51 protein-coding genes and 1 pseudogene (2 of these 52 only partly in view) are annotated in these 56909 nt (G+C 61.1%); 29 read left to right on the forward strand and 23 right to left on the reverse strand.

The features are described from left to right. The 3 genes from ACWKV9_RS15285 to ACWKV9_RS15295 form a co-directional block, all read left to right on the forward strand. Positions 1-137, forward strand: the final stretch of a protein-coding gene (locus ACWKV9_RS15285) for an AraC family transcriptional regulator (RefSeq protein WP_483836961.1). The gene continues 892 nt to the left of window position 1, outside the view; the window shows 137 of its 1029 coding nt (coding positions 893-1029); its start codon lies off the left edge, out of view; its stop codon occupies positions 135-137. A gap of 155 nt (positions 138-292) precedes the next feature. Continuing rightward, entirely contained in the window at positions 293-1597 is a 1305-nt protein-coding gene (locus tag ACWKV9_RS15290) for an alginate export family protein (RefSeq protein ID WP_483836962.1), read from the forward strand. A 174-nt stretch (positions 1598-1771) separates the two neighbouring features. Then, positions 1772-2671 (forward strand): phytanoyl-CoA dioxygenase family protein, encoded by a 900-nt coding sequence (locus tag ACWKV9_RS15295; RefSeq protein WP_483836963.1) that lies wholly within the window; start codon positions 1772-1774, stop codon positions 2669-2671. A gap of 24 nt (positions 2672-2695) precedes the next feature. Here the strand turns inward: ACWKV9_RS15295 and ACWKV9_RS15300 are convergent, their stop codons facing one another. After that, on the reverse strand, positions 2696-3892 hold the full coding sequence (locus ACWKV9_RS15300; protein WP_483836964.1) for an MFS transporter: 1197 nt from the start codon (positions 3890-3892) through the stop codon (positions 2696-2698). Positions 3893-4099: 207 nt separating this feature from the next. On the opposite strand from ACWKV9_RS15300, the gene ACWKV9_RS15305 reads away from it, so the two are divergent. Further along, positions 4100-4558: a winged helix-turn-helix transcriptional regulator gene (locus ACWKV9_RS15305; RefSeq protein WP_483836965.1), complete on the forward strand. Its 459-nt coding sequence runs from the start codon at positions 4100-4102 to the stop codon at positions 4556-4558. A 92-nt stretch (positions 4559-4650) separates the two neighbouring features. Here the strand turns inward: ACWKV9_RS15305 and ACWKV9_RS15310 are convergent, their stop codons facing one another. Continuing rightward, positions 4651-4920: a winged helix-turn-helix transcriptional regulator gene (locus ACWKV9_RS15310; RefSeq protein ID WP_483837113.1), complete on the reverse strand. Its 270-nt coding sequence runs from the start codon at positions 4918-4920 to the stop codon at positions 4651-4653. Beyond that, positions 4906-5324, reverse strand: a pseudogene (locus ACWKV9_RS15315) (ATP-dependent DNA ligase); the annotation flags it as partial. The pseudogene ACWKV9_RS15315 and the gene ACWKV9_RS15310, both read right to left, overlap by 15 nt. A gap of 385 nt (positions 5325-5709) precedes the next feature. Here ACWKV9_RS15315 and ACWKV9_RS15320 point away from each other — a divergent pair. Genes ACWKV9_RS15320 through ACWKV9_RS15335 form a run of 4 tightly spaced genes read left to right on the forward strand, consistent with a single transcriptional unit; the run spans position 5710 to position 14683 of the window. Further along, positions 5710-6969 carry an MdtA/MuxA family multidrug efflux RND transporter periplasmic adaptor subunit gene (locus tag ACWKV9_RS15320; protein WP_483836966.1) on the forward strand — a complete coding sequence of 420 codons (1260 nt, stop codon included), beginning with the start codon at positions 5710-5712 and terminating at the stop codon, positions 6967-6969. Continuing rightward, positions 6966-10133 carry an efflux RND transporter permease subunit gene (locus tag ACWKV9_RS15325; protein ID WP_483836967.1) on the forward strand — a complete coding sequence of 1056 codons (3168 nt, stop codon included), beginning with the start codon at positions 6966-6968 and terminating at the stop codon, positions 10131-10133. The genes ACWKV9_RS15320 and ACWKV9_RS15325 overlap by 4 nt, the downstream gene beginning before the upstream one ends. Beyond that, the gene (locus ACWKV9_RS15330; RefSeq protein ID WP_483836968.1) at positions 10130-13255 is read left to right on the forward strand and encodes an efflux RND transporter permease subunit; all 3126 of its coding nucleotides are present in this window, start codon (positions 10130-10132) and stop codon (positions 13253-13255) included. Before ACWKV9_RS15325 ends, ACWKV9_RS15330 begins: the two co-directional genes overlap by 4 nt. After that, the gene (locus ACWKV9_RS15335) at positions 13256-14683 is read left to right on the forward strand and encodes an efflux transporter outer membrane subunit (RefSeq protein WP_483836969.1); all 1428 of its coding nucleotides are present in this window, start codon (positions 13256-13258) and stop codon (positions 14681-14683) included. 385 nt (positions 14684-15068) lie between these two features. Here the strand turns inward: ACWKV9_RS15335 and ACWKV9_RS15340 are convergent, their stop codons facing one another. Continuing rightward, the gene (locus tag ACWKV9_RS15340) at positions 15069-16160 is read right to left on the reverse strand and encodes an NADH:flavin oxidoreductase/NADH oxidase (protein ID WP_483836970.1); all 1092 of its coding nucleotides are present in this window, start codon (positions 16158-16160) and stop codon (positions 15069-15071) included. Positions 16161-16209: 49 nt separating this feature from the next. On the opposite strand from ACWKV9_RS15340, the gene ACWKV9_RS15345 reads away from it, so the two are divergent. The 3 genes from ACWKV9_RS15345 (at position 16210) to ACWKV9_RS15355 (ending at position 19144) form a co-directional block, all read left to right on the forward strand. Then, on the forward strand, positions 16210-16545 hold the full coding sequence (locus ACWKV9_RS15345; protein ID WP_483836971.1) for an ArsR/SmtB family transcription factor: 336 nt from the start codon (positions 16210-16212) through the stop codon (positions 16543-16545). Positions 16546-16643: 98 nt separating this feature from the next. Continuing rightward, the gene (locus tag ACWKV9_RS15350; RefSeq protein WP_483836972.1) at positions 16644-17864 is read left to right on the forward strand and encodes a pyridoxal phosphate-dependent aminotransferase; all 1221 of its coding nucleotides are present in this window, start codon (positions 16644-16646) and stop codon (positions 17862-17864) included. Positions 17865-17869: 5 nt separating this feature from the next. Further along, positions 17870-19144 (forward strand): Zn-dependent hydrolase, encoded by a 1275-nt coding sequence (locus tag ACWKV9_RS15355; RefSeq protein WP_483836973.1) that lies wholly within the window; start codon positions 17870-17872, stop codon positions 19142-19144. A 165-nt stretch (positions 19145-19309) separates the two neighbouring features. On the opposite strand, the gene ACWKV9_RS15360 is transcribed toward ACWKV9_RS15355, so the two are convergent. The 5 genes from ACWKV9_RS15360 to ACWKV9_RS15380 form a co-directional block, all read right to left on the reverse strand. Further along, on the reverse strand, positions 19310-20023 hold the full coding sequence (locus tag ACWKV9_RS15360) for a GntR family transcriptional regulator (protein WP_483836974.1): 714 nt from the start codon (positions 20021-20023) through the stop codon (positions 19310-19312). A gap of 134 nt (positions 20024-20157) precedes the next feature. Next, complete coding sequence (locus ACWKV9_RS15365) at positions 20158-20949, reverse strand: transporter substrate-binding domain-containing protein (protein ID WP_483836975.1); 792 nt, start codon at positions 20947-20949, stop codon at positions 20158-20160. A gap of 42 nt (positions 20950-20991) precedes the next feature. Then, positions 20992-21648 carry an amino acid ABC transporter permease gene (locus ACWKV9_RS15370; protein ID WP_483836976.1) on the reverse strand — a complete coding sequence of 219 codons (657 nt, stop codon included), beginning with the start codon at positions 21646-21648 and terminating at the stop codon, positions 20992-20994. Then, the gene (locus ACWKV9_RS15375; protein WP_483836977.1) at positions 21645-22451 is read right to left on the reverse strand and encodes an amino acid ABC transporter ATP-binding protein; all 807 of its coding nucleotides are present in this window, start codon (positions 22449-22451) and stop codon (positions 21645-21647) included. The genes ACWKV9_RS15370 and ACWKV9_RS15375 overlap by 4 nt, the downstream gene beginning before the upstream one ends. After that, positions 22448-23092, reverse strand: a complete 645-nt coding sequence (locus ACWKV9_RS15380) for a DUF1989 domain-containing protein (RefSeq protein WP_483836978.1) — start codon at positions 23090-23092, stop codon at positions 22448-22450. Before ACWKV9_RS15380 ends, ACWKV9_RS15375 begins: the two co-directional genes overlap by 4 nt. A 124-nt stretch (positions 23093-23216) precedes the next feature. On the opposite strand from ACWKV9_RS15380, the gene ACWKV9_RS15385 reads away from it, so the two are divergent. Beyond that, positions 23217-24152, forward strand: coding sequence for a hydroxyacid dehydrogenase (locus ACWKV9_RS15385; RefSeq protein WP_483836979.1), 936 nt, complete (start codon positions 23217-23219; stop codon positions 24150-24152). A 254-nt stretch (positions 24153-24406) separates the two neighbouring features. Here ACWKV9_RS15385 and ACWKV9_RS15390 read toward each other — a convergent pair whose 3' ends face one another. Then, complete coding sequence (locus tag ACWKV9_RS15390) at positions 24407-25306, reverse strand: AEC family transporter (protein ID WP_483836980.1); 900 nt, start codon at positions 25304-25306, stop codon at positions 24407-24409. A 167-nt stretch (positions 25307-25473) separates the two neighbouring features. Between ACWKV9_RS15390 and ACWKV9_RS15395 the strand changes: the two genes are divergently transcribed. From ACWKV9_RS15395 to ACWKV9_RS15430, 8 genes are all read left to right on the forward strand, one after another. After that, on the forward strand, positions 25474-26394 hold the full coding sequence (locus tag ACWKV9_RS15395; RefSeq protein WP_483836981.1) for a LysR family transcriptional regulator: 921 nt from the start codon (positions 25474-25476) through the stop codon (positions 26392-26394). A 125-nt stretch (positions 26395-26519) separates the two neighbouring features. Continuing rightward, positions 26520-27443, forward strand: coding sequence for an N-carbamoyl-D-amino-acid hydrolase (locus ACWKV9_RS15400; RefSeq protein WP_483836982.1), 924 nt, complete (start codon positions 26520-26522; stop codon positions 27441-27443). Between the two features lie 17 nt (positions 27444-27460). Next, complete coding sequence (locus ACWKV9_RS15405; RefSeq protein ID WP_483836983.1) at positions 27461-28315, forward strand: D-amino-acid transaminase; 855 nt, start codon at positions 27461-27463, stop codon at positions 28313-28315. A 114-nt stretch (positions 28316-28429) separates the two neighbouring features. Continuing rightward, on the forward strand, positions 28430-30028 hold the full coding sequence (locus tag ACWKV9_RS15410) for an ABC transporter substrate-binding protein (protein ID WP_483836984.1): 1599 nt from the start codon (positions 28430-28432) through the stop codon (positions 30026-30028). Between the two features lie 35 nt (positions 30029-30063). Next, positions 30064-31005: an ABC transporter permease gene (locus tag ACWKV9_RS15415; RefSeq protein ID WP_483836985.1), complete on the forward strand. Its 942-nt coding sequence runs from the start codon at positions 30064-30066 to the stop codon at positions 31003-31005. 10 nt (positions 31006-31015) lie between these two features. After that, entirely contained in the window at positions 31016-31891 is an 876-nt protein-coding gene (locus ACWKV9_RS15420; RefSeq protein WP_483836986.1) for an ABC transporter permease, read from the forward strand. After that, positions 31888-33531 (forward strand): ABC transporter ATP-binding protein, encoded by a 1644-nt coding sequence (locus ACWKV9_RS15425; RefSeq protein WP_483836987.1) that lies wholly within the window; start codon positions 31888-31890, stop codon positions 33529-33531. The genes ACWKV9_RS15420 and ACWKV9_RS15425 overlap by 4 nt, the downstream gene beginning before the upstream one ends. Positions 33532-33533: 2 nt before the next feature. Beyond that, positions 33534-34982, forward strand: a complete 1449-nt coding sequence (locus ACWKV9_RS15430; RefSeq protein WP_483836988.1) for an N-acyl-D-amino-acid deacylase family protein — start codon at positions 33534-33536, stop codon at positions 34980-34982. On the opposite strand, the gene ACWKV9_RS15435 is transcribed toward ACWKV9_RS15430, so the two are convergent. Next, on the reverse strand, positions 34979-35335 hold the full coding sequence (locus ACWKV9_RS15435; RefSeq protein WP_483836989.1) for a RidA family protein: 357 nt from the start codon (positions 35333-35335) through the stop codon (positions 34979-34981). The two genes, ACWKV9_RS15430 and ACWKV9_RS15435, sit on opposite strands and share 4 nt — an antisense overlap. A gap of 133 nt (positions 35336-35468) precedes the next feature. Between ACWKV9_RS15435 and ACWKV9_RS15440 the strand changes: the two genes are divergently transcribed. Further along, positions 35469-36719, forward strand: a complete 1251-nt coding sequence (locus ACWKV9_RS15440; protein ID WP_483836990.1) for a D-amino acid dehydrogenase — start codon at positions 35469-35471, stop codon at positions 36717-36719. Between the two features lie 540 nt (positions 36720-37259). Here ACWKV9_RS15440 and ACWKV9_RS15445 read toward each other — a convergent pair. Further along, on the reverse strand, positions 37260-38036 hold the full coding sequence (locus ACWKV9_RS15445) for a LamB/YcsF family protein (RefSeq protein ID WP_483836991.1): 777 nt from the start codon (positions 38034-38036) through the stop codon (positions 37260-37262). 172 nt (positions 38037-38208) lie between these two features. Between ACWKV9_RS15445 and pxpB the strand changes: the two genes are divergently transcribed. Beyond that, entirely contained in the window at positions 38209-38940 is a 732-nt protein-coding gene (pxpB, locus tag ACWKV9_RS15450; RefSeq protein WP_483836992.1) for a 5-oxoprolinase subunit PxpB, read from the forward strand. Further along, positions 38937-39902, forward strand: coding sequence for a 5-oxoprolinase subunit C family protein (locus ACWKV9_RS15455; RefSeq protein WP_483836993.1), 966 nt, complete (start codon positions 38937-38939; stop codon positions 39900-39902). Before pxpB ends, ACWKV9_RS15455 begins: the two co-directional genes overlap by 4 nt. A 239-nt stretch (positions 39903-40141) precedes the next feature. Here ACWKV9_RS15455 and ACWKV9_RS15460 read toward each other — a convergent pair whose 3' ends face one another. The 3 genes from ACWKV9_RS15460 to ACWKV9_RS15470 form a co-directional block, all read right to left on the reverse strand. Continuing rightward, entirely contained in the window at positions 40142-40936 is a 795-nt protein-coding gene (locus ACWKV9_RS15460; protein WP_483836994.1) for a transporter substrate-binding domain-containing protein, read from the reverse strand. A gap of 87 nt (positions 40937-41023) precedes the next feature. Further along, positions 41024-41989 (reverse strand): agmatinase, encoded by a 966-nt coding sequence (gene speB, locus ACWKV9_RS15465; protein ID WP_483836995.1) that lies wholly within the window; start codon positions 41987-41989, stop codon positions 41024-41026. 74 nt (positions 41990-42063) lie between these two features. Further along, complete coding sequence (locus ACWKV9_RS15470; protein ID WP_483836996.1) at positions 42064-42987, reverse strand: dihydrodipicolinate synthase family protein; 924 nt, start codon at positions 42985-42987, stop codon at positions 42064-42066. A 169-nt stretch (positions 42988-43156) separates the two neighbouring features. Between ACWKV9_RS15470 and ACWKV9_RS15475 the strand changes: the two genes are divergently transcribed. The 3 genes from ACWKV9_RS15475 (at position 43157) to ACWKV9_RS15485 (ending at position 46247) form a co-directional block, all read left to right on the forward strand. Beyond that, a complete protein-coding gene (locus ACWKV9_RS15475) occupies positions 43157-44113 on the forward strand; it encodes a GntR family transcriptional regulator (protein ID WP_483836997.1) in 957 nt (318 codons plus the stop codon). 39 nt (positions 44114-44152) lie between these two features. After that, the gene (locus ACWKV9_RS15480) at positions 44153-44938 is read left to right on the forward strand and encodes an SDR family oxidoreductase (protein WP_483836998.1); all 786 of its coding nucleotides are present in this window, start codon (positions 44153-44155) and stop codon (positions 44936-44938) included. 103 nt (positions 44939-45041) lie between these two features. Continuing rightward, the gene (locus ACWKV9_RS15485) at positions 45042-46247 is read left to right on the forward strand and encodes a pyridoxal phosphate-dependent aminotransferase (RefSeq protein WP_483836999.1); all 1206 of its coding nucleotides are present in this window, start codon (positions 45042-45044) and stop codon (positions 46245-46247) included. Positions 46248-46516: 269 nt separating this feature from the next. Here ACWKV9_RS15485 and ACWKV9_RS15490 read toward each other — a convergent pair whose 3' ends face one another. From ACWKV9_RS15490 to ACWKV9_RS15520, 7 genes are all read right to left on the reverse strand, one after another. Next, positions 46517-47692, reverse strand: a complete 1176-nt coding sequence (locus tag ACWKV9_RS15490; protein WP_483837000.1) for a M24 family metallopeptidase — start codon at positions 47690-47692, stop codon at positions 46517-46519. After that, positions 47692-48789: a mandelate racemase/muconate lactonizing enzyme family protein gene (locus ACWKV9_RS15495; protein ID WP_483837001.1), complete on the reverse strand. Its 1098-nt coding sequence runs from the start codon at positions 48787-48789 to the stop codon at positions 47692-47694. The genes ACWKV9_RS15490 and ACWKV9_RS15495 overlap by 1 nt, the downstream gene beginning before the upstream one ends. Then, the gene (locus ACWKV9_RS15500) at positions 48786-49955 is read right to left on the reverse strand and encodes a M20 family metallopeptidase (protein ID WP_483837002.1); all 1170 of its coding nucleotides are present in this window, start codon (positions 49953-49955) and stop codon (positions 48786-48788) included. The genes ACWKV9_RS15495 and ACWKV9_RS15500 overlap by 4 nt, the downstream gene beginning before the upstream one ends. Positions 49956-49964: 9 nt before the next feature. Then, positions 49965-50723: an amino acid ABC transporter ATP-binding protein gene (locus tag ACWKV9_RS15505; protein WP_483837003.1), complete on the reverse strand. Its 759-nt coding sequence runs from the start codon at positions 50721-50723 to the stop codon at positions 49965-49967. 27 nt (positions 50724-50750) lie between these two features. Then, a complete protein-coding gene (locus ACWKV9_RS15510) occupies positions 50751-51476 on the reverse strand; it encodes an amino acid ABC transporter permease (RefSeq protein WP_483837004.1) in 726 nt (241 codons plus the stop codon). Positions 51477-51545: 69 nt separating this feature from the next. Then, positions 51546-52364, reverse strand: a complete 819-nt coding sequence (locus ACWKV9_RS15515; RefSeq protein ID WP_483837005.1) for an ABC transporter substrate-binding protein — start codon at positions 52362-52364, stop codon at positions 51546-51548. A gap of 217 nt (positions 52365-52581) precedes the next feature. Beyond that, positions 52582-53811 carry a glutamine amidotransferase-related protein gene (locus ACWKV9_RS15520; RefSeq protein ID WP_483837006.1) on the reverse strand — a complete coding sequence of 410 codons (1230 nt, stop codon included), beginning with the start codon at positions 53809-53811 and terminating at the stop codon, positions 52582-52584. A gap of 113 nt (positions 53812-53924) precedes the next feature. On the opposite strand from ACWKV9_RS15520, the gene ACWKV9_RS15525 reads away from it, so the two are divergent. From ACWKV9_RS15525 to ACWKV9_RS15535, 3 genes are all read left to right on the forward strand, one after another. Next, positions 53925-54782 (forward strand): LysR substrate-binding domain-containing protein, encoded by an 858-nt coding sequence (locus ACWKV9_RS15525; protein ID WP_483837007.1) that lies wholly within the window; start codon positions 53925-53927, stop codon positions 54780-54782. 133 nt (positions 54783-54915) lie between these two features. Further along, on the forward strand, positions 54916-55773 hold the full coding sequence (locus ACWKV9_RS15530) for an SDR family oxidoreductase (RefSeq protein ID WP_483837008.1): 858 nt from the start codon (positions 54916-54918) through the stop codon (positions 55771-55773). A gap of 645 nt (positions 55774-56418) precedes the next feature. Continuing rightward, positions 56419-56778 (forward strand): hypothetical protein, encoded by a 360-nt coding sequence (locus ACWKV9_RS15535; protein ID WP_483837009.1) that lies wholly within the window; start codon positions 56419-56421, stop codon positions 56776-56778. A 13-nt stretch (positions 56779-56791) separates the two neighbouring features. On the opposite strand, the gene ACWKV9_RS15540 is transcribed toward ACWKV9_RS15535, so the two are convergent. Further along, positions 56792-56909 carry the final stretch of an SDR family oxidoreductase gene (locus ACWKV9_RS15540; RefSeq protein ID WP_483837010.1) on the reverse strand. Its footprint extends 770 nt past the window's final position, so only the last 118 of its 888 coding nucleotides appear in the window; its start codon lies beyond the right edge, outside the window; its stop codon occupies positions 56792-56794.

The raw sequence follows: 56909 nt of genomic DNA on the forward strand, positions 1-56909 counted from the left end.
AATTGCTGGTGCGCCAGGTGCCGGTTTCACGCATCGCTCAGGACCTGGGCTTCAGCGAGGCGGCAGCGTTTCGCAGAGCCTTTCAACGCTGGAGTGGCTGCACGCCGTCGCAGTATCGATCCCAGGCCAGACTCTGACCCTTGCCCAGACATCGGGCCTGTACAAGTGTCGTCTACGATCCCCCTTTTTGACCTGTTTGCGCCTTCAGTGACGCCGCTATAGCCCGGACAATCCATGGCATGCGGTCAGCAATGACCTGGGGTTCTGTTCATTGCACATGGGGAAGACGGTGATGAAAGTGTCGGTTCGCTTTTTGGCGGCGGGTGTCGGGGCAATGTACGCAGGCGCAAGTTTCGCGCTGGATTCATTTCAGATCGGGGACGTGGTCGTTGAGCCCTCCGTCACCGTAGGCGGGGCCTATCTCTATCACAAGAACCAGGCATTTGGCGGGCGCACCAGCAGCATCGGGCTTGAGGTCGACCGCACATCGAGCCGCTTTGAAGGGTTCGTCCTGCCGGGGATAAAAGTGACAGGCCCGCAGACTGAATACGGCACGCTGTTCGGTGGCGCATCGGCGGTAGGGGCGATGACCCGTGGTGGCAGCGACGCCGGGGGCTTTACCCATGACAACCCGGAATCCATCGCGATGGAAACGGCTTTCCTGGGTTGGAAGAGCGGGGATCTGTTCTCCTCTCTGGGCAAGGACGCCGTCACAATCAGCGGCGGTCGCCAGAACTTCATGATCGATAATGGCTTTCTGATGGGCGACGGCCACGCCGACCAGGGCAGGGATGGCGCGGCCTGGATCGGACCGCGCACGGCTTATACCAACACCCTCATTGCCCAGTTGAACACCGGCAAGGTTCACGCCGACCTGTTCGACCTGACCGCCAACGCTGATCTGGAATACGCCGATTACAAGGAACGCCTGCGGATGCGCGGCGCTAACCTGGAGTGGCGCGACACTCTAGGCACCCTGGGCGCGACCTATTACCACACGATGGACGCCGACAATGCCTCGCGCGATGGCGTCGATGTGTACGACCTGCGCGCCAAGGGCACACCGTTTACCGCGCTGCCGCAAGTAAGTCTGGCGGGAGAGTATGTCTGGGAGAAGGGCGGCGATACCGACAAGTCCGCTCACGGTTGGTATGCCCAGGCCAACTATGCGTTCAGCGACGTGCCGTGGACGCCGACTTTGACCTACCGCCGCACTCAGTACTCTGATGACTATGATCCGATGACCTACGGCTACGGCGGCGAATACGGCACCTGGTACCAGGGCGAGATCGTCGGCGAATACATGCTGTTCAACAGCAATGTGAACATCGACATGTTGAAGCTGGCCGTGCAGCCGCGCCAGGACGTGAGCGTAGGTCTGATGGGTTTTCGGTTCCAGCTGGATAAAAAGCCCGAGGGCGTTACCAGCCGCGACTTCGCCAAAGAGGTCGACCTGTACGTCAACTGGACCGTAACGCCGGCCATTACCCTAAGTGCGGTCTATGGGCTGGCAGTGCCGGGGGACGGAGGCAAGCAGATGTTCGGCGACAACGACCGGTCCAACCTGTTCGAGACCTTGGTGACCTGGACATTCTGATCCAGGCTGCGGATGGCTACGCAGGGTTTGCCTTTCTGCGTGGCCGTTATTCACCTGTTAATGTCTGGCGCCAACCTGTGACCGGCCAGAAAGCCGCTCTATATTCGCCCCACGAGCTCATTTTGTGTGCGCCACCAGGCGTCGTGTCGTTAACCGATTCCCAAGGAACCCATCATGTCCAAGGCTTCCCTCGTTACTCTGCCAGGCGATGCATCTGTTGAGCAGGTCGTCGAAATCATCGAGCGTGATGGCGGGGTCATCATTGCCGACTTTCTGACGGGTAGCACATTCCAGGAACTCAAGCAGCAGATCGACGTTGCCCTGGATACTTCCACGTTTGGCCACGAAGACTTTTTTGTCGGCACCGCCACCCGTCGCGCGAGCCGCCTGTTCGCCCGCTGCAGCCGCATGGTCGATGTGGTCATGCATCCTCTTTATCTGGGCGCCGCGCGCAAGATCCTGCAAAAGCCGGTGTCAGTGTGGTTCGGTCACGAGCGCACGACGGTCACCCCGCAAATCCAGATTGGCATGACCCAGGCTATCCAGATTTACCCGGGCCAGGGTAAGCAGCCGTTGCACCGCGATGACACCAGTTTCCTCTGGCGCCACCCCAACTACGGGCGTGAGGCGCGTTTGCAGATCATGCTGGCGATCACCGAGTTCAACGAAACCACCGGGGCGACCAAGGTCATTCCCGGCAGCCACAAATGGGACGATGAACGCCGTCCGGAGCCTGAAGAAACGGTTGACGCGATCATGGCGGTCGGCTCGGCCATGCTGTTCATTGGCTCCACTTATCATGGCGGTGGCACCAACAGCAGCGACCAGCCACGCACCGGGCTGACCATGGGTATCGACCTTGGCTGCGTGCGTCAGGAAGAAAACCAATACCTCTCGGTGCCGTTCGACGTGCTCAAAGGCCTGCCCGAAGAAGTACAACGCTTGCTCGGCTGGGACGCGGGCGAGAACTTCATGGGCTGGGTGGAGCAGGGCGGCAAAATGGTCAGCCCTCATACTCACTTGCAGTCGGACGACGTGTTGCGCTCTCTCGGTCTGGTTGGTGGCATGCATTAATGCACTGTGTCATAGCGATCTTCCCTACACGCCGTCTGAGCGAGCAGACGTCAACAACCAAATCACCAACGCCACAGCACTGATTGCCGCACCCAGCAGGCTGACGGCAACCCATCCCCAGCGCGCGTAGGCTTGGGTCGCTGCCACTGCACCCAGCGCGCTGCCGGTCGAGTAAAAGCACATGTAGGCACCGACCATGCGGCTTTGCGCGTCAGGGCGAGCGGCGAAAATCAGGCTCTGGCTGGTGACGTGGACGGCTTGCACGGCGAAGTCGAGCAGTATCACCCCGCACACCAACGCCACCAGAGAGGTTTGCGCAAAGCTGATCGGGATCCAGGAAAGCAACAGCGCGCACAACGCAAGACCGGTGACCCGCTGGCCAAGCCCTCGATCGGCCCATTCACCTGCACGTCTGGCGGCCAGGGCACCGGCAACTCCGGCCAGGCCGAACATGCCGACAGCGGTGTGAGACAGGGACAGAGGCGGGGCGCTCAATGGCAGCACCATTGCTGTCCATAACACCGAAAACGCAGCAAAGATCAGCAGGGCCAGCAGTCCACGAATTTGCAAGACAGGTTCGGCAATCAGCAGTCTGAAAAGCGAGCGGATGAGTGCGAAGTACGAGTCTTGAGGCGTTGACGACGCAACGTGAGGAAGCCTTTTGCGCAGCACGCCGGCGAGGATAACCATCAGCCCTGAGGACACGAAATAAACGGCGCGCCAACCTGCCAGATCCGCGATCAGGCCGCAGGTGAATCGGGCCAGAAGAATCCCCAGCACAATGCCACTGGTGACCGTGCCGACAGCCTGTCCGCGCTTTGAGGGCGATGACAGGGAAGCGGCGTAGGTTACGATCACCTGAACCACCACGGCCATCAAACCCACAACCATCATCGCGCCTAGTAGCGAGAGCCACGCTTGTGACGCGCCGACGGCCGCGAGCGCAATGGCGGACAGCACGATCTGACTGAGGATCAGCCGTTTGCGGTTGACCAGATCGCCCAGCGGGACAATGAGAAACAGTCCCAGCGCGTAACCCACCTGCGTAGCCGTGACCACGAGGCCAATCACCGCGGACGTCACGTCCATACTTTCGGCCATGGACTCCAGCAACGGCTGCGCGAAATACACGTTAGCCACAGCCAGTGCACAGGTGACCGAGAGCAAAAGCATGAGCGATGAGCTAAAGCCAGACTGGCGGTCATCACTCGGTGGGTTCATATCCCAAGGCGTCTGGCTTGTGCGAGACCTTGAAACACAATGGCTCGGCGATTCGGTCTCAGCTGTCATAAAGCCTTCCATGTGAGTAAGCTGGTTTCAATTAGCAACTGGAAAGGATTTTTGCGCAATCCTGTTTCAAATTGCAACCAGTCTGTGTCCGGCTCAGCCAAGCGATGAGGCGGATCTACTTTTAAAAAAGGTTAACAAATGGCCGAACACGATTTGTCACACGCCAATGAATGCCCTGTCGCCAGAACGCTGGAAGCCATTGGTGATCGCTGGTCGCTGATGATTATTCGTGACGCGTTTGACAATATTCGCCGGTTCAGCGAATTCCAGAAGAGCCTGGGCGTCGCCAAGAATATTCTGGCGTCGCGCCTTAAAACGCTGGTTGAAGTCGGGGTGTTCGACATCGGACCCGCCTCGGATGGCAGTGCGTACAAGGAATATGTGCTCACCGAGAAAGGGCGAGAGATCTTTCCGATCGTCGTCAGCATGAGGCAGTGGGGAGAGCGCTATCTGTTCACGCCGCAGGAGACGCGCTCGGTGCTGCTGGACAACGCAAGCGGGCAACCGTTGATGCCGATTGCCGTGCGTTCTTCAAGCGGTCTGGCCGTTGGGCCGTCTGATTGTCGCCGGGTGAGGGTTCAGGCGCAGGCGTCTTGAATTGACTCACGCCCGCAACCTTCAGCGTCTTGCTAAGCCAAAGCGTCGCGCTTGGCGAAGATGTTTGCCATTTGCTCCGGGTTCTCGGTGCCCTACGTACACAGCGGCACGATCGCCTCAGCCAGGCTGCGGGCCAGCGGGGTAAGCATGTAGTCCACGCGCGGGGGGACTTCTTTGTAGTCGGTGCGCGTCAGCACATGCTCGGCTTCCAGATCCTTCAATTGCGGGATCAGCACCTTGTCGCTGACGCCCAGCATCAAGCGTTTCAGCTCACCGTAGCATTTGGGCCCGTCTCGCAAAAAAAACACGACCAGCGGTTTCCACTTGCCAGAGATGATGCGCAGCGTGGCGCCGTTGAGCAGGGCATCAGGTTCCTCGCCAAAATCTTCCGAGAACCTGAGGATTTCATCCTCACTGGCGTCAAGCACCTTGGCCAATGCAGCGCGGCGCTGTTCGAGCGGTACTTCGCGCAGATCCAGGCCGTTGAGGTAGGGCAGGTCGAACAGGTAGTAAATGCTAGCGCCGCTCTGGCCGGACTCGAACGCGTTCTGCAGCGCCTGAAAGTCAGGAACGCCTTCCTCGTTGGCGACCAATATTTCCCCGTACGCCAGGCGGATTCAAGCCCCAAAGCGGCAATGGCCTCGGCTTGACGGGGCAGCTTGTGCGTCCAGTCGTGACCGTTACGCGTGAACAGCTGAACCTTGCCGTCTTCCACTCTGGCGATGATGCGGTAGCCGTCGAATTTGATTTTGTAACGCCAATCGCCTTGCCGCGCCACCGCATGCTCAGCTTCGCGGGCAAGCCTCGCAAACAGGATTTGTGTGCGCCGCAATACCGCTTCTGCGCGAAGCGCGTAGGAGTCTGGCTTGCCGACGATGGGCTGCGAAGCAGTCCTGAAACCAGACGCCGCCATGCAAACGAATGTAAATAATCTGCAAAGGTCGCCCCGATCGCTTGTCCGTACCCGTCGCGCAGGGCTAAATGGCGCAACAATTTGAAACACCCCTCTCGCAGGACCCTTTGGCCCGCCTGGATTTGCCCGGCTTAGCCCTCTGCTAACCGTGCGTTGACCTGCGATTGCCCGCGTTGCCCCGTTGACCGTCACACCCTTGTTCCTGGCCCGTAGCCCTTTGTCCACACAGAAGTATCCAATGATCCAGATTTCGGCAGCCCGCTCACGCAAGCGCCTTGTTTTACTCGCGCTCCTGATAGCCGCAGCCATTGGCGCTGTCTTTGTCTACCTCAAGTACAGTTCGCCTGCCGCACCTGCGACTGGCGCGGGCAGCACCGCAGCAGCAAGCCCTGGCGGGCGGCACGGCGGACCGGGGATGACCGACCCTAATCTGGCGGTCAGCGTTGCCGTCGGCACGGCGGGCACCGCGGATGTCCCGGTCATTCAGCAGGCGCTGGGCACGGTCATTCCCAATTATTCGGTCACCGTCACCAGCCGCGTGGACGGCGAACTCATGGCCGTGTACTTCACCGAAGGCCAGTACGTGAAGAAAGGCCAGTTACTGGCGCAGATCGATCCGCGCGCCTATCAAGCCACCCTTGACCAGTACCAGGGCGACATGGCGCAAAACCAGGCACTGCTCAAGAGCGCGCAGTTGACCGTCGAGCGCTACAAGCGTTTGTTCGCCAAGGACTCCATCGCCAAGCAGGACCTGGACACCCAGACCGCCACCGTCGGCCAATACGCCGGTGCCGTGAAGGCCGATCAGGGGCAGATCGATGCCGCCAAACTCAACCTGATCTACGCCAAAATCGTCTCGCCCATCGACGGCTACGTCGGCCTGCGCCTGGTGGACCCCGGCAACATCGTGGCGTCCAGCAGCACCACCGGCATCGTCACCGTGACCCAGACCAACCCCATCGCCGTGACTTTCAGTTTGCCCCAGGCCCAGTTGGCCACGCTGCTGCCCAAGGTGCGCAAGGGTGAAGCGTTGAGCGTGCAGGCCCTAGATCAACTGGGCACCACGCCGCTGGCCACGGGCACGCTGAAATTCATCAGCAACGAAATCGACACCACCACCGGCAGCATCAAGCTCAAGGCGCAGTTCGATAACCCGGACGAGAAGCTTTACCCCAATCAGTTCGTCAACGTAAAGCTGACCACCGATACCCTGCGCAACGCCGTGGTTGTGCCTTCTGCCGCCGTGCAACTGAGCAGCGACGGCGAGTTTCTGTACGTGGTCAAGGACGGCAAGGTCAGCCGCCGTAGCGTCAAGGTCGGCCCGGCACTGGGCGAGCAGACGGTGATCACCCAAGGCGTAGACAAAGGCGATCAGGTCGTCACCCGTGGCATCGACCACCTGCGTGAGGGCAGCAAGGTCGAAATCGAAAAACCCGCCAGCACCGATGTCGCTACAGGTAAAACCGCGACGCCCGCTGCCGGCAACGTCACGCCATGAACCCATCAAGGCTGTTTATCCAACGCCCGGTCGCCACCATGCTGCTGATGCTGGCGGTGTTGCTTGCGGGCATTTTCGCGTACCGCCTCCTGTCCACTTCGGCGCTGCCGGAAGTCGATTACCCGACCATTCAGGTGAGTACGTTGTATCCCGGCGCCAGTTCCAGCGTGCTGGCTTCGGCGGTGACGTCGCCGCTGGAGCGACAGTTGGGGCAGATGTCGGGCTTGTCGCAGATGTACTCCACCAGTTCGGCCGGTGCGTCGGTGATTACGCTTAAGTTCTCGCTGGACTTGTCACTGGACGTCGCCGAGCAGGAAGTGCAGGCCGCCATCAATGCCGCCGACAGCTTGCTGCCGACCGACTTGCCAAACCCGCCCACTTACAAAAAGGTCAACCCTGCCGACACGGCGGTGCTGACCCTCGCGGCTACGTCCGACAGCCTGCCGCTGACCCGTGTGCAGGATCTGGTCAACACCCGCGTAGCGCTCAAGCTCTCGCAGATTTCCGGCGTCGGGATGGTCAGTCTGGCGGGCGGGCAACAACCGGCGGTGAAGATCGAGGTCAATCCCACCAGCCTGGCGGCCCACGGCCTGACCCTGGAAGACGTCTACGACAAGGTCAACGCCGCCAACGTCAACGGCTCCAAAGGCGGGTTCGACGGCCCGTCGCATTCGATCACCATCGACGCCAACGACCAGTTGCGTGACGCCGTGGAATACGGCGAGCTGGTGCTGGCCTATGAAAACGGCGCCGCGTTGCGTCTCAAGGACGTCGCGACCACCGCCGAAGCGCCCCAGGATCAATACCTGTCTGCCACCGCCAACGGCCAGCCAGCGATTGTCATTGCCGTGCAGCGCCAGCCTGGCGCCAACGTCATCGAAGTGGTCGACAGCATCAAGCAGAAACTGGTGACCCTGCAAACGGCGTTGCCGGATTCGGTCAAGCTCACGGTGGTCAGCGACCGTACGCAAACCATCCGCGCCTCGATCAAGGACGTGCAGATCGAACTGCTGCTGTCCATCGGTCTGGTGGTGCTGGTGACGTTCGCCTTTCTCGGCAATTTCACCGCGACCCTGATTCCCAGCCTCGCGGTGCCGTTGTCGCTGGTGGGGACGTTCGGGGTGATGTATCTGGCGGGTTTCAGCATCAACAACCTGACATTGATGGCGCTGACAGTTGCCACCGGCTTCGTCATCGACGATGCCATCGTGGTGGTGGAGAACATCTCCCGGCATCTGGAGGAGGGTGAGGACCCGATGACGGCGGCCTTCAAGGGCTCGCAGGAAATCGGTTTTACCATCATCTCCCTGACGTTCTCGTTGATTGCCGTGCTCATCCCCCTGCTGTTCATGGGCGATGTGGTGGGGCGGTTGTTCCGCGAGTTCGCCATTACCCTGGCGGTGGCGATTTTGGTGTCGATGGTGGTCTCTCTGACCCTGACGCCGATGCTCTGCGCCCACTTGCTGCGTCATGTGCCCGAAGACAAAAAGGGGCGCTTTGCCGCATGGGGCGATCGTCAGTACCAGAAAGTACTGAACGGTTATGACCGTGGCCTTGTGTGGGTGCTGGATCACCAACGCCTGACCCTGCTGATCGCCGTTGGCACCGTGGCACTGACCGCCTTGCTGTATCTGGTGGTGCCCAAGGGTTTCTTCCCGACCCAGGACACCGGCCTGATCCAGGGTTTCACCCGGGCTTCTCAGGATGTCTCGTTCAGTGAAATGGCCCGCCGTCAGCAATCGATGGTTGAAGTGGTGCGTCAAGACCCGGCGGTGCAGTCGGTGTCATCCACCATTGGCGTCGATGGCAATAACAACTCGCTGAACAATGGCCGCCTGCAGATCGAACTCAAGCCGTTCGAAGACCGGGATGACACCGCGACCCAGGTCATCACCCGACTGGAAAAATCCGCCGCTGCCGTGGCCGGTATCCAATTGAATCTGGTGTCGTCCCAGGACCTCACCGTCGACGACCAACTGACCCCGAGCCAATACCAATTCACCCTGGACGATTCGGAAAGCGCCAACCTGTCAGCGCTGATCCCACGGCTGATGGAGAAGTTGCAGCACCGCCCGGAAATGCGCGATGTCATCGACAATCTTCAAGACCAGGGCCTTGTGGCCTATGTCGAGCTGGATCGGGCCGCGGCCATGCGCTACGGCATCAGCGCTTCGGACGTCGATACGGCGCTGTACAACGCCTTTGGTCAGCGCCTGATTTCCACCATCTTCACTCAGTCCAACCAGTACCGCGTGGTGCTGCAAGTGCCGGGTAAATTCCAGCAATCGCTGGCAGCTTTCGACAACATTTATCTAGCAGCTGCCACTGGCACCACTACGGCGTCCACCGCCAGTAGTAACTCGTCCAGCACGACTACGACGACTGCTACCACCACCCCGGCGCAGATGGTGCGACTGACTGATATCGCCAAAGTCGGCCAGCGCACCGGTTCGCTGTCCCTCAGCCGACTGGACCAGTTCCCGGCCGTGACCCTGTCATTCAACCTGGCCGACGGTTATTCCCTGGAACAGGCTCAGCAAGCCATCACGCAAGTGATGACCGAGCTGGATGCGCCCACCAGCATCACCCTGCGTTACCAAGGCGCGGCTGAAGCTTTTCAGGCTGCGACCGGCAACACGCTGTGGCTGATTCTGGCGGCACTGGTCACGATGTACATCGTGCTGGGCATGCTTTACGAGAGCTTCATTCACCCGGTGACGATTCTGTCGACGCTGCCATCGGCGGCCATTGGCGCGTTGCTGGCGCTGCTGCTGACAGGGACCGAATTCAGTCTGATTGCCCTGATCGGGGTGGTGTTGCTGATCGGCATCGTGAAGAAGAACGCAATCATGATGATCGACTTCGCCCTCGAAGGGCGCCAGCACCAGCGGCTCAATGCACGGGATGCCATTCACCGCGCGGCGCTGTTGCGTTTGCGGCCGATTCTGATGACCACTCTGGCGGCATTGTTCGGCGCCTTGCCGCTGATGCTCGCCACCGGCGCCGGGGCAGAGCTTCGTCGTCCACTGGGCTTGGTGATCGTGGGCGGGCTGTTGCTCAGTCAAGTGCTGACGCTCTTCACCACGCCGGTGATCTACCTGATGTTTGATCGCCTGTCCGAGCGTGCCAAGGTACGGCTGAACCGGGGCAGGGCGCAGGCATGAACCTTTCGCGGCTGTTTATCCGTCGCCCGGTGGCGACGTTGCTGCTGAGCCTGAGCATTACGTTGGCGGGTATCCTCGGCTACGCGCTGCTGCCGGTTGCGCCGCTGCCTCAGGTGGATTTCCCGACCATCATGGTCAGCGCTTCGTTGCCCGGCGCCAGTCCCGAAACCATGGCGGCCACTGTCGCCACGCCGCTGGAGCGCAGCCTCGGACAGATCGCTGGCATCACCGAAATGACGTCCACCAGCAGTCAGGGATCGACCACGCTGATTCTGCAATTTGAACTGGATCGCGACATCAACGGCGCCGCCCGTGACGTGCAGGCAGCGATTAACGCATCGCGCAGCTTGCTGCCCAGCTCCATGCCTTCGCTGCCGACTTACCGCAAAGCCAACCCTTCCGAAGCGCCGGTGCTGATGCTGGCGTTGACCTCTTCCACCCGCAGCCCCGGCGAGCTCTACGACCTGGCCTACAGCAAGTTGCAGCAAAAAATCGCCCAAGTGAACGGCGTGGGCGAAGTCTCGGTGCGTGGCGGCGCTTTACCCGCAGTGCGGATCGACGTTCAGCCCAACCTGCTCAACCACGCCGGTATTTCACTGGAAACAGTGCGCACCGCCATCAACAACGCTACCAAAGCCAAGCCCAAGGGCATCTTGCAGGGTGATACCCAGAGCTGGGTGATCGACGGCAACGACCAGATCGACAAGGCCGCCGACTACCGTGAACTGGTCATCACCTACCAGGACGGCGCTGCCGTTCGCCTGCGCGATGTAGCCAACGTCTACGACTCAGTAGAAGACATGTTCGTCGGCGGCTACTACAACGGTCAGCCCTCGGTAACGCTGGGCGTGACTCGGCAGGCTGGCGCCAACATGCTCAAGACCATCGACAGCATCAAGGCGCTGATCCCCGAGCTTCAGCGCGAGATCCCCGGGGACGTGCAACTGATCAGTGTCATCGACCGTGGCCCTACGGTGCGCTCGTCGTTGCACGACACTGAAGAAACCCTGCTGATCGCCACCTTGCTGGTGATCGCCGTGGTCTTTGTTTTCCTGCGCAATGCGCGCGCCACGTTGATTCCGGCGGTGGTGCTGCCGGTGTCGCTGATCGGCACCTGCTCGATCATGTATCTGCTGGGCTACAGCCTCGACAACCTGTCGTTGATGGCGCTGATTATCTGCACCGGTTTCGTGGTGGACGACGCCATTGTGGTGCTGGAAAACATCGCCCGTTATCAGGAGCAAGGCATGCGTCCGCTGCGGGCGGCGCTGATGGGCACTCGGGAAGTGGGCTTCACCGTGCTGTCCATGACCCTGTCGCTGATCGCCGTGTTCATCCCGATTTTGCTGATGGGCGATATCGTCGGGCGGCTGTTTCGCGAGTTCGCGGTGACGTTGAGCATCGCGCTGTGTTTGTCGATGCTGGTGTCGCTGAGTCTTACGCCGGTGCTGTGCGTCATGCTGCTGCGTCAGCCCGCCCACGACGCCAAAGTGCCGCGCCTCTATCGATGGATCGAAACCGGCCTGGCGCGGATGCAGGTGGCCTATCTGACGGCGCTGACGTGGGTGATGCGCCACCGGTTGCTGACGCTGTTCAGCCTGCTGCTGACCGTAGGCTTCAACGTGTATCTGTATGCCACGGTCGCGAAAGGGTTCTTCCCGGCTCAGGACACCGGCGTGTTGATGGGCGCGGTGCGTGCCGATCAGAGCATCTCGTTTCAGGCCCTCAAACCGCACCTGATGCAGATCGCCCACGACCTGGCCGCCGACCCGGACGTGGAGGCGGTGATGTCCTCAACCGGCAGTGGCCGCGCGGGCTCGCGCAACACCGGGGACTTCTTCATCCGGCTCAAGGATTACAAACAGCGCACCAGCAGCGCGGCGGCGGTGGCGAACCGGCTGACCAAGGCCAACAATACCGTGGCGGGGATTCAGGTGTTTCTCATGCCCGCTGAAGACATCCGCGTCGGGGGCCGCAGCGCCAACGCGACTTACCAGTTCAGCCTGCAGGCCGATGATCTGGACCTGTTGCGGCTGTGGGCGCCGAAGGTAGAAACGGCGCTGCGGGCATTGCCGCAATTGACCGGTATCGACTCTGATTCCCAAACCGGAGGGCAGGAACTCAAACTGCACATCGACCGCGCCGCTGCCAGTCGGCTTGGGGTGAGCGTCAGCGATATCGATAACCTGCTGAACAACGCCTACAGCCAACGCCAGGTCGCGACGCTGTACAAAACCCTGAACCAATACCATGTGATCATGGGGCTGGACCCGGTCTACACCAGCGACGCCACCATGCTTGATCGCATGTACGTGATCAACAGCGATAACCAGCAGGTGCCCCTGACCGCGTTCGCTACTTTCAGCCCCGATAACGCGCCTTTGGCCGTGGCGCACCAGGGCCAGTCGGCGACCAGCACCATTGCTTTCAATTTGCAGGAAGGTGTGTCGCTGGATCAGGCGACGGTGGCCATCAATGCGGCGGTCGACAAAGTCGGGATGCCCCGGGACATCCAGTACGGTTTTGCCGGCACCGCCCAGGCCTACGCGTCGCTGGCCGCGAGCATGCCGTGGTTGATCGCCGCCGCGTTGCTGGCGGTGTATATCGTGCTGGGGGTGCTCTACGAGAGTTATATCCACCCTCTGACGATTCTCTCGACTTTGCCCTCGGCCGGGGTTGGAGCACTGTTGTTGCTCAAGGTGATGAACATGCAACTGACGGTCATCGCGCTGATCGGCATTTTGCTGTTGATCGGCATCGTCAAGAAGAACGCCATCATGATGATCGACTTCGCCCTGATGGCTGAGCGCGACCGCAAGCTGTCGCCGGAACAGGCGATCATCGAGGCCTGCCGCATGCGTTTCCGGCCGATCATGATGACCACGCTGGCGGCATTTTTCGGTGCCTTGCCCCTGGCGCTGGGCAGCGGCGGCGATGCCGACCTGCGCAAGCCGCTGGGCGTTGCCATCGCTGGCGGCCTGGTACTCAGCCAATTGCTGACGCTGTTCACCACTCCCGTGGTGTACCTCTATCTCGACCGCCTGAGCCGAATCTCCCGGGATTTCTGGCACACGCGTATTCGCCGCACCCACGTGCCCGGCCGACTGAACAGGTTTGAATAAATGAATGCTTTTTTGCCGTCTCGCCTGTGTCTCGCTGTGCTGTTGGCCAGCAGCCTTTTGGCTGGCTGCATGGTCGGCCCCGACTACAAGAAACCTGCTGCGCCGATCTCCACCACGTTCAAGGAAGCCGAAGGCTGGAAGGCGGCTAACCCTCAGGACGAGCTGCCAAAAGGCCCCTGGTGGGAGCTTTATCAGGATCGGCAATTGAATGCGCTGGTCAGTCAGGTGCAGCTCAATAACCAGAACGTCGCGCTGTACGCCGCGCAGTATCAACAGGCGTTGGCGCTGGTGCGGCAGTCTCGCGCCGAAGAGTTCCCCCTCTTGACTGGCACAGGCGCGAGCACTCGCAGCGAAACCGGCACCGGGTCTTCTTCCGGCAGTACCGGGGGCGGTGGGGTAAGCAAGCAGCACTCGGCGTCCCTGGATCTGAGCTGGGAAGCGGACATCTGGGGCAAGCTGCGGCGCACCAATGAGCAGGACCGCGCGAGCGCTCAGGCCAGCGCCGCCGACTTGGCGAATGCCACCTTGAGTGCGCAATCGTCCCTGGCACAGAATTATTTCCAGCTGCGCCTGCTCGATCAGCGTATCGCCCTGTACCGCGAGACCATCGCCGGATACGAGCGCTATCTGCAGATCATCCAGAACAAGTACGACGAGCAAATCTCCTCGCGGGCCGATCTGGCCACCGGCAAGACTCAGCTGCAAAGTGCTCAGGCCTCGATGCTCGATCTGCAGTGGCAGCGCGCGCAGTACGAACACGCCATCGCGCTGCTGATGGGTAAACCGCCGGCTGATTTTGCGCTGGCGGCGGACCCGGCCTGGCAGTATCACGTGCCGAACGTGCCGCTGGGTGTGCCCAGTCGTCTGCTGGAACGCCGCCCGGACATCGCCGCTGCCGAACGGCAAATGGCGTCCGCCAACGCCGCTGTAGGTGTCGCGACGGCGGCGTATTATCCGGATTTGACCCTCAGCGCCAGCGGCGGCTATCAGGGCTCGACCATCAGTAACTTGTTCTCGCTGCCTAACCGCTTCTGGTCCATCGGCCCGAGCCTGACCGGCACAATCCTCGATTTTGGCGCGACCAAAGCCGCCGTTGAGCAGTCGCGGCATGCCTACGACGCCACGGTCGCGACCTATCGTCAGACGGTATTGACTGGTTTGGGCGAGGTCGAGGATTACCTGGTGGAGTTGCGTACGCTGGAGCCAGAGTTGGTAGCACGAAAGAATTCTGCGCTGTCGGCGGAGGACTCAGCGTCGGTGAGTCGCGATCAGTATGAAGCCGGGGTCATTGATTACCTTGACGTCGCCACCACCCAGGCCACCAGCCTGAACGAACGCCAGACCCTGCTCAGCCTGGTCGCCACGCAGTTGATCACCAGCGTCCAGCTGCAGGCTGCGCTGGGAGGATCGTGGGTGGCGCAGGAGTGAGCCGCCCCTTTGGACGGGGTTTAAATCTGGCTCGAATTTCGGCTGAGTCGCCGATCAACAGTGGGAGCGGACCTGTCCGCGAAGGCTATCGGCAAGGCGCTAGAAATCTGCCGCCTGCACCGGCTTATTCGCGGACAGGTCCGCTCCCGCGGGATTTGCGTCAGACCTTAAGTTCGCCTGCGCTGGCAATCCGGGTTGAAGCGAGGCTTGCCCGCGAAGCTGAGACCGGGGTGTTTCAGGTGCATCGCATCGGACGGGCGCGACTTCGGAGCCTTCCGCTTCTGCCGAAGGCGTAGGAGCTCACGGAGGTTACGACGTCAGCGATGGGCTGGGGACCAGCCCCAAACCCATCAGCTCGGTATCTGCGACGGACCGGATGACTGACTCAGCGATAGCGTTCCAGCCAGTGAGCGTAAGGCGCAGGCAGGGTCCAGGAAGCGTTGTCGACACCCAGTTCCTTGGCAGCAAAATAAGCCCAATGTGGATCGGCCAGATGCGCGCGACCTACGGACACCAGGTCCAGTTGCCCGGCCTCAACAGCATCGTTTGCCAATTGCGGAGTGCCAAAACCCCAGGCGGAGGTGACCGGCAGACCGGTTTCCCGACGCACGCGTTCCGCAACAGGGCCCATGAAAGCAGGGCCCCACGGAATGTTGGTCTCCGGGATGGTGAAGCCAACACTCACGCTCAACAGATCCAGCCCACCGTCTTTGAAACGACGCGCCAGTTCGATGGATTCGGTCAGCGTTTGCTCATCGCGTCCGTCGTACTCGATGACACCAAAGCGCGCAGTCAACGGCAGGTTCTCTGGCCAGACTTCGCGGACAGCGGCAAGCGTTTCCAGCAGGAAACGACTGCGGTTGTCGAAGCTGCCACCGTAGGCGTCGGTACGCTGGTTGGAGAGCTCGGAGAAGAAACTCTGGCCCAGGTAACCGTGGGCGAAGTGCAGCTCGATCCATTCAAAGCCTGCTTCGCGGGCGCGGCGTGCGGCGTCAACAAAATCCTGACGTACGCGGGCGATGTCTTGCAGGGTCATTTCTTCCGGCACTTTCGGCAGATTGGCGCCGAACGCGATCGGGGAGGGGGCTATGGTCTTCCAGCCTCTTGGATCGGTGTCAGCGATATGGTCGTCGCCTTCCCATGGGCGATTGGCGCTGGCTTTGCGCCCTGCATGGGCGATCTGAATACCCGGAACAGAACCTGCTGCCTTGATCGCCTTCACGACGGGCACGAAGGCCTGAGCGTGCTCGTCGCTCCAGATGCCGGCGCAACCCGGAGTGATACGACCTTCAGGGGAAACGGCCGTCGCCTCGACGACTACAAGTCCGGCGCCGCCACGGGCCATGCTTGCCAGGTGAACCTGGTGCCAGTCATTGATTACGCCATTGTCGGCCATGTATTGGCACATCGGCGGAATGGCGATCCGGTTGCGCAGGGTGACGTCCTTCAGTGTGAACGGCTCGAACAGTGCTGACATCGGGGTACTCCAGATAAGTTTGCTTTGCTTGTTCGATAGTATTCGAAATATGGCGTCATTTGAAACCCCCGGCTATCATGCCGCCATGCCCGCCTTCAAACACCCACCGCCATCCGACTTCGCTCTTGAGCGCGTCTTTCACGCCTTGAGCGACCCCGTGCGTCTTGAAATCGTTCGTTGTCTGGCCGGCGTTGCCGAGGCGACGTGCGGTGAGTTGGACGGTGGTCGCCCCAAATCCAGCATGTCCCATCACTTCCGGGTGCTGCGCGATGCAGGGCTGGTTCAGACGCGCAATGTCGGCACTACACACATGAATTCGCTGCGTCTGGAAGAACTCAATCTGCGTTTTCCGGGCTTGTTGCAGAGCATTTTGGCTCAGGCGTGAATGCGGGCTGAAAACCCGCGATAAGGCAAAGATGTTTCTGTGTATGACAGTGTTATGCCTCTGGTATACCATTGGTCTTTTCACCCGATGAGACCACCATGAGCATTGCTGTCACTGACCATCAGCTGTCTTCGGTTGTTTCCCGGATTCGTCCTTCCGCCACGGCGGCCATCGCAGACGCTGCACGGCGAATGGCTGCTGAAGGTCGCGCCGTCATCAGTCTCAGCACCGGCGAGCTGGATTTCGATACTCCGGAACACATCCAGCAAGCCGCCATCGACGCCATGCGTCAGGGCCACACTCGTTACACCAGTGTCTCGGGTACCGCTGCGCTGAAGCAGGCGATCATCGGCAAGTTCGAACGTGACAATGGCCTCGGCTACACGCCCGATCAGGTGATTGCTTCTACCGGCGCCAAGCAAATCATTTTTAATGCCCTACTGGCGACCCTTGAGCCCAGCGACGAAGTGGTCTTCGTCGCGCCTTACTGGGTGTCGTACCCGGAAATGGTCCTGCTGACTGGCGCCACCCCCGTGGCCGTGATGCCTGAGCCGGGTGATGACTTCAAGCTCACCGCGCAATCGCTGGCGGCGGCGCTGACGGTCAATACCCGCTGGTTGCTGCTCAATTCCCCAGGCAACCCGTCCGGCGCGTTGTACAGCGCTGAAGAGTTGCAGGCGCTGGGCGACGTGCTGAAGGGCTATCCGCGCGTGCTGATCATGTCCGACGACATCTACGAGCCCATCGTATTTGAAGGGCGCTTCGCGTCGTTCGCTCAAGCCGTGCCTGAACTGTATGACCGCACGCTGACCATCAATGGCGTCTCGAAAAGCCACGCCATGACCGGTTGGCGCCTGGGTTATGCCGGTGGCCCGCAATGGTTGATCAAGGGCATCGAGTTGTTGCAGTCGCAAAGCACCACAAACCCTTCCTCGATCAGTCAGGCTGGCGCCGTTGCAGCATTGAACGGCCCGCAAGACTTCATCGGCCACTGGCGTGAGCGCCTGCGGGTGCGACGCGATCATGCGGTAGCGGTGTTCGCCAGCGCTCGACCGCTGCTCAATGTGGCCTGTCCGCCAGCGGCGTTTTATCTGTATGTCGAATGCGGCGCCTTGATCGGCAAGCGCACACCGGCCGGGGCGGTCATCGCCAGCGACGTCGATTTGTGCCGCTATCTGCTTGAGTCCGGCGGCGTGGCGGTGGTGCCGGGCACTGCGTTTGGTCTGGCACCGTATTTTCGGGTGTCCTATAGCGTCAGTGACGAAGATCTGGCCAATGCCTGCCAGCTCATCGTCGATGCGTGTCGGGCGCTGGTGTGACGCTGATGTCTTCGTTCGAAGACTTGCCGGAGCCAGACTGGACGCTGGCCGATACGCTGTTTATCACCTTGCACGCACTGACTTTCGACGGCATCGGCATCACCCGAGACAGCTATGGCCCAGGCGAGCAGCGTGCCCATGATCTGCTGCGCGAGCATGCCGAACTGTCCGGTTTGCAGGTGTCAATGGACGCTGCGTTGAATCTCTACATCACCCTGCGTGGACGCACGCCCGATACTGCCGTGGTCATGACCGGTTCGCACCTTGATTCCGTCCCCCGTGGCGGCAATTACGACGGCGCTGCGGGTGTGGTGGCCGGGCTTGCGGTGCTGAGCGGCTGGCGCAGGGGCGGCTATCAGCCGGAACATGACGTCACGGTCATGGCTATTCGCGCCGAAGAGAGCGCCTGGTTTCCGGTGTCTTACGTCGGCAGCAAGGCCGCGTTCGGCCTGTTGCCTGCCCAGGCGGTGCTGGCCAGACGCGCTGATACCGGCCAGACCTTGAGCGAACATCTGACGCGACTGGGTGGTGACCCCCACGCTCTAGCCACGCAAGTGGCAGCGCTGAACCCTGCGGACATCGACTGCTTTGTCGAAGTCCACATCGAGCAGGGCCCGGTGCTCATCGACGCCGGAGTACCCCTCGGCGTCGTCAGCGGTATCTGCGGCAGCCTGCGTTATCGGCGCGCCAGAGCCTTGGGTTTTTATGCGCATTCCGGCGCCACGCCGCGCAGCCATCGGCGCGATGCGGTGGTTGCCGTCAGCCAGTTGGTGGTGACGCTGCAACAGCTGTGGCAAGATCTGGAGCACGAAGGCCACCAGCTGACGGTGACGGTAGGCCAGTTCGCGACCGATCCGGTCCAGGCCGATTTCAGCAAGGTGAGCGGGCAGGTGGATTTCTGTATCGATCTGCGCTCGCAACAACCAATGACGCTGGCTCTGATGGATGAGCGATTGCAGCGCGCTATCGATGAGATTGCGACCCAGCACGGTGTGACATTCGACCTTGGCGAGCGCACGCAAAGTACGCCTGGGGTGATGTCAGCACAACTGATCGCTGACTTGAACAATGCTGCGCAATCCATTGGGCTGCAAACCCGCTGCATGCCGAGCGGCGCGGGCCACGATGCGGCAGTGTTCGCGGGGCAGGGCATTGATACGGCGATGCTGTTCATCCGCAATGCCAATGGCAGCCACAACCCGGACGAGGCCATGAGCAGCGAGGATTTTCAGGCGGCGACGCAGGTTTTGGGAAAAGTGCTCGCTCAGCGCGCGGGGTGAGAGGCTAGCAGCGACGCGGCAATTTGCGCCGCACCCAAGACCTCTGTAGTAGCGCGCTTGCCCGTGAAGCTTTCATATCTGCCGACAGAAATTCATCGGATGTACTTCGGTCTTCGATGGCAAGCGCGCTCCTACAAAACGGCAAGCCCGGCAGGGCAGCTCACATCAGAGCTGGCTGAAGCGGCTAATGATGCCTTGTCGAACACTGTCGATGTGTGCGGCGGCAGCGTGTTGCGCGGCTTGCGCATCGCCGTTGCGCAGCGCCTCGATGATCGCCAGATGCTCCTGATAGCCGATTTTGAGTGCCTGCACGATCGCCAGATGTTCCTGGTGAGCGCTTTCAAAACGCTCCGGCGCGACACTCAGGTTGAACATCCGGGTCTTCAAACGCAGGGTTTCGATGTACTGGGTCAGCAACAGATTGCCGCTGTAGTGCGAGATCATCTGGTGCAGCTTGCTGTCGACGATCCAGTCTTCCTCGGCGTTGGGCACTTCGGCTTCCAGCAGGCGCCGCACGCTGGCTTCCAGCTCGTCGAGCTCGGCGATGGGCACGCGACCGGCTGCCAGGCGCGCAGCTTCGGCTTCCAGCGTTCGGCGCACGTGCAGGGTCTCGATCAGTTCACGGATGGAAAACTGCCGGACCACCAGCGTGCGGCCGGCGGTGCGACTGATCAGTCCTTCGTTTTCCAGGCGGGTCAGGGCGTCGCGAACGGGAGTGCGGGAAATGTTCAGCAGCTCCGCCAGCCTGCGCTCCTGCAGCACGGTGTTGGCCGGCAGCTCTCGACTGATGAGCATCTGCAGCATCGCGTCGTACGCTTTGGCGCTCAGATTCTGTTCCCGTTCACCGAGGAAGTCGGCTGTGGATTTGATCGGTTCCATAAGTCACTTCACGCTGGGGCTATCGGACAAAAGTGGATTGGCAGCCGGTAAACGGGAGCGGCTGCCAAGGACGCTGCGGATTTTACGCTGTGTCGCTCATCGCGCGATAGCACGCGGCGTAACTTGTCCGCAGATTACTGCGCCAGGGTGCGGACCGGATCTTTGGGGGCCGGGTCATAGCCGATCAAGTCGCTGGTCAACTTGGCATAGGTACCGTCGGCTTTCATGTCCGCCAGTGCCTTGTTCACTGCCGCTACCAGATTGGGCTTGCCTTTCTTGAACGCAAAACCCTTCTGGATGTGGCTGACGTAGTCGTCGGTCATAGTGATCGGCAGGCCCACGTGCTTGATCAGATACGCGCCGGTGATCGAGTCGGTGATCACTGCATCGAGATTGTGGTTGGCGAGATCCTGCACGGTGTCCGACTCGGACTTGTAGCTCTTGACCACCGCGCCGTGTTCCTCGGCCAGTACCGCATACGTGGACGACACTTGAGTGCCAACGCGCTTGCCCTTGAGGTCAGCGGCAGATTTGATTGGCGAATCCACGGGCGTAAGGATGCGCGCGCCGGATTCAATCCAGCCATCGGAGAACACGATCTGTTTCTGGCGAGCCGGGGTGATATCCATCGCCGCAGTGCTGACATCGAACTGGTTGGCTTCCAGGGCCACCAGCAACGAGTCCCACTGCACCAGCATCGGCGTGTATTCCAGGTTCAGGCGCTTGGCGATTTCCTTCATCACCCGAATCTCCAGACCGTCGAGCTGACCGTTGGGGCTGCGCATGGTGAAGGGCGGGAAGGTGCCCAGGGTGGCGACTTTCAACTGTCCGGGCTTCAACAATTCCAGGTCATCGGCCACCGCTTGGGCGCCGAAGCTGAGGACGCAGAGGGCAGTGAAGAGCTTGAAGAAATATCTGACGTTCATAGGGTGCGTACTCCGTTGCGAATTCATGTTTGGACTCAACGCTCAGCTCAAACGAACCTGCCGGCGTTCCATCCAGGACGACAGTTGCGTCAGCATCGTGGTCAGGATCAGGTAGATCACTGCCGTTGCGATGAAGAACTGGAACGGGCGGAAGGTCGTGGAAATAATCGTCTGCGCATAAAGCGTCAGATCGACCACGGTGATTGTGGACAGCAGCGAGGTGTTTTTCAGCGCGGCGATAGCTTCGTTGGTCAGCGGCGGCAGAATGATGCGAAACACCTGAGGCAGGACAATGCGCACCATGGTTTCCGGGTGACTCATGCCCAGTGCTTGTGATGATTCAAACTGCCCGGTTGGAATGGCCAGCAGCCCGGAGCGGATGATCTCTGCCACGTAGGCGCCACTGTTCAGACCCAGTGCAATCACGCCGGCCATGAACGGCGAGGGGTTAATGCCCAGTTGCGGCAGGCCGAAGTAGATGATGAACACCTGAATCAGCGCCGGTGTGCCGCGAATGAACCATACGTAAAAGCTGGCAATGGCGCGAAACACCACAAAATCCGAGCGCTTGCCCAACACTGCCAGCAGGCCGAAGACCCAGCTCAGGACGATGGTTGCAACCGTGATCAGCAGGACCACCCAGGCAGCTTCCATGAAACCGGCACCGTAGAGAGAAATGTCGCTGTACAACTGGTTCATTGCGCGTTCTCCACGGCTTTGGGCGTGATGTCTTCATGCAGGATGCGTTTGAGGAACTGGCGCAGGCGTTCGTTCTTTGGGTTGCGCAGCACTTCTTCAGGCGGTCCGTCCTCGGCGATGCAGCCCTGATCGAAATACAAAACGCGGCTTGCGACGTCGCGGGCGAAAGCGATTTCGTGGGTCACCAGCAACATGGTCATGCCTTCGGCCGCCAGTGAGGCAATCAACGCGAGCACTTCGCCGACCAGTTCAGGGTCCAGCGCCGAGGTCGCTTCGTCGAACAGCATCACCTTGGGTTTCATCGCCAGCGCGCGGGCGATGGCCACCCGTTGCTGCTGTCCGCCGGACAATTTGCCAGGGTACTGGTCGCGTTTTTCGAACAGCCCGACCTTGGTCAGCAGCGCTTCACCTTCCTTGATGGCCTGTGCCTTGGGGATTTTCAGCACGCGCATCGGCGCTTCAATCACGTTCTCCAGCACGGTCTTGTGCGGCCACAGGTTATAGCTCTGGAACACCATGCCGATCTGCGCGCGCAAGGCTCGTAGTTGATCGGGAGTTGGCTGGGCGCGGGCGCCGTCGCGGAAATCGAAAGAGAAGTCCTGAAACTCCATGAATCCCTGCTGCGGCATCTCCATCACGTTCAGGCAGCGCAAAAACGTACTTTTGCCCGAACCGCTGGCGCCGATGATCGACACCACCTCACCGGGATACACGTCCAGGGCCACGTTCTTGAGCACATGCAGATCGCCGTAACTTTTGCTCAGCTCTTTGATGCGCAACATCGGCTTGACTGCTTGGGTCATGAGGTCATTTCCTGAGCCGGGAGAGGGTGGATGCACCAGGCGATATCGCTAGGCTGGCGACCGGCGCCATTGATCGGGGTGATGTCCTGCGGACAGGCCGACAACACCACCATTACGTCCATGTCGGCGCGCAGGGTCACGCTGTCCCCGGCTTTGGAGCGCGGCGGGACACGTTGCACGCTGCCGTCTTCGGCCACCGGAATATTCATGAACAGGTTCAGCGAAGCGGGCGTGTAGCTGCACTGCAATCCCTGCTCGGCCAGCGCTTCGTGGAAGTTGTCAGTGCAGCTGCGGTGGTACTCGGTGCAGCCCAACTCTTGATAGATTGCGCCGTTACATGGGCACAGCAGGGTGTCGTGACGACCGGGGGAGGTGTCTTCAATCAGCGTAAGCATGGGCCGGCGCAGGTTGCTGACCAGGGTCATGCCGGTTTCGAAAAATATATTGCTGTTGATCGAGCGAGTGTGTTCCAGCGCGCTGCATTCCTGACTGTCGGTCAGGTTCACCGCCCAGGCATCCACCACCTGGCTGCCGTGCAGGTTAATAATGCGGATGGCCTCGCCCTTGCAGAGCTTGACGGCGGTCCCTCGCGTGGCCTTCAGGATTTGCTGCACTTCATCATGGGGCGCTAAAAGGGGCATGACGTCCTCGCTTGCTTCGAACAGATCGCAGAAGGCTTTCGGTTCTGGTAGATTTTCGGTATACCAATGGAATGCAATGTAAATGCCATTGTGTATTCCAACGTCGAAAACCAGCGAGAGCGCCATGAACCAGTGTCTGATGCCGCAACCCATTCACGCCTCTGGCATCGAGATCCTGCGCGCCGCGGGACTTAACCCGTTGATCGGCGAAGAGGCGTGCCGGTTAGCAGACCCGCATCGGGTGGTGGCAGGTATTTTCCGCAGCAGTCGCTTCGGGCGACCCGAGATGGAGCGCTTCAAAAACCTGCGCGTCATTGGGGTGCATGGTGCGGGCTTCGACAATATCGACCTGCTGGCGGCACGGGATTTCAACATTCCCGTGTTCAACACCCCGGGCCGTAACGCCCGTTCTGTGGCCGAACATGCGATCACGTTGATGTTCGCGCTGAGCAAACAGCTAGTGCAAAGCGATCAGGCGGCTCGGGCTGGAGACATGGCGTTCCGTTTCGGGGCACAGCTGCGCGAGCTGCACGGGCAGACACTCGGCCTCGTCGGTTTCGGCGCCATCGGCAAGGCCACTGGAGCGCTGGCGGTTGCGTTGGGCATGCAGGTGCAGGTATTTGCTCGCAGCGCCACGCAGGAACAATTGGCCGCATTGGGCATGCAGCGCGCAGACAGTCTTCAGGCGCTACTCAACAGCAGCGACATTGTCTCGCTGCATTTGCCTTCGGTGCCGCAGACGTACCACCTCATCGGCGCGCAACAGTTGCGCGAAATGAAGTCGACGGCGTTGTTGATCAATACCGGCCGCGCGCCGCTGGTGGACGAAGCGGCACTGATCGATGCGTTGCAGACCGGTGTGATTGCGGGGGCGGGACTGGACGTTTACGCCTTCGACAGCATGGCCGCCGACTACCCGCTGCTGCACCTGCCCAACGTCCTGCTGACCCCGCACACCGGTGCTTCCACCGAACAATCGCTGATCCGCGTGGCGACCGCCGTGACCCAGGGTGTGGTGCATGTGCTGGCCGGTGGGGAGCCGCAGGATCGCCTGGCCTAGAGATGAGCCCCGGTTTGCCGCCCCACCCTGTAGGCGCCCACTCGTCGGCGAAGGGATTTGGGCCCGAACCCGGCCAGCCGCCTCGCGAACATCAGCTGGGTCAACGAACGTTGTGGGAGGGAGCTTGCTCGCGAATGGTAGGTACATTCACCGCCTGCGTGCAGCCTGTCGCGAGCAAGCTCCCTCCCACAGTTTCCGGCAGCTCAATCGCGCAGTTTGTGCGGGAAGGGAATGCCCGACAGGGGCGTATGAAATCAGATACCGCTGTTGATCCACATCCACACCGGCAGGGTTACCGCCGACAGGATGGTCGTCAGGCAAATGGCCGAGCTGGTTTTCTGGCTGTCCTCCAGAGAGCGAGCGAAGCCCAATACGTTTACCCCGCTGGGGTTGGCCGCCATCAACACCAGTACGCCACGGGGCATGCCGTCGATGCCCAGTAGCACGCAGGCGGTCAGCACCAGCAACGGCAAGGCAATGAGTTTGGCGAAGGTGATGCCCACGGCGTACAGACTCGGCCGCAAGCGATAGCCGGAAAGATTGGCGCCCAGGACGATCAGCGCGCAGGGCAACGCCGCCTGCGCCAGCCAATTGGCCAATTGCAGGCTCCAGCCGGGCAGCGCCAGGTCCGAGAGATTGACCACCACGCCCAGCAGCAGGCCAATGATCATCGGGTTGGCCAGGCTCGATATGAGCGTGGCGGGTTTGAACGGCTCGCTCCCGGCCACGCTGTTGTAAAGGCTCTGGAAACTGAACAGCAACAGACTGTGGACCGCCAACACCGTAAACAGCAAAACCAGACCGCCACTACCGAACAAGCCGGCGACCATGGGAATGCCAATTAAAGCGTTATTACCGAACGCGGCAGTCAGGCCGAAAGGGGTAGGGCGCTTGATAAAACGATGGGCAACCAGATTGACGCAGGTAAACACCAACAAGGCGGGCACGAAGTACGCCACCAGCACTTTCACATTCAAGCCGTCATGCAGCGGCGCGTTGACCATGCCGGTGAACAGCACCATCGGCATGAACAGCTTGAACGCCAGGTTGCCCAGCGCCTTGTTGGTGGCGGGTTCGAGAGCGCCACGACGGGCCAGTACGTAGCCGATGATGATCAATAGAAAGATCGGCAGGATCGTTTGCGGGACAGACACGGCGCAGGCCTCAGAAAAAAGTGCGCGCATTATTACCGCGTTGGTTGGGGCCTGTCAGCGTGAAATTTGGATTTTATTTGCGGTTGGCATACTAATTGCTATCGCCCTATAACCCAGTGTTAAGCGTTGGCCGCTGTGTTGGCGCGTTACTGCAGAGAGGAAGTTGAATGCAGTCGCTCAATCTGCGGCAGATCGAAGTGTTTCGTGCGGTGATGATTACCGGCTCCATCAACGGCGCCGCGCAACTGTTGCTGGTTTCGCAGCCAGCCGTTAGCCGTATGCTCTCCCACACCGAGGCGCGTATCGGCTTTCAGTTGTTCGAACGGGTGAAAGGCCGTTTGTACCCGTCGCCCGAAGCGCGGCGGCTGTTTGCCGACGTCGAGTCGGTGTACCGCGATATCCAGCGGGTCAACACCACGCTGCATGACCTGGTCCAGCAGCGCCACGGCGTCCTGCGCATCGCCAGCAGCCCCAGCCTTGGGCATCAACTGGTCCCCGATGCCATTGCCGCATTCAGGCGCTGCAACCCCGACATTCGCGTCAGTCTGGAATGCCTGCGCCACGTCTTGCTGCGTGATCGCCTCCTGGATCAACAGGCAGATCTGGGGATCTCGTTGTTTCCCATCGACCACCCTAACCTGCGAGCTGTGCCGCTGAGCGACATTCGGGTGCTGGTGGTCTGTCCCGCCGATCATGAGCTGACCCGCGTGCCGCTGGAGGAACTGCCTAAGGCGCTGGCCGATTCTCCCTTTATCGGTTACCCGGCCGACACACCATTCTTCAGTGTCATGAAGCCCGCTTTCGAGCGGGTGGGGCTGGCCTATCGACCGGATATCCACGTCGATTCGCCCCATCACGCTTGCGCGCTGGTCAAAAACGGCGCGGGGTTCTCGGTGGTGGACGAGATTTCCTGGCGCGCCTCTGGCACCGAGCGAATGGCGGTGCTGCCGTTACTCGCTGAAGAACGCCTGACGGTCAGTCTGGTGCACCTGCGCCGCGAACCGCTGGCGCAATTTGCCCTGGGCTTCGTCGAGCACCTGCGCGAGACGCTGGGCGGCAACGGATTCGAGCTGTTCGGCATGGATTAACATCAGGTTAATCACCGTCGACGTATTGGCATGCGACAGCGGCTGATGAACGCTTCCACAATGGCATCAACTTACAGCTTTAAGGTTTGCCGGCGTCTAGCCGGTCTCGTGAGAGGACATGCGACATGCGCGAAATCATCATCGGCGGCGCTCAGTTGGGCGCCATCCAGAAATCTGACTCCAAGGCCTCTGTGGTCCAGCGCATGTTGGTGCTGCTGGAGCAGGCCCGGCAGCAGGGTTGCGAGCTGGTGGTGTTTCCGGAGCTGGCGCTGACGACGTTCTTTCCGCGCTGGTTCATGGAGGATCAGCAGGAAGTCGATACCTGGTTCGAGCGCGAGATGCCCAGCGACGTCACCCGCCCGCTGTTCGACTTCTCCCGCGAACATGGCATCGCCATCTCGTTCGGCTACGCCGAGCTGACCCCGCAAGGGCAGCATTTCAACACCTCGATCCTCACCGACCGCCAAGGCAACATCGTTGGCAAGTACCGCAAAGTGCATCTGCCGGGGCACGTTGAGTTCGACACCGAGCGCGACTTTCAGCACCTGGAAAAACGCTATTTCGAACCCGGTGATCTGGGCTTTCCGACCTGGGAATCCCAAGGCGCGGTAATGGGCATGTGCATCTGCAACGACCGGCGCTGGCCGGAGACTTATCGGGTCATGGGCCTGCAAGGCGTGGAGCTGATCACCCTGGGTTACAACACGCCCTCGATCAATTCGCAAAAGCGTGGCGAAGGTGAAGAACACCGGCTGTTTCATTCCGAACTGGTGATGCAGGCCGGGGCTTATCAGAACGCTACCTGGGTGGTTGGCATCGCCAAGGCCGGGGTTGAAGACGGCTTCCCGTTGATGGGCGGCAGCGTGATCGTCGACCCCAACGGCTTTGTCGTGGCCAGAGCCCAAGGGCAGGGCGATGAACTGATTGTGCACGCCTGCGACATGGACCTGTGCAATTTTGGCAAAACCACGATCTTTGATTTCGCTCGCCACCGGCGCATCGAACACTACGGCATCATCACCCGTCAGACCGGCGTTCAGCGCCCCTGACCTGGAGACAACGACCCATGCGCAGCGTGTACCTGAACGGGGCGTTCGTCCCGGAAAACCAAGCGACGATTTCGATTTTTGATCGCGGCTTCATGTTTGCCGATGGCATCTACGAAGTGACCGCTGTGCTGCAAGGCAAGCTGGTGGATTTCAACCTGCACTTGGCGCGACTGGCGCGGTCATTGGGGGAAATGGCGCTGGATCTGCCGCTCGACAGTGCGCAGCTGCTGGACATCCATCGCGAGCTGATCGCGCGCAACCAACTGCACGAAGGCCTGGTGTACATGCAGGTCACTCGCGGCACCGAGGATCGCAATTTCCTGTACCCGCCAGCAGGCAGCCCACTGACGGTGGTGCTGTACACCCAGGCCAAAGTGGTGCTCGACAGTCCGCTGGCCAAGCGCGGCATGAACATCATCGGTCTGCCCGATTTGCGCTGGGGCCGCAGCGATATCAAGACCACCCAGTTGCTCTACGCGTGCATGGCCAAGGAGCAGGCCAAGGCTCAAGGCGCCGACGATGCCTGGCTGGTGAAAGACGGCTGGGTCACTGAGGGCACGTCCAACAACGCGTTCATCATCACCCACGACGGCGCGGTGGTGACGCGCGAATTGTCCCGTGCTCTGTTGCCCGGCATCACGCGGGGGGCGCTGATTGATCTGGTCAATCAAAACGATCTGCGTCTCGAAGAGCGCGCCTACACCCTCGAAGAAGCGAAGGGCGCTGCCGAGGCGTTTATCACCTCATCCACCTCATTCGTTTACCCGGTCGTCACCCTTGATGGTCAGGCCATTGCCGACGGCAAACCCGGTGCGCTGACCCAACGTCTGCGCCAGTTGTACATCGACCATGCGCTGGCGGTGCTTGTCTAGCCGCCCGGCGCCACAGCCCAGGCGTGCGCAGACGCGCCGGGCTTGCCACAGCATTTCGCACCACCCAGTACGACTGCCGACACCGAACGTAGCCATTTGTAAGGAGTGTTGAGCATGAAACCACGTCCGTCCCGCGCCCTGATTGCCCGCCTGTTGCTGCCGGTTGGCCTGGCCCTCGCGCTCAATGCGCCGTTCACCCTGGCCGCTGAGAAAACCCTGCACGCCGTGATGTCTTCTTCACTGCGGGTGCTCGATCCTATCGCTACCACCGCGCAGATCACCCGCAATCACGCGTACATGATCTACGACACGCTGATCGGCATGGACGAGCACTTCGTGCCGCAGCCGCAAATGGCGGACTGGAAGATTTCCGACGACGGCCTGACGTACACCTTCACCCTGCGCGACGGCCTGTTGTGGCACGATGGCAAACCGGTAACCGCCACCGATTGCGTCGCCTCGCTCAAGCGCTGGGCGCGCTTCGATGTAGGCGGTCAGTTGATGATGAAGTACACCACCGGCATCGTCGCCACCGATGACAAGACCATCACCCTGACGCTGGCCAAACCGTTCGGTTACGTGCTGCAACTGCTGGCCAAGCCGTCGTCGGTGGCGGCCTTCATGATGCCCGAGCGCGTCGCCAGTATCGCCGATGGCAAGACCATCACCGACTACACCGGCTCCGGGCCTTATGTGTTCGTCGCCAAGGAGTTCGACCCCGGCAACCGGGTGGTCTACGAGAAATTCAAGCAGTACGTGCCGCGCAAGGAACCGGCCAGCGGCACGGCCGGAGGCAAGGTGGTCAAGGTTGACCGCGTGGAGTGGATCAACATGCCCGACCGCATGACCGCGATCAACGCGCTGTCCTCCGGCGACATCGATTTCATCGAGCAACTGCCTATCGACCTGCTGCCCATGGTGCAGGCCGACGATCACCTCAAATCCGGCGTGCTGAGCAAGCTGGGCTCGATGACCGGCGGGCGCATGAACTTTCTGTACCCACCGTTCAACAACCCCGACATCCGTCGCGCCGCCTTGTTGGCCATGAACCAGAAAGACGTGCTGGATGCGCTGGTGGGCAACCCTGAGTACTTCAAGCAATGCGCATCGGTATTCGGCTGCGGGACCCCCCTTGAAACCGAGGCCGGCGGCGAGTCACTGACCAGCGGCGGCAATCTGGAAGCGGCGCGCGCCCTGTTGAAAAAAGCCGGCTATGACGGCACCCCCGTGGTGATCATGCAGCCCACTGATGTCCCGAGTCAGGCACCGCAACCGGTGGTGGCGGCGCAAGCGTTGCGCAAGGCGGGCTTTAACGTGGATCTGCAACCGATGGACTGGCAGACGCTGGTGTCGCGCCGCGCCAATCAGAATCCGCCAGCGCAGGGCGGCTGGAACCTGTTCTTCACCTACTGGAACGCCGAAACCATCTGGAATCCGGTGGTCAACCCGATGCTCGACGGCGGCGGACAGAAGGGCGCCTGGTTCGGCTGGCCGACCGACCCGCAGATGAATCAGCTGCGGGTGGATTTCGCCACCGCCACCGATCCGGCCAAACAGAAGGAAATCGCCGTCGAGATCCAGAAGCGCGCCATGGACCAGGTCAGCTACATCCCGCTGGGTCAGTACTTCGACGTCGCCGCCTGGAACAGCCGCATCAGCCACTTGATGACCGGCCCGTCCACGGTGTTCTGGAACGTCGAGAAAGCCGACTGATCGCCGCACCTTGATGCATGCCTTCGGAGGCTTCGATGCTGGGTTATTTTTTACGCCGCGTGCTGGCCGCCATTCCGGTGATGCTGGTGGTCGCACTGTTTGTGTTTCTGCTGCTGCGTCTGTCGCCGGGTGATCCTGCGGCCATCATCGCAGGTGACATGGCAAGCCCCGAGCAACTGGCGGCCATTCGCGAAAGACTGGGCCTCAATCAGCCGTTGTACCGGCAGTTTTTCGTGTGGATCTGGCAACTGCTGCAAGGCGATTTCAGCACCTCGCTGATGGCGCACACGCCGGTGCTGAACATGATCGGCCAGCGCCTGGAGCCGACGCTGAGCCTGGCGCTGGTGTCCATCGTTTTCACCATCATGATATCGGTGCCGCTGGGCGTGCTGGCGGCCTGGAAACACGGCAGCTGGATCGACAATCTGGTGATGTCGACTTCGGTGCTGGGCTTTTCGATCCCGGTGTTCGTGATCGGTTACGTGCTGATCACCGTCTTCGCCCTGGAGCTCAAATGGCTGCCGGTGCAGGGCTTTCGCAGCATCAGCGATGGCCTGGGTCCCTTCGCGCAACGGATTGTGTTGCCGGCGCTGACCTTATCCTCCGTGTACGTAGCGCTGGTGGCGCGCATGACCCGGGCCAGCATGCTCGAAGTGCTGGGCGAGGATTATATCCGCACGGCGCGGGCCAAGGGTCTGGCTGAAGTGCATGTGCTGTTCCGCCACGCGCTGCGTAACGCGATGATTCCGATCCTGACGGTCATCGGCACCGGTTTCGCGCTGATGATTTCCGGGGTCGTGGTCACTGAAAGCGTGTTCAACATTCCAGGGCTGGGCCGACTGATCGTCGATGCCGTGCTGGCCCGCGACTACCCGGTGATCCAGGGCATGATCCTGCTGACCAGCGGTGTGTATGTCGTCATCAATCTGCTGATCGATCTGTCGTATGCGATCAGCGATCCACGCATTCGCTACTGAGGCCAAGGCCATGAACAAACCCGTTTCCTTGAGCCTGCCCGCGCCCCGGCGTCGGCTGATCAGCCTGCCACGCTTGCCCGTGACGTCGGCGATTGCGCTGATGGTGCTGGTGCTGATCGTCGGCATGGCGATATTTGCGCCTTGGGTCGCTAACCACGATCCGGTGGCGTTGGCGCCGGCCTTTCGTTTGAAACCTGCCAGCGCCGAGTTCTGGCTGGGCACCGACGCCTACGGCCGCGATCTGTTTTCGCGCATCGTCTACGGCGCGCGGATTTCCCTCACTGTCGGCGTGGGCGTCACGGTATTGAGCATCCTGATTGGCCTGCCGCTGGGGCTGATTGCCGGATATTTTCGGGGGCTGGACGCGTTGTTGATGCGGGTGATGGACGGGCTGATGGCAATCCCCGGCATCCTGCTGGCGATTGCCATTGTGTCCCTGAGCAGCGCCGGGATCTGGACGGTCATGATTGCGATCATGGTGCCGGAAATTCCCCAGGTCGTGCGCCTGGTGCGTGCGCGGGTGCTGTCCACTCGGGAAGAGCCTTACGTTGAAGCAGCGGTGTTGATGGGTACGTCCACGATGAAGATCCTCACGCGCCATTTGATGCCCAACACCCTTGCACCGCTGATCGTGCAGGGCACTTATATCTGCGCATCGGCGATTCTTACCGAAGCGATCCTGTCATTTCTCGGGGCGGGCATCGGCACCGAAATCCCGACCTGGGGCAACATCATTTCCGAGGGCCGGGTGTACTTCCAGCTCAAGCCGTCGCTGGTGCTGTGGGCTGGTCTTGCGCTGTCATTGTGCATTCTGTCGATCAATCTGCTGGGCGATGCGGCGCGCGACGCCCTTGACCCGCGCATGAAGAAAAGGGGCGCAGCATGAGCGAGCAGTTGAGCGACACGCTGCGGGTCGAACACCTGTGCGTGAACACGGCGGACGGTACGCCGATCCTGCAGGACATCTCATTTGAAATCCGCCCCGGCGAAACCCTGTGCCTGGTGGGCGAAAGTGGATCGGGCAAATCGGTGACATCGCTGGCGACTCTGGGCCTGCTGCCCAAGGATGCGCTGAGCGCCACCAGCGGCCGGATTCTGCTGGACGGCGAAGACGTGCTGCAAGTCAGCAATGGTCGGCTCAAGGCCCTGCGCGGAAGCCGCATGGCGATGATTTTTCAAGAGCCGATGACCGCGCTCAATCCGGTGCTCAGCGTCGGCAGGCAGATCGACGAAGTGCTGCAAACCCACACCGACCTCACCGCCGCGCAACGTCGTGCTCAAGTGATCGACGCGTTGGCGCAAGTGCATCTGCCGGACATCGAGCGCATGTACGACGCGTATCCGCATCAACTCAGCGGCGGCCAGCGTCAGCGGATCATGATCGCCATGGCGCTGGTGCTTGAGCCCCGCTTGCTGATCGCTGATGAGCCGACCACGGCGCTGGACGTCACCACTCAGCAACAGATCCTCAAGCTGATCCGCGAGCTGCAACAAAGGCACGGCACGGCGGTGTTGTTCATCACCCACGACATGGGCGTGGTGGTGGACATCGCCGACCGGGTTTGCGTCATGCGCCAGGGCCGGATCGTCGAATCCGGCACCGTGGCCGATGTCTTGTCCCGTCCGCAACAGGACTACACCAAAGCCCTGCTTGCCGCAGTGCCGGGCCTTGAACCCCGGGCGGCACGGCGTGAGGTCTACAGCGCGCAAGTGGTGCTCGACGTCAGTGAACTGGGCAAGGTTTATCCGCCTGCGGGCGGGGGCTGGCGCTGGTTCGGCAAGGCCCGGGAAGGCACGCGCGCCGTGCATGACGTCTCTTTCACCCTCAAGCGCGGACGAACCCTGGGCATCGTCGGCGAAAGCGGTTCCGGCAAATCCACCGTCGCCCGTTGCGTGATGCGTTTGCTGGCGCCGACCCATGGCGCGATCCGGGTCACAGGCAAGGACATTTCCGAGTTGTCGGCCGCCAGTCTCAAGCCGCACCGCAAGCGTATTCAGATGATTTTTCAGGACCCCAATCGATCGCTCAATCCGCGCATCAGTATCGGCAGAAGCCTGATCGAAGGGCCGATGAATCACGGCGTGCCGTTCGCTAAGGCTTGGGCGCGGGGTCAGGAGTTACTCGAACTGGTGGGGCTGCCGGTTGACGCCATCGAGCGTTATCCGCATCAGTTTTCTGGTGGTCAGCGCCAACGCATTGCCATTGCCCGCGCCCTGGCCATGGAGCCCGACGTGATCGTCGCCGACGAGGCGGTGTCGGCGCTTGACGTCTCGGTGCAGGCGCAGGTGCTGCAGCTGCTGCAGGACATTCAGGCGCGCATGGGGGTGGCGATTCTGTTCATCACCCATGACCTGCGGGTGGCCGCGCAATTGTGCGACGACGTGCTGGTGATGCATCGCGGTCAGGTCGTGGAATACGGCCCGGCGGCTCATGTGCTTGCCCATCCGCAGCAGCCCTACACCCAGCAATTGATGGACGCGGTCCCCGGCAAAGGCTGGAATTTTGCCGCAGGCCAGAGGATTTGAGCATGACGTTTGATTTGCTGTTTCGCGCTGTCACCGTGGTCGATGGCACCGGCGCCGAGCCTTACACTGCGGACCTGGCAACCCAGGGTGATCGTATCGTTGCCATCGGTGATCTCAGCGGCCACGCTGCACGGCGAACCGTAGACGGCAACGGGCGCTGCCTGATGCCCGGTTTCATTGACGTGCACACCCACGACGACACCAATGTCATTCGCACACCGGACATGCTGGCCAAGATTTCTCAGGGCGTGACCACGGTCATTGTCGGCAACTGCGGCATAAGCGCTTCACCGGTCACGCTGCCCGGTGTACCGCCGGACCCGATGAACCTGCTGGGCGCTAAAGACGCGTTCGTGTACCCGACGTTCAAGGCCTACGTCGATGCAGTCGAGCACGCAGTGCCGAGCGTCAACGTCGCAGCGCTGATCGGCCACACCGCGTTGCGCGCCAATGTCATGGAGCAGTTCGATCGCGCAGCGTTCGGCAATGAAGTGGATGCCATGTGCGTGGCGCTGGAAGGCGCGCTGGACGCTGGGGCTATAGGCCTGAGTTCGGGGCTGGCCTACACCAATGCCAAACAAGCACCGATGGCCGAAATGCAGCGCCTGGTGGACATCGTCGGGGCTCATGGCGCGCTGTACACCACGCACATGCGCAATGAGCACGATGGCTTGCTGGACTCGCTGCAAGAGTCCTTCGCCACCGCGCGCAACGCGGGCGCGGATTTGGTGATCTCTCATCTGAAATGTGCTGGCGCCGGTAACTGGGGGAGGGCGCCGCTGGCCCTTGCCGCATTGGAAAAGGCCGCTGGCGAACAATCCTGCAACTGCGACTGTTATCCGTATTCGGCCAGTTCCACCACGCTGGATGCCTGGCGCGTGGACGGGGTGATGGAGATTTACATCACCTGGTCCGATCCGCACCCGGACATGGCCAGACAGACGCTCAAGGACATCGCCGCGCATTGGGGCGTTGACCAATGGGAGGCCACCGAGCGGCTGCGTCCTGCCGGCGCGATCTACCACATGATGAGCGAAGACGACGTGCGCAAGATTCTCGCGCACCCGCTGTCGATGGTCGGTTCCGACGGCTTGCCCAATGACCCTAATCCGCACCCGCGATTGTGGGGCACGTTTCCTCGGGTGTTGGCGCACTACTGCCGTGATCTGAAGCTGTTCAATCTGGCCGAAGCGGTGCGCAAGATGACCGGACTGTCGGCCACTCGTTTTCGTTTGCAGGATCGTGGTGTGTTGCGCGAGGGTGCATTCGCCGACCTGACTCTGGTGGACATGCAGCGCATCGAGGATGTCGCCACCTATGCCGATCCTTGCCGGCAGGCGCCGGGTATTGATCTGGTGGTGGTCAACGGCGTGGTCAGCTACGAAGACGGCAAGGTGCAGGGGCGGCAAGGGCGCCTTCTCAAGCGCCAGCCTGCCGCCGTGGCGGTTTAGGCGCCCGTGGCTGCGGTCAACATGATTTCGACCAGTACGTCCGGGGACGCCAGATCTGCCTGGATAGTCGCGCGGGCCGGTGCGGCGCCTTCAGGCAGCCACTGGCTCCAGACTTCATTCATGGCGGCGAAGTCGGCGTTGATGTCCTTGAGCCAGATCTGTGCGCTCAGCAAGCGTGATTTATCGCTGCCTGACTGGGCGAGCAGGGCGTCGATCTTTGCCAGCACCTGGCGGGTCTGGCCAGCGCAATCTTCGCTGCGATCGTCTGGCACCTGGCCCGACAACCAGGCCAGCCCGCTGTGGACGACTGCACCGGAAAGGCGTGGATTAACGGAAATTCTCTGGATGCTCATGGCAACTCCTGGGTGGGGTAATGGACCGGCAACGCTAACCAACCTCGTCGCGCATTGCCATGACCAAATCGATGGTCGGCCATAACCTGGTGCTATGGCCGCCGTCGCAACACGTTATTGAAAGGGGAACGCTGTGCAGGTAGTGGTGATTGGAGCAGGTGTGGTGGGGCTGACCAGCGCCTGGTATCTGGCGCAACAGGGCGTGCAGGTCACGCTGGTGGACCGCCATGCCGATGTCGCGCAAGAGACCAGCTTCGCCAACGGCGGGCAACTGAGCTACAGCTATGTCGCGCCGCTGGCCGATCCGGGAGTGATCGGCAAGTTGCCGCAGTGGTTGTTGCGTGCCGACTCGCCGTTGCGTTTTCGCCCGCGACTGGATTCGACGCAGTGGCGCTGGTGCCTGGACTTTCTGCGGGCCTGCAACAGCGACCAGGTGCGGCGCACGATCGGCGAGATGCTCCGCCTGTCGTATCTGAGCCGCGATTCCCTCGACCAATTGCTGGCCGCGCACCCGCTGGAGTTCGATCTGATCCGCACCGGCAAACTGGTGGTGTATCGCGATCCGGCAGCGCTGGCGGCGTCTGCGCCGATGGTGGAATGGCAACGCACGCTCGGCGCCGATCAGCAGATATTGGACGGTCCGGCTTGCGTGGCGCTTGAGCCTGCGCTGCAGGGGATTGGTCCTGAGTTGGCCGGAGGCATTTACACCCCCGGTGAAGCCACCGGTGACTGCCTGCGTTTTTGCCAGGGGTTGAAGGGCTTGCTGGCGCAGATGCCTAACGTACGCATGGCTCTCGGCGTCGAGGTGCAGGGGTTGGTGCGCGAAGGTCAGCGCGTGGTGGCGGTGCGCACTGATCAGGGCGACCTGGCGGCTGACGCGGTGGTGGTGACGGCGGGAATGTTCAGTGTGCCGTTGCTCAAACCGCTGGGGATTTCGCTGCCGTTGTATGCCCTGCGTGGCTACAGCCTGAGCGTGCCGCTGGACCCGGCAATGCAGGCACCACGCCTGAGCGTGACAGATGCCGCGCGCAAGGTGGTTTACGCTCCCCTGGCCAAACATCTGCGCATCGCCGCGATGGTGGACATGGGCGTGAGCCGCGCCGATGTGGACCCTGCCCGCATCACCTTACTCAAGCAGCAAGTGGCCGAAACTTTCCCGCAGCTGGATTTGAAAGAGGCGCAAGCCTGGGCCGGTCTGCGACCCAGCACGGCTCACAGCAAACCCATCGTGGGGCGTGCGGGGGACTTCAGTAATCTGTGGCTTAACGTCGGGCAAGGCGCCTTGGGCTTTACCCTGGCATTGGGCAGCGCCAGACTGCTGGCGGCGCAAATGCTCAACGAACCGCTGCCGATAGATCCGGCGCCGTTTCAGCTCGGTTCATAACGGCTGCGGCCGGACCCCAGGCCTCGCAGTCGTGCCTGATGCACCGCGTGCGGCAGGTTTACTGCCGGTTCCCGGCAGATCGTCAGCAAGCTGGACTCCTACGGCCTTCGGCCAGAATCAAAAGTGGCTCGTCATTGAATTGAGCGACGGGGTATGAAACCCCACGGGTTTGCGCTGGACCTCAGGAATATGATCGTTCACACATGCGTGGTAGCCCAGCCATGCCTGTGGGAGGGAGCTTGCTCGCGAGAGGTCCGTGCCGTCATAGCATTTTCCGCGCGCCAGCCATCGAATCGCGAGCAAGCTCCCTCCCACAAGCTGCGCCGATCAGAGGGTGGTGAAGCTGGGTTTCTGCCGAAGGCGTAGGAGCCTTGCTTGCAGGCGATTGCTCCGGGTCGCGTCCGATCGGAGCGGTCCCGAAATCAGGCGCCCCGGTCATACCTGATGCACCGCGTGCGGCAGGTTTACTGCCGCTGCGCGGCAGATCGTCAGCAAGCTGGACTCCTACGGCCTTCGGCCAGAATCAAAAGCGGCTCGTCACTATCGGGCTCCGATCACCGCCGCCATCGGCGCAATTTGCACACCGGCGCCTTCAAGCAGCGCCCGTAGATGCCGGGCCATGTCTGTGGCGCCCGGGGTGTCTCCGTGCACGCAGACGGTGTCGATGCGCACGGGCATGCGCGTACCGTCGACGGTGGTGATGGCTTGCTCCTCGATCATGCGCAGCACCCGGGTCGCAGCGATTTCGCTGTCGTGAATGACGGCGCCCGGCAGTTTGCGCGAGACGAGATTGCCGTTCGCAGCGTAGGCCCGGTCGGCGTAGATCTCCCTAGCCATGCGCAGGCCCAGTTGTTCGCCGGCGCGCTCGGTTTCAAGGCCGGGCATCACCACGAAAATCAAGTCCGGGTCCACCGCCTTGATTGCCCGCGCAACGGCCAGTGCCAGTTCAAAGTCTTCATTGGCCATGTTGCCCAGCGCGCCGTGAGTCTTGACGTGTTGCAGGGGCAGACCGGCGGCCTGCGCCAATGCCTTGAAAGCGCCAATCTGGTAAATGATCTGGCGCTCGATCTGGGCAGGACTGTCGCCACGGATCTGCCGACGACCGAAGCCATGCAGATCGAGAAAGCTGGGATGGGCCCCCACCGCCACGCCTTTTTGTCGGGCCAGGGCGGTGGTGTCGAACATGATGTCAGGATCGCCTGCGTGGAACCCGCAGGCGATATTGGCGGAACTCACGATGTCGAGCATTGTGCTGTCATCGCCCATCTTCCAGGCGCCGAAGCCTTCGCCCATGTCGCAGTTCAAATCGATCAACATGCAGTCACCTGTGAGACGATTGTGGTCATCATGATTCAGTCAGACCGGGCCAGTGAGCCAGGTCAAATCAAGTCGTTTTAAGAGCCTTCCGGGACTATCTTTCGCAACAGCATATTGCCAGAATACTTCTGGTATTCCAAAAGCATTCCAGCGGTCAGTGGAGACTTGAGCATTGAGCACCCAGGAGCAGGAGTCGTCTTTGCGCATTGCGCCCATCGCCGATCATGCGCTGTATATCGACTTCGGCGAAGTGATTGATGCGGCCGTCAATCAACGTGTCACGGCATTGGCAAAACGGGTCGCCGATGCGCATATCGATGGCGTCACTGGCCTGATTCCGACCTACCGAGCCTTGACTGTGGCTTACGACTGCACGCGGATTCGTCAGTCCAGATTGATCGAGCATGTTGAACGCTTGCTGGCCGAGCCCGATGAGCAAGCAGCCCCCGTGCGTAGTTGGGAAGTGCCGGTGGCTTACGGCGGCGATCACGGCGTCGATCTGTTGTGGCTGTCCGAGCACCATCAGCTCGACCCGCAAGACGTCATTCGCCTGCACAGTGCTGTCAGCTACCGCGTCTATATGATCGGCTTCATGCCGGGGTTCGCCTATCTGGGCGGGCTTGATCAGCGGCTGCACACCTCGCGCCGCGAGTCACCGCGACTGAAAACCCCGGCGGGCTCGATCAGTATTGGCGGCATGCAAACCGCCGTGGCATCGGTCGAAGCGCCCAGCGGCTGGCACCTTATCGGCCAGACTCCCGCGCGCAGTTTCGTGCCCTCCCGCCAGGCGCCTTTTCTGTTTGGCGCCGGTGACGAAATTCGCTTCACGCCCATCAGTGCCGACGAGTTCGATGATCTCTGGGCGCAGCCCGATTACCTTCCGCAATGGACCTGGCGCACATGAGCAGTCTTCACGTTTTGAATCCGGGGCTGCTTACCACGCTGCAGGATCGGGGCCGTACCGGATACGAAGATCGCGGCGTGCCACCCTCCGGCGCGCTGGACGAATTGAGCTTTGCCATCGCTAACGCACTGGTCGGCAATCCGGCTGGGACCGGCGCATTAGAGTTCACTCTGGTGGGCGGGCAGTTTCGGGTCGGGCAGGGCGGTTGCGTCATTGCGGTCACGGGGGACATGCAAGTGTTCATCGATGATCAGCCGGTTACGCCGTACCAGTGCCATGTGCTGCGCTCGGATGCAGTGCTCAAGGTCGGGCGGGCACTCAGTGGGGCGCGTGGGTATCTGGCGGTGGCTGGCGGGTTCGCTGCCGAGCCTGTACTGGGCAGTGTGTCGACGTTGATGCGTGGCGCACTGGGCGGTTTCGCCGGTCGCGCGCTGGGCAAAGGTGACGAGTTACCGCTGGCGGCGCCTTCGCAATACCTGCCAACCGCCGCGCGAGCGCCGGGCCAGCGCCTGTTGCCGCAGCGCGAACATCAGCCGTTGCGTGTGGTGTTGGGCCCGCAGCAGGCACACTTTTCCCCCGTCGAAATCCGGCGCTTTCTCAGCGAATCCTTTCAGGTGTCAGGGCAGAGCGACCGAATGGGCTACCGCATGACTGGCCCAGTGATCGCTCATCTGAAGGGCTTCAACATCGTCTCGGACGCGATCAGCACCGGCAGCGTGCAAATCCCCGGCAGTGGTCATCCGATCATCGCCATGCACGACCGTCAGACCACCGGCGGCTATCCGAAAATCGCCACGGTGATTCGCGCGGACCTGGCACGGCTGGGCCAACTCAAGCCAGGTGACTGGCTGAGCTTCGCTGAGGTGTCGGTAGAGGACGCCGAAGATTTGTGGTGTGAGCGTCAGGTGTTGCTCAACGCTTACCTGGACGAACTGCTGATGCGTTATCGCCGGCGCAGTTGATGGCTGCGTCCTCCAGTGCGAGCCTCGCCAATAGCTCCTCCGCGCTGAAGAGATCCCGGATGGACGCAAAAACCCGTGGGAGCGGACCTGTCCGCGAAGGGGCTCGTGCAGTCCCTGCATCTCTATCGTCCGAAACACCGCCTTCGCGAACAGGTTCGCTCCCACAGTGAATCTGCGGCGCCGCTGGTTTTTGAGCTTGCTCCAACACAAGCAAAACCCGCGGCCATGCATCTGATTGGTTATTTGATGATCGAGCGGATCGGCTCTTTCGGTGCCGGGTCGTAGCCCACCAGGTCCAGGGTCAACTTGGCATAGGTGCCATCGGCATTCATGTCCGCCAGCGCTTTGTTAACGGCTTTGACCAGATTGTTTTTACCCAGTTTGAAGGCAAAACCCTTCTGGATGTGGCTGACGTAATCGTCGGTCATGACGATCGGCAGATGCACGGTTTTCATCAGGTAGGCGGCGCTGATGGAGTCAGTGATCACCGCGTCGGTGTTGTGGTTGATCAGGTCCTGGATAGCGTCGGATTCGGCCTTGTAGTTTTTCAGCACACCGCCTTTCTCTTCGGCAATCGCGCTGAAGGTGGTGGACACCTGCACGCCGACGTTTTTGCCCTTCAGGTCCGCTGCGGATTTGATCGGAGAGTTCGGCGGTGTGACAACTCGCCCACCCGATTCCAGCCAGCCATCTGAGAACAGAATCTGCTCTTGGCGACCCGGCGTAATGTCCATCGCCGCGCTGATCACATCAAACTGATTGGCGGCCAGGCCTACCAGCAAAGCGTCCCACTTGATCAGCACCGGGGTGTATTCCAGGTTCAAACGACGGGCGACTTCTTTCATCACTCGGATTTCCAGGCCATCGAGTTGGCCCCCGGCGCTGCGCATGCTGAACGGCGGGAACGTGCCTTCGGTGGCTACCAGCAATTTGCCTGGACGGATCAGTTCCAGCGGTTCATCGGCACTGGCCAAAGTGCCAAAAGCGAGCACCGACACTGCCGCGAACATTTGCACGATATTTCTGACTTTCATGGTCACGCTCTCTTTGCTGGTTAATGTTGAACGCGGGACGGTGGCGGGGCAGGCCGGGGGTTTATTTCATCAAGTCAGGCAAGTGGATCAGGCAGGCTTCAGGTTTTTTAGCCGCTCACTGGCGAGCAGTGATATGAACTCGCTGAGCACCGTGGCGCCCAGCAGCGACGTGATCTGGCCAGCGCCTTCGTACATCGGGCTGATTTCCGTGACATCGCAACCCACCAGGTTGATGCCGTTCAGGGCACGCAACAGCAGCAGCGTTTCACGGGCCGACGGGCCACCGGCTTCCGGTGTCTCGACCGCAGGCGCAAAGGCCGGATCGACGAAATCCATGTCGAAGGTGATGAAGGTTGGACGCCCGCCAGTGCGTTCGCGGATGCGTGCCGCCAGGGCGGGGATGCCCATTTCGAACATTTGGTCGGTGGTCACCACCTCGTAGCCCAGATCGATGGACTGAGTGATGTCGGTGGGACGGAACAGCGAGCCACGCAAACCGATCTGGATCGAATGCGCAGGGTCCACCAGGTTCTCTTCTACGGCGCGACGAAACGGCGTCCCCGCGCTGTAGAGCTTGTCGGCGAAATATTTGTCCCAGGTGTCGCTGTGGGAATCGAACTGCACCAGCGCGACGGGACCGTGTTTGGCCGCCACCGCGCGCAGTTCGCCCAGGGTCACCGAATGATCGCCGCCAATACCGAACGGCACGACGCCAGCGTTTACCAGCCCGGCCACGGCTTGTTCGATCCGCTCCAGGCAGTCTTCTTCATAACCGGGCACCACTGCCGCATCACCGGCATCGGCGATGTTCAGGGTTTCGAAAATATTGATGTTGTCGCGGTACGGGCTCACCGGGCGCAGCATCACCGACATTGCACGCACCGCATTGGGCGCAAAACGCGCGCCGGTACGGAACGCCGCACCGGAATCAGACGGCAAGCCAATGACTGCGGCGTCCAGGCCTTCCAATGTGGTGGCCATGGGTAAACGCATGAAAGTCGGCACGCCGCAGAACCGCGGCGTGGAGAGGGAATCGGTGGGTAATACGCTCATGTGGTGCTCCTGTTGCTCAGCTTGTTTCGGGAGGCGGTATGCGCGATGCATCACCGGCTATATTCGGATTTGGCCTACGCAGACAGCACAATCGCCGAGCGCGGATCGCAGGCCAGTGCGCGCAACGCCACGGCTACTTCTTCAAGCGCCGGGCCTTGCAGGTCGAGCAATGGCTGACGCACCGAGCCACCTTTGAAGCCGCGCAGATTCATGATGGCTTTGGTGGTTTGCGGCTGGCCGTGTTTGCGCGCCAGTTCACGCAGCGGGAACCAAAGACGATGCAATTCAATGGCCAGCTTTGCGTCGCCGTTCTGCAGCGCGCGGAAGGTCGCCAGGATCAGCTCTGGCAATGCACCGCTGTTGGTGGAACTGATGCCGTCGAAACCCGCCATCATCGGGCCGCTGAACACCAGGTCCGAGGCGCAGAACAGTCGAACCTTGCCCCCCAGCTTATTGGCGATACGGTCGATAACCGTGGGTGTGAGATCGCCCTGTTTCAAACCGACCACGCCGTCGATTTGCGCCAGTTGCTCGATCACCGGCACCGAGAGGGTGATGCCAATACCGGGGGCGTTGTAGATCAGGATGCCGGTCTTCGAAAGCGGCGCCATCTGCTCGAAGAAGCTGACGATCTGGGCATCGGTGATCTCGGACACGAACGGCGGCGTGACCATCGGCAGGCCACCCAGATCGCCAGCCAGTTGCGTCAGTTGACGCACATCGCGGCTGTCGGAGCCTGCAGTGCAAAGCATCACTGGCACTCGGTCGCCGACGATGGCCATGACCTTGCGGAACATGTCGGCGCGCTCTTCACAGGTCATGACAGCGAACTCGCCGTATGTCCCGCCGATCAGCAACCCGTCGTAACCCAGGGCAATGACCCGCTCGATGTTCTCGGCCATGGCCGGGTAATCGAACTCGCCGGTGCTGGTGAAAGGCGTGACTGTGATGTTGAAGATACCGTGGAGGCGTTCGCGACATTCTTGAAGGTTCTGCATGGGTTTTCCCTGGGGGCTGTTCGTCAGAGTGAACCGATATTGTATTATCTGTATTCATATGTACAATAAATTTTCGCGTCACCGATGCCGCGGTTTTCATGCGGGTAGACGGCAGCGGTGAGCGTCCTTGATAGGATGTGCGCACTTTATTTTTTGAGGTTTTGCGTCCATGGCTTCGTTACCGGGTCAGAACAGCCGCCGTCTGGCTAACCAGATTCTCGATTTCGTCCGCAAGGCGAAATTCGAGCCGGGCCATCATCTGCGTGAACAACAGATTGCCGACTTGTTGGGCGTCTCCCGCACGCCGATCCGCAACGCGCTGAAGCTGTTGGTCGAGGAAGGGATTGTCGAAGCCCGACGCAATCAGGGGTTTTTCCTGCTCAAGGCCTTCGATGCCCTGCAGCGGGTGGAACTGAGCGTTTCATCGAGTGTTGAAGATTCGCTGTATGAGCGGCTGGTGAATGACCGGTTGAGCGGTGAGATAGCCAATTCCCTGACCCAGACCGAAATCGCCAAGCGCTACGACGTTGACCGGGTCACGCTGATGAAAACCCTGACGCGCCTGGCCGAGGACGGCCTGCTGATGCGCAACAAAGGTCACGGCTGGAGTTTCTTGCCGACGCTGGACAACGACGAAGCCCTGCGCAGCGGCTACCGGTTTCGCCTGATGGTCGAGCCGGCCAACTTTCTTCAGCCGCAATTCACGCCTAATGCCGCCGCACTTGAGCGTTCACGGTTGCAGCATCTGTATCTGGCCAGCCATTCCGATTCGGCGGCGGTCAGCAACGCGCAGTTGTTCGAAACCGACGCGCAGTTTCACGAGATGTTCGCCGAGTTCGGCGGCAACACCTTCGTGATCCAAGCCATCCAGCAGCAGAACCGCCTTCGCAAGCTGTTGGAATTTGCCGGTTACGCCAACCGCCGACGGGTGCGTGACTGGTGCACTGAACACTTGGCGATCATCGACGCAGTGGCGCACGGGCACTACGCCGAGGCTAGCGAGTTGATGCGCAGACACCTGACCCACGCCGACGACGCAGCCCAGCCCGGAAAACCCCGTGTGGGCAAGGCCCCGGCAAAACCCCGAGCGTCACGCAAAGCAGCGGTTGTCCCGATTCTGGATTAGCGCCCTCGGGAGCGATCCATCCTGTAGCGAGAGGTTTTCATGGATTTAGGTTTGCAAGGTAAACGAGCGCTGGTGCTGGGTTCGAGTCGCGGTCTGGGTCTGGCGATTGCCCGGTCGCTGGCTGCCGAAGGTGCTGCGGTTACGCTGTGTGGCCGTCGGCGTGAAGTGCTGGCGGAAGTTGTGGCAGAGCTTGCCGCACAAGGCGCGCAAGCCGATTACCTGGTGCTGGATCTGGCTGATGCGGCCCAGCGCCGTGCTGCGCTTGAAGGCCTGCTGTCCGAGGGTCGCAGCTACGACATCCTGATCAATAACGGCGGCGGCCCGGCGCCGGGAGCCGTCAGCGCAGTGAAAACCGCCCAGTGGCAGGGCGCGTTCGACAGCATGGTCAGCCCGCTGTTCGAGATCACCGCCGCGTTGCTTCCCGGCATGCGTGAGCGCGGTTGGGGCAGGGTGATTAATGTTGTCTCCTCCGGCGTCGTGCAGCCGATTGCCAATCTCGGGATTTCCAATACCTTGCGCGCGAGCATCATCGGTTGGGCCAAGACCCTGGCAGGCGAAGTGGCGGCCGAGGGCATCACGGTTAATTCGGTCATCCCCGGTCGTATCGCCACGGCGCGGGTTGGCGAGCTGGACGAGGCGGCAGCCAAACGCACCGGCTCTACCGCCGAAGCGGTTGCAGAGGCCTCGCGCAATACCATTCCTGTCGGCCGTTATGGCGATCCCGCCGAATTTGCGGACGCGGTGGCCTTTCTCGCGAGCGCCCGTGCGGGCTATATCACCGGCACCAGTTTGCGCGTGGACGGCGGACTGATTCGCAGCATTTGAACGCTGTATCGACTGATCAATCTCGACCTCTGCGCCTATTAACAGCGCTTGAGCAGATTGAACAATCTGTACCTCTGCATGCAATTACCGAGAGATAACCACTATGTTCACACCGCTTCTGGCCCAGCGCATGCGCCGTGTCCGGCCATCGCCCACTGCCGAAATCTCCGACAAGGTCCGCGCGTTGACCGCAGCAGGGCATTCAGTGATCAATCTGGGTGAAGGCGAGCTGGATTTCCCTACGCCCTCGCACATCGCTCACGCCGGTATCGAGGCCATCAATGCCGGTGAAACCAAGTACACCGCCGTGCCTGGCAGCGCGCGTCTGAAGCAGGCGATCATCGACAAATTCAGCCGTGAGAATGGCCTGAGCTACACCGCTGGCGAAGTCATCGCTGGCGCAGGCGCCAAGCAGTTGATTTTCAATGCGCTGATGGCGACGGTAAATCCGGGCGATGAGGTGATCATTGCCGCACCGTATTGGGTGTCGTATCCAGACATGGTGTCGCTGGCCGAAGGTGAAACCATTGTCGTGAAGTGCCATGAGGCCGACGGCTGGAAATTGCAGCCCGCAGCGCTTGAGGCTGCCATCACCGAACGCACGCGCTGGGTGCTGCTCAACTCGCCCAACAACCCGACCGGCGCGGTGTACAGCGAGGCTGAAATCCGGGCGCTGACCGACGTGCTGCTGCGTCATGAGCACGTGCTGATCCTGGCCGATGACATCTACGAACACACCCGTTTCGGTCAGGTATTTTTCACGCCCGCGCAGGTCGAACCGCGCTTGCTGTCTCGTACGCTGACGGTCAACGGTCTGTCCAAAGCTTTCTCCATGACCGGCTGGCGGATTGGCTACGCAGGCGGGCCGAAATGGCTGGTGGACGCGTTGCAGGTTCTGCAATCGCAAAGCACTTCGAACCCAAGCTCGATTTCCCAGGCGGCGGCGATTGCAGCGCTGGATGGCGGGACTGGATTTATCGACGACTGGATCGGCCGACTCGCCGAGCGTCGGGATCGCGTGCTCGCCAGTATCGAGCGCATTCCCGGCCTGGCCTGCGCGATGCCGGAGGGCGCGTTTTATCTGTTCGTGAACTGCCAAGGCATGTACGGCAAGAAAACCCCCGACGATAAGGTGATTGCCGATGACTTTGACTTCGCCAGCTATTTGCTCGATGCGGCCAAGGTCGGTACGGTGCATGGCTCGGCATTTGGCGCGCCGGGTTATCTGCGCATTGCCTACGCGGTGGATGATCGACTGCTGGACGACGCGTGTCAGCGAATCGAAGGGGCCTGTGGCCGGTTGGTCTGATTAAGCCGCGGGCATCTTGAAAGACACGCCGAGCCCCCGTCGAATGCAAAACCCGTGGGAGCGGACCTGTCCGCGAAGGCTATTGATCCGGCGCGACAGATGTGTCGGCTGTAACGGCCTCCTCGCGGACACGTCCGCTCCCACGGTTGTGCAGATGTGCGACGAACACGTATTTCTCTGTAAGAGCAGCCGAGCAGCGCGAGGCCTCTATGGGGTGTAACGGGTTTACCGCAGCGGCCACCCGCACCGGAGGCCGAGCGAATAGCAGGTCAGATCAGCAACAACGGACGCCCAAGGGTGCCGAGTACGCGATACCCGGTTTCGGTGATGACCACGGTTTCACTCACGCCCACGGTGAACTCGCCGTAGATGCGCAACGCCGGTGGGATGTGGAAACACATGCCCGGTTGCAGCTCGGTTTTTACACCGCTGTACAGGCTCAGGATCGAGCCTTCGCCCCAGTCAGGCGCGAACGAAATCCCTACCGAGTAGCCGGTGCGTTTCTTGAACGCGTCAGTGAATCCCGCCCGATCAATGACCGCCTGACAGGCGTTGTGCGAAGCCTCGCATGGTTCTCCCGGGCGCAACGCATCCAGTGCCGCCTGCAACGCGTCCTGACAAACCTTTTCCATCTCCACCGCAATCGACGGTGGCTTACCCAGCCAGGCACAGCGCATCAACGCGGCGTGATAGCGATCATGGCTGGCGGCCATTTCCAGAAACGCAGGTTCCCCGGCTTGCAATGTGCGTCGGCGCCAGGTGCCGTGGGGAATGCCCGTGCGCGGACCGCTAGACACCAGCGGCTCCATGCCCATGTACTCCGAACCTGCGGCAATCGAGGCCTGCAGCATCGCCGCCACCAGATCGTTCTCGCTGGCGCCTTCGCGCACGGCGCTCATGCCAGCGCGCATACCCGCATCGACATAGCGCGCAGCGAACTCCAGTTTTTCCACTTCAGCAGGGGATTTCACCGCTCGCAGCTTTTCCACCACGCCAGCCGCGTCATGAATAGTGCCCAGTTTGGCCTGCAACGATTCATATACCGTGATGGGCAGGAACCAGCCGCGCTTATCAATGGCAATACGGCGCTGGCTCCAGCCTTTTTGCTCAATGGCCGCCACCAGAAAACTCACCGGATCGTCGCCGTCCAGATACACCGAGGCATCGCTGATAAACGTATTGGCGATGAAGTTGAAATATTCCAGCTGCCGAATCACGAACATCGGTTCGCCGTCCACCGGCAGCACCAGCGCCTGAAACGTGTAGTAGCCGGGGGTTTGCTGGCCGGTCAGATAAAAAATGTTTTCGGGACCCGTGACGATCATCACGTCGATGCCTGCCTGGATCATGTTGGTTTTGGCGCGGCGAACGCGTTCGGCATATTCGTGCGCAGCGAAAGCCGACTCGCTGCCTTGGCGGACGTTGACGGGGGGCGCTAGGTTCATCAGAAACTCCGAATCAGTTGAGTTTTGTCGAGATCAAGGGTGATGCCCAATCCTGGAGCCGCGGGCATCCAGGCCTGACCATCCTGGTAGTGAATGGGGCGGGCGGGGTCGTCACACAATCCATCGGCGCCGTACAGTTCGGCGAATCGTGGCTGGGTAACGCAGGCCACATGCAACGCGGCGGCGGTGGCAGCCGCGCCTTCGTTCATCTGGCCGATCATGCAAGTCACGCCAGCCTCGGCCAGTCGCCTTGCAGCGGACACGCAGGGCGCTATGCCGCCGATTTTCACCAATTTCAGGTGCGCCCAAACCTTGCCGCGCAAGGCGCACAGACGGTCCAGGTCTTCGCTGCCGGCCAAGCCTTCGTCGATCATCAACGGCAGCGGGCTTTGCTCGGCGAGTCGCTCCATGGCGTCCCAGTCACCGGCGGCGATCGGCTGTTCTACGTAGGCCAGATCAAAGGGCGTCAGCGCTTCCAGATAGTTCGGCGCTTGTTGCGCTGTCCACTGTCCGTTGACATCGACGGCGATCTTGATGCTGTCGCCGAAGATATCGCGCAAGGCCTGCAGTCGTGCCAGGTCCTCGTCAAAACTGCCCACGGCGATACGCACCTTCAGGTCTCGAAAGCCGCGATTCACGTAGGCATCGGCCTGGGCCAGGAAGACCTCCATCGGCGACCAGAACAGCGTCTGGTTGCTGGCGTAACGAACGTCGGCAGCCGGGGCACCCAACCATTGCGCCAGCGGCAAACCGGCCCGCTGCGCAATCAGGTCATGCAGGGCGCAGTCGATGAGCGTGCGCACCGGCATGCTCAGCGGGGCGGCCCAGTGCGGCATCTCAGTGAGCAGTTGCTCGGGATCTTGCTGCCAGGGCACTCCCGAAAGCGCCTGCAATGCCTGGGCAATGACTTCATCGGGCCCATAGCCGTTGAGATAAGCAATGTTGATTCGTACTTCGCCGACCGCCTGATGCTGGCCGTCGTCCAGACACAAATACAACGCCTGCAACTCGCCGACACTGCCCGACGCCGCCGTGTGCAACTGCACGCCATTGCCGTAATGTAAATCGGCGCGGCGTAGCGAGGCGGCGAGGCTCATGCCTGCCCCAGCGGCAGCATTTGCAGGGCGATGTCCCGGTAAATCAGGCTGGCGGCGATGAACTCGTCGATGGGCACGAACTCGTCCGGTTTATGCGCCACGGCCAGGGTGCCTGGGCCGATGACCGTGCCGGTGGTGCCCAGGCTGCGAAAATGCACCAGATCGCAGCCGCCCTGAAAGCCGAACGGGCCTGCGTTGCCGTGGTTGTGCTCGCGGCAGGCGGCGAGGCTGGCCTGCACGATCGGCTCGGACTGCGCGGTTTCGGTCGCGCCGCCGGTAGTGGGGATGTACTTGAGCACTTCGGCGCGCAAGCCAAAGCGCTCGTTGGCCAGGGCCAGCAGTTGCTCGATCTCCGCCTTGACCGCCTCTTCGCTTTCGCCAGGCACCATGCGCCGGTCGAGCAGCAGATCGCAGGCGCCGGGCAGCACGTTGTCAGCGTGTCCGCCGTTGATCCGGGTGACGGTCAGGCTGGCTTCGCCGACCAGTGCGTGGCAGTGGCATTTGACCGACGTTTCATGATGCTGCTCGATCAAGCCAAGCAACTGCCCGGCGCGGTAGATTGCGTTCTCACCCAGGTGCGGTGTGCCCGAATGCGCTGTCACACCATGCACACGCACCAACGGCCGCAAGCTGCCTTTGTGCGCAGTGAATGCCGCATTGGATGTGGGCTCGCCGATCACAGCGAAGTCGATATGGGGCGGCTGGTGGGCGACGTAATGTTTGGCGCCTTCGCTGGCGATTTCTTCATCCGCGGTGAACACCGCCATCAACGTGCCCGACCACGCTTCGCGGCAGGCGATCAGCATGCGCGTGGCCTCGATCATCGCCACCATTGGCCCCTTCGCATCGCAGCTGCCACGTCCGTATAGCTTGCCGTCGGCCTCGTGCAGTACGAACGGATCGGTGCTCCAGCCTTCACCGGCAGGCACGGTATCGATGTGGGTGTTGAAGGCAAAGGTCGGGCCCGGACCATTGGCCAAGGTGGCAATTACGTTCACGCGTCCGGGTTTGTATTCGGACAACGAGAGATCGAAACCTTCGGCTTCCAGCAAGACCTTCAGGTGGTGAGCCGCTTCAAGCTCATGGCCGGGCGGGTTTTCGGTGTTGATCGCCACCAGGGCAGCGAGGTCGCGTTTCATGCGGGCAAAGTCGGGTTGCTGATTCATTGGGGGATCTCAGTGCAGGATCTGATCGAGAAAATGGCGGGTGCGCGGGTTGACGGCCCCGCCAAAAAAGTCTGAGTTGCTGGCGTTTTCGATGATTTCGCCGCTTTCCATGAACACGATGTGGTCTGCCGCGCGGCGGGCGAAACCCATCTCGTGGGTCACCACCAGGCTGGTCATGCCCTCGCTGGACAGTTCGGCCATCACGTCGACCACTTCGCGGATCATCTCCGGGTCCAAGGCCGAGGTTGGCTCGTCGTAGAGCATGACTTTGGGTTTCATCGCCAGTGAACGGGCGATGGCCACGCGCTGCTGCTGGCCGCCGGAAATCTCATCGGGGTAGGCGTCGGCTTTTTCCGGGATACGCACTTTGCCGAGCAGTTCGACTGCGATGTCATGAGCATCGGCGCGGCTCATGCCTAGCACTTTCATCGGCGCGAGCATGATGTTTTCCACCACTGACAGGTGGGAGAACAGCTCGAAGTTCTGGAACACCATGCCGATGTCCCGGCGCAGCAGGTGGACGTTGCGTTTGTCGTAGTCGATGCGCCGACCCTCGAAGAACAGGTCGCCGCCGTCGGCAGGCTCCAGTTGATTGACGCAGCGCAGCAAAGTCGATTTGCCGGAGCCTGACGGTCCGATGATCACTACGGTTTCCCCGGTGCGCACGTTCAGCGAGCAGTTTTTCAGCACCTTGAACGGGCCGTAGCTTTTGTCGATGCCGATCAGTTCCAGCAGCGGTTTGCCGTTGCCCGAGAGATTTTTTTGCATGTGTGTTTGCTCCTGGCGAACAGAGGCCTAGCGAACGGTGGCGCCGCGTGAGGTGCCGAGCATGCGTTCGGTGAGGCTGATGCGCGGACCTTTACGGCGCCTTTTCGGATCGAGCTTGCGTTCGATCAAGGCCTGAACACCCATGAAAATGGTGGTCAGCACCAGGTAATAAATACCGGCGGCTGTGAGGGCTTCGAAATAGCGGAAGTTGGAACTAGCGGTCTGGTTCGCCACCAGCATCAGCTCTTCAACCGCCACCACTGAAACCAGCGCGCTGAGCTTGAGCATGCCGACCATCTGATTGCCGATGGGCGGCAGAATCATCCGCGTGGCTTGAGGAATCACCACATGGCGCAACACTGCAAACGGCTTCATGCCCAGCGCCAGGGCAGCGGTGCGCTGGCCTTTTTTCACGGCCTGCATGCCGGAGCGGATGATCTCCGCCATGTAAGCGCCTTCATTAAGCGACAGCGCCAAGACAGCACTGACTATCGCCGACAGACGAATGCCGAAGGTGGGCAGCACGTTGTAGATGAAGATGATCTGAAACAGCACCGGCGTGCCGCGAAACAGCCACAGATAAATCAGCGCCAGGGTTCGGCCGGCGCGGGTCTGACTGTCTTGCAGCAGCGCGATCACGACGCCTACACCGACGCCGAACACCAGCGAGTACAGGGTGATGAGCAGGGTGGTCACCGCGCCATGGAAAAACGCCGGGGAGATCAGATATTGCCAAACCAGTTCAAGCGACATGATGCGTCCTCACGTGAAATTGCCCGGCGCCGAACCTTTGCGGCGCCACGGCTTCTTGGTGATCAGGCATCAGTCGAACAATGAAACCGTCGCAGGAAACTTCCATTTTTCGATGATCTGTTTGTACGTGCCGTCTGCGACCAGTTCTTTGAGCGCGCCTTGCAGTGCATCGCTCATCCCCGTGTTGCCCTTGGCCACGGCCATGCCGATCCGGGTTTCGGATTCAAATTCGGGACCGACGGTTTTATAGACGCCAGGCACATCGCGCAGCATCTGCACTACACCGGGGGTGGAATCGAACGTAGCATCGGCTCGGCCCTGACGCAGGCTCAACGCAGACGCTTGGGCGGTGGGCAGGGTCTGGACCTTCACCGCCTCAAGACCTGCATCTTTGCAGCGTTTGTCGTCCTGGCGAGCATAGGTTTCCTCGATACCGCCCAGGGTCACGGCCACGGTTTTGCCGCATAGCGAGTTATCCCGACCCGTGACCTTGGCCGGGTTTTGTTCGGTGACCACGACTTGGTTGCCGATGCGCAGGTAGGGGACGAAATCGACCTGAGCGGCCCGTGCTTCGTTCATGTACATGGCCGAGTTGATGAGGTCCACGCGCTTGCCTTGCAGCGCCGGGATCAGGCCCTGGAACTCCATGTTCATGGCGGTTGGCTTGAGTCCCATCTTTTTGCCAAGGGCTTCGATCAGATCAATGTCGAAACCGGTGAGCTTGCCGTCGGCCTGGAATTCGAACGGCGCAAAGGTCGCGGCAGTGCCGTAGGTGAGCAGGCCTGGGGTCATGACGGGTCCCGGGCTCGCCGCATTGACGAACGGGGCGGCAAGGAGTGCGGTCATCAGGGTGATGGAGCGCAGGCTGAAGCGGGACGATGTCATCATGTAAATCTCCAAAACCATCAGTTCATTGCACGAGTTGTGTCAACAAGTGCAAATTATCCGGAAGTTGCAATGAGCCCTTACAGGGCATGCCGCTCTGTAATGATGCAGCGGGTGTGACTTTCGGCGTAATTAGCAGGAGGGGTGCAGCCCAATCGGGCTCAAGTGTTATGCAGCAATATGCATTCCATGTTCTTGCTGTTTGATCTAATACGATGTTTCAAGGGCGTGCGACCCGGCGCGTCGTGCCAGTCATTGCCAACGCCGCCAGCAAAAAATCCTCGATCAACGGATGTGCGTTCCCGCTGCGTGAGCCAAGTTCCGGGTGGCCTTGCATGCCCTTGTAGAACGGATGTTTTGGCCAATTAATGGCGTCGGCGATCTGCCCGCTTTGGTCGGTGGCCGTGATCTCAAGACCGGCTGCGCGCAACGGCTCAATCAGCGCAGGCGCCAGCATGTAACGGTGGTTACAACGAATGCTCTGATGGCCCTGCAGCTGTTGCTCCAGCGCTTGATCAGTAAAACTTAAGGTGTGGCTGCCCAGACGATGGGCCGGCAAGCCGGGCGTGCCGGCCATGGGCGAAAAGCTTTTGATCGGCGCGTGCGGCGCTGCTTCGGCCATATTGGCTTGCTCAAGCCCCGGGCAAGACTGCGCCAGTGCGGTGGTCATCGACTGCATGCCCAGGCATAACCCCAGCGTCGGGATCATTGAGCGCAAGCCGTATCGCGCGGCTTCGATCTGTCCCGATACGTTGCCCATGTCCGAGCCACCCGGCAGGACAATCCCTGGCGCCGAGGCAAGCTGTGAAACGTTCAATTGCCGTGCAGACACGAACCGTACTCGCAGACCGATGTTCGTGGCGTCGGCGGCATCGCCCAGCGCGGCAAGTGTGGCGGGATACACATCGATCTGATCAGCCTGGGTGCCGATTAGCACCAACGTGAGCGAGTTTGCGCCTGATGGGCTGGATGCTTCATCCAGCGGGCGGCCCCAGCGACCGAAGGTGTCGCGGGTCCAGACGCCGTAGCGCGACGGCTGGCCCTGGGCGGTCTGCAGGTCCCAAAGGTCATTGAGCCGACGCCCGGTGAGATGGATGACCTGGACGCCATCGCTGCCCGCTTTATCGATCAGTTCAGTGGGCACCGGGTGCTGCTGGAACTCCGGGTGCCAAGGCACCACGACATCACGTTTGGCCGCCATCGCGACGATTTCGTCAACGCTGCTGGCCGGCAATACCTCACGTCCGGTGACACGTTCATACCAAAGCAACCCACTGGGCACCAACGCCCCGGCGGCGGCCACCATCTGCACGGTATCGGCACCGTGTTCGGGTTGAAATTGAGCTTCCAGATGCATCAGCAGGGCACCGTCCATTTTGGCGACACTGGCAGTGAGCGCGCCGAACAGGGCGGGGCAGGCATTTGAATGGGTGACCAGCGTGAGGGCCATCAAGGTTCTCCGTTGGGTCGCGCACTGGCGCAACACTGCAATGCAATCAAGAGTGTCTCTTTCACGCCGATAGAGATAGCCTGTATTTTTTGTTTCGATCGAAAGAATTTCTTATGGACAGTCGATACCTGAAAAGCCTGTTGGCGGTGATCGAGTGCGGCTCGATCGCCGATGCTGCACGTACCGAGGGCTTGACTGCCGCTGCGGTCAGTCAACGTATTCAGGTGCTGGAGCGCTCGCTCGGCTTTGCGCTGTTGTCCCGTGTGGGACATGCCGCAAAACCCACAGAAGCCTGCGTGGCCTTGCTGCCGCGAGCACGGAATATCGTCAGGGAAGTTCAGCTGCTGGCGGGCGATGCGGACCTGAGCGGGATGACCGGCTCGCTGCGCATCGGTGCCATTTCCACCATGCTCACCGGATTGCTGCCCAGCGCTTTGCTGGAACTAAGCCGACAGGCGCCCGGCATCCAGCCCTCCATTTTGCCCGGCACTTCGCGCTCGCTTTATGCGGCGCTGCAGAATGGCGAGCTTGACGCGGCAATCATCGTGGCGCCGCCGTTCGAGCCGCCCAAGATGTTTCGGGTGGCGCCGCTGCACCGGGAAAAGCTGGTACTGGCCTCCAAGGCGCGGCCTACCGAGGGCATTGCTCACGTCCTGCAATCGCATCCCTATATCTGCTATGAGCCCAGGTCATGGGGCGGGCTGCACGCTGAACGTTACCTCAATGACAAGGGGCTGGCGCTCAAGCCACTGTTCAGTCTCGATGGTCTGGAAGCGATTGCGATGCTGGTGGCGGACGGGGTCGGCGCCAGTCTGGTGCCGCAATGGGCGGGGCTGGACCGGTTGGCGCAGGACTTCAACATCACGCCTGTGGGTGAAGGCTATGACCGACAGATCGTGTTGATCATGCTGGCTCATACCGATCGGCCGCGAATGCTGGAAGCCTTGCTCCAGTCGCTGGCCAAACGCTAAAGCCGGCCGCATTGGCGCAGCGGTAGATGCACACTCATCGCCTGACGCGGTAAAAGTCCGAACTCCTCGGATCATCCTCAAGTCCACCTTTAGCACGCGCCGCAATGCGCAGGATCGACTAAAGGAACGTCCCATGACCGATTACCCAAAACCGCCTTTCAAGCCGCAACAGCAACCGGTACCCGGTGATCAGAGCCGGATGGAACCCTATCCTGACTGCGGCGAGACTAGCTACAAGGGCTCTGGCCGCTTGACCAACAAAATCGCCTTGATCACCGGCGCTGACAGCGGCATCGGTCGCGCTGTGGCTATCGCTTTTGCGCGGGAAGGGGCTGATGTCGCCATTTCGTACCTCGATGAGCACGAAGATGCGAAGGAAACCGCGCGCTGGGTCGAGGAGGCGGGCAGGCAGTGTCTGTTGCTTCCGGGCGACCTGGCAGACAAAGCGCATTGTTCGGCCATCGTGGAGGAGACGGTGAGTCGATACGGGCGTATCGACGTACTGGTCAATAACGCAGCGTTTCAGATGAGTCACGAAACCCTCGAAGAAATCTCCGACGAGGAATGGGTCAAGACGTTCGATATCAACATCACGGCCATGTTTCGCATCTGCAAGGCTGCACTGCCTTCGATGGCGTCGGGTAGCTCGATCATCAACACCAGCTCGGTCAATTCCGATTCGCCGAAGCCCACTTTGCTGCCTTATGCGACCACCAAAGGCGCCATCGCCAACTTCTCTGCGGGGCTCGCTCAGATGCTCGGCCCGCGCGGCATTCGGGTGAATAGCGTTGCGCCGGGCCCGATCTGGACGCCGCTGATCGTTGCGACCATGACCGACGAGGACGTAAAAAGCTTCGGCGAGGAAACACCCCTCGGTCGCCCGGGACAACCGGTGGAAGTGGCGCCGATCTACGTACTGCTCGCGTCTGACGAGGCCAGTTATATCTCGGGCACGCGTTATGGGGTAACGGGTGGCAAACCCATCCTGTAAGCATCACCCTGGCCGGTGGGTTAGTCGGGTTTACTGCCGCTTCGCAGCAGATCGTCGGCAAGCCGGACTCCTACGGGCTGCGCCCAGAATCAGAAGCCTGCATCGCTGCGATATCTATGGCGCACTGACGGTTCTGTAGGAGCCAACTTGTTGGCGAGCGCTTGACGCGGTGTATCAGCACGACGCCTCGCATGTAGGAGCCAACTTGTTGGCGGGCGTTTGACGCGGTGTGTCAGGCGCGACGCCTCGCGAACAAGTTCGCTCCTACAGGGTGGCGTTGGCCGATGACGCGAAGCCTTGGGGATGCATGACCAGGCAGGGCGTGGCGACGAACAACCCAGCGTTGTGCAAATCCGCTTCTGCCGCAGGCGTAGGAGCTCTCGGAGGTTACGACGGCAGCGATGGGGCGCGCAGCGGCCCTCAGACCGAACGACTCGGTGTGTCAGGCAAAACCGGTTAGCAAGGTTTACTGCCGCTTCGCACCAGATCGCGAGCAAGCTCCCTCCCACGATCACTTTCGGCCGACGAACGCTCACAAGCCCCACAGGCGCCGTGGGTCTCCCAACACTGCCAACCATTCGTCCATCGGCGCGCACTATGCCTTGGACCTTCACTCCAAAAAGCTCAAGCCACGGAGAAAACACCATGCCCACCGAACCGGTTGATAACCCAGAAACACACGAAAGCCAGCGCCCGCAGGCTCTTCACGACGCACCAGCGAACGAGCCGCGCGCTGACCAGCCAGCCAACGAAGACACGGCGGATGACACGCCGGACGATACCCCCGAATACCCGTTGTCTTCACCCATCAAACCCGATGATCCTGAACGCCTCACTGACCAGTCAAAAGCCGAGACAGCCGGGTTGGTCGAGGAGCAATTGTCTCCACGTCCGGCAGAACTCGTCCGGGCAAAATCCAGCTTCAAACTTGCTATCGGCTCTGCGGTTGTCATCGCGCTCGCGTTGGGTTTTGAGCTGGGTCGTCAAGTGTCACAGCGCCGTTGATGCAACCCAGGCGTCACTGATTAAAAAGCGCGCGCAGGTCGGTAATCAGAGCCGGACCGTCTGGTTGCCAACTCAAGCGCGTTCGGGTTTTGTCACTCAAGCTGGACATATCCTGCCCCACGAATCCCGAC

Source organism: Pseudomonas corni (genome assembly GCF_057128765.1).

Coding starts and splice junctions, on each gene's coding strand:
- ACWKV9_RS15290 (WP_483836962.1), top strand. CDS start 293: ATGAAAGTGTCGGTTCGCTTTTTGGCGGCGGGTGTCGGGGCAATGTAC.
- ACWKV9_RS15295 (WP_483836963.1), top strand. CDS start 1,772: ATGTCCAAGGCTTCCCTCGTTACTCTGCCAGGCGATGCATCTGTTGAG.
- ACWKV9_RS15300 (WP_483836964.1), bottom strand. CDS start 3,892: ATGAACCCACCGAGTGATGACCGCCAGTCTGGCTTTAGCTCATCGCTC.
- ACWKV9_RS15305 (WP_483836965.1), top strand. CDS start 4,100: ATGGCCGAACACGATTTGTCACACGCCAATGAATGCCCTGTCGCCAGA.
- ACWKV9_RS15320 (WP_483836966.1), top strand. CDS start 5,710: ATGATCCAGATTTCGGCAGCCCGCTCACGCAAGCGCCTTGTTTTACTC.
- ACWKV9_RS15325 (WP_483836967.1), top strand. CDS start 6,966: ATGAACCCATCAAGGCTGTTTATCCAACGCCCGGTCGCCACCATGCTG.
- ACWKV9_RS15330 (WP_483836968.1), top strand. CDS start 10,130: ATGAACCTTTCGCGGCTGTTTATCCGTCGCCCGGTGGCGACGTTGCTG.
- ACWKV9_RS15335 (WP_483836969.1), top strand. CDS start 13,256: ATGAATGCTTTTTTGCCGTCTCGCCTGTGTCTCGCTGTGCTGTTGGCC.
- ACWKV9_RS15340 (WP_483836970.1), bottom strand. CDS start 16,160: ATGTCAGCACTGTTCGAGCCGTTCACACTGAAGGACGTCACCCTGCGC.
- ACWKV9_RS15345 (WP_483836971.1), top strand. CDS start 16,210: ATGGCGTCATTTGAAACCCCCGGCTATCATGCCGCCATGCCCGCCTTC.
- ACWKV9_RS15350 (WP_483836972.1), top strand. CDS start 16,644: ATGAGCATTGCTGTCACTGACCATCAGCTGTCTTCGGTTGTTTCCCGG.
- ACWKV9_RS15355 (WP_483836973.1), top strand. CDS start 17,870: ATGTCTTCGTTCGAAGACTTGCCGGAGCCAGACTGGACGCTGGCCGAT.
- ACWKV9_RS15360 (WP_483836974.1), bottom strand. CDS start 20,023: ATGGAACCGATCAAATCCACAGCCGACTTCCTCGGTGAACGGGAACAG.
- ACWKV9_RS15365 (WP_483836975.1), bottom strand. CDS start 20,949: ATGAACGTCAGATATTTCTTCAAGCTCTTCACTGCCCTCTGCGTCCTC.
- ACWKV9_RS15370 (WP_483836976.1), bottom strand. CDS start 21,648: ATGAACCAGTTGTACAGCGACATTTCTCTCTACGGTGCCGGTTTCATG.
- ACWKV9_RS15375 (WP_483836977.1), bottom strand. CDS start 22,451: ATGACCCAAGCAGTCAAGCCGATGTTGCGCATCAAAGAGCTGAGCAAA.
- ACWKV9_RS15380 (WP_483836978.1), bottom strand. CDS start 23,092: ATGCCCCTTTTAGCGCCCCATGATGAAGTGCAGCAAATCCTGAAGGCC.
- ACWKV9_RS15385 (WP_483836979.1), top strand. CDS start 23,217: ATGAACCAGTGTCTGATGCCGCAACCCATTCACGCCTCTGGCATCGAG.
- ACWKV9_RS15395 (WP_483836981.1), top strand. CDS start 25,474: ATGCAGTCGCTCAATCTGCGGCAGATCGAAGTGTTTCGTGCGGTGATG.
- ACWKV9_RS15400 (WP_483836982.1), top strand. CDS start 26,520: ATGCGCGAAATCATCATCGGCGGCGCTCAGTTGGGCGCCATCCAGAAA.
- ACWKV9_RS15405 (WP_483836983.1), top strand. CDS start 27,461: ATGCGCAGCGTGTACCTGAACGGGGCGTTCGTCCCGGAAAACCAAGCG.
- ACWKV9_RS15410 (WP_483836984.1), top strand. CDS start 28,430: ATGAAACCACGTCCGTCCCGCGCCCTGATTGCCCGCCTGTTGCTGCCG.
- ACWKV9_RS15415 (WP_483836985.1), top strand. CDS start 30,064: ATGCTGGGTTATTTTTTACGCCGCGTGCTGGCCGCCATTCCGGTGATG.
- ACWKV9_RS15420 (WP_483836986.1), top strand. CDS start 31,016: ATGAACAAACCCGTTTCCTTGAGCCTGCCCGCGCCCCGGCGTCGGCTG.
- ACWKV9_RS15425 (WP_483836987.1), top strand. CDS start 31,888: ATGAGCGAGCAGTTGAGCGACACGCTGCGGGTCGAACACCTGTGCGTG.
- ACWKV9_RS15430 (WP_483836988.1), top strand. CDS start 33,534: ATGACGTTTGATTTGCTGTTTCGCGCTGTCACCGTGGTCGATGGCACC.
- ACWKV9_RS15435 (WP_483836989.1), bottom strand. CDS start 35,335: ATGAGCATCCAGAGAATTTCCGTTAATCCACGCCTTTCCGGTGCAGTC.
- ACWKV9_RS15445 (WP_483836991.1), bottom strand. CDS start 38,036: ATGTTGATCGATTTGAACTGCGACATGGGCGAAGGCTTCGGCGCCTGG.
- ACWKV9_RS15455 (WP_483836993.1), top strand. CDS start 38,937: ATGAGCAGTCTTCACGTTTTGAATCCGGGGCTGCTTACCACGCTGCAG.
- ACWKV9_RS15460 (WP_483836994.1), bottom strand. CDS start 40,936: ATGAAAGTCAGAAATATCGTGCAAATGTTCGCGGCAGTGTCGGTGCTC.
- speB (WP_483836995.1), bottom strand. CDS start 41,989: ATGAGCGTATTACCCACCGATTCCCTCTCCACGCCGCGGTTCTGCGGC.
- ACWKV9_RS15470 (WP_483836996.1), bottom strand. CDS start 42,987: ATGCAGAACCTTCAAGAATGTCGCGAACGCCTCCACGGTATCTTCAAC.
- ACWKV9_RS15475 (WP_483836997.1), top strand. CDS start 43,157: ATGGCTTCGTTACCGGGTCAGAACAGCCGCCGTCTGGCTAACCAGATT.
- ACWKV9_RS15480 (WP_483836998.1), top strand. CDS start 44,153: ATGGATTTAGGTTTGCAAGGTAAACGAGCGCTGGTGCTGGGTTCGAGT.
- ACWKV9_RS15485 (WP_483836999.1), top strand. CDS start 45,042: ATGTTCACACCGCTTCTGGCCCAGCGCATGCGCCGTGTCCGGCCATCG.
- ACWKV9_RS15490 (WP_483837000.1), bottom strand. CDS start 47,692: ATGAACCTAGCGCCCCCCGTCAACGTCCGCCAAGGCAGCGAGTCGGCT.
- ACWKV9_RS15495 (WP_483837001.1), bottom strand. CDS start 48,789: ATGAGCCTCGCCGCCTCGCTACGCCGCGCCGATTTACATTACGGCAAT.
- ACWKV9_RS15500 (WP_483837002.1), bottom strand. CDS start 49,955: ATGAATCAGCAACCCGACTTTGCCCGCATGAAACGCGACCTCGCTGCC.
- ACWKV9_RS15505 (WP_483837003.1), bottom strand. CDS start 50,723: ATGCAAAAAAATCTCTCGGGCAACGGCAAACCGCTGCTGGAACTGATC.
- ACWKV9_RS15510 (WP_483837004.1), bottom strand. CDS start 51,476: ATGTCGCTTGAACTGGTTTGGCAATATCTGATCTCCCCGGCGTTTTTC.
- ACWKV9_RS15515 (WP_483837005.1), bottom strand. CDS start 52,364: ATGATGACATCGTCCCGCTTCAGCCTGCGCTCCATCACCCTGATGACC.
- ACWKV9_RS15520 (WP_483837006.1), bottom strand. CDS start 53,811: ATGGCCCTCACGCTGGTCACCCATTCAAATGCCTGCCCCGCCCTGTTC.
- ACWKV9_RS15525 (WP_483837007.1), top strand. CDS start 53,925: ATGGACAGTCGATACCTGAAAAGCCTGTTGGCGGTGATCGAGTGCGGC.
- ACWKV9_RS15530 (WP_483837008.1), top strand. CDS start 54,916: ATGACCGATTACCCAAAACCGCCTTTCAAGCCGCAACAGCAACCGGTA.
- ACWKV9_RS15535 (WP_483837009.1), top strand. CDS start 56,419: ATGCCCACCGAACCGGTTGATAACCCAGAAACACACGAAAGCCAGCGC.